49 protein-coding genes (2 of these 49 cut by a window edge) are annotated in these 57671 nt (G+C 58.2%); 20 read left to right on the plus strand and 29 right to left on the minus strand.

Annotation, left to right across the window (positions count from 1 at the left end):
* The 3 genes in view from CR159_RS15510 to CR159_RS15520 are tightly spaced (at most 32 nt apart) and all read left to right on the plus strand, a layout consistent with a single transcriptional unit that may run on beyond the window.
* Positions 1-463, plus strand: partial view of an NAD(P)-dependent oxidoreductase gene (locus CR159_RS15510; protein WP_102074876.1) — the final stretch only. 530 nt of this gene lie to the left of the window's left edge; only the last 463 of its 993 coding nucleotides appear in the window; its start codon lies beyond the left edge, outside the window; it ends in the stop codon at positions 461-463.
* Positions 463-1611 (plus strand): mandelate racemase/muconate lactonizing enzyme family protein, encoded by a 1149-nt coding sequence (locus CR159_RS15515; RefSeq protein ID WP_102074877.1) that lies wholly within the window; start codon positions 463-465, stop codon positions 1609-1611. Before CR159_RS15510 ends, CR159_RS15515 begins: the two co-directional genes overlap by 1 nt.
* 32 nt (positions 1612-1643) lie before the next feature.
* On the plus strand, positions 1644-2624 hold the full coding sequence (locus tag CR159_RS15520) for a Bug family tripartite tricarboxylate transporter substrate binding protein (protein WP_102074878.1): 981 nt from the start codon (positions 1644-1646) through the stop codon (positions 2622-2624).
* Between the two features lie 98 nt (positions 2625-2722).
* Here CR159_RS15520 and CR159_RS15525 read toward each other — a convergent pair whose 3' ends face one another.
* From CR159_RS15525 to CR159_RS15530, 3 genes are all read right to left on the minus strand, one after another.
* Complete coding sequence (locus tag CR159_RS15525) at positions 2723-3919, minus strand: aminotransferase-like domain-containing protein (RefSeq protein ID WP_102074879.1); 1197 nt, start codon at positions 3917-3919, stop codon at positions 2723-2725.
* A gap of 171 nt (positions 3920-4090) precedes the next feature.
* Positions 4091-4234, minus strand: a complete 144-nt coding sequence (locus CR159_RS21705; protein WP_199173334.1) for a hypothetical protein — start codon at positions 4232-4234, stop codon at positions 4091-4093.
* Between the two features lie 27 nt (positions 4235-4261).
* The gene (locus CR159_RS15530) at positions 4262-5461 is read right to left on the minus strand and encodes an amino acid aminotransferase (RefSeq protein WP_102074880.1); all 1200 of its coding nucleotides are present in this window, start codon (positions 5459-5461) and stop codon (positions 4262-4264) included.
* Positions 5462-5596: 135 nt separating this feature from the next.
* On the opposite strand from CR159_RS15530, the gene hutG reads away from it, so the two are divergent.
* The gene (hutG, locus tag CR159_RS15535; protein WP_102074881.1) at positions 5597-6427 is read left to right on the plus strand and encodes an N-formylglutamate deformylase; all 831 of its coding nucleotides are present in this window, start codon (positions 5597-5599) and stop codon (positions 6425-6427) included.
* A 33-nt stretch (positions 6428-6460) separates the two neighbouring features.
* Positions 6461-7075 (plus strand): 2OG-Fe(II) oxygenase, encoded by a 615-nt coding sequence (locus CR159_RS15540; RefSeq protein WP_102074882.1) that lies wholly within the window; start codon positions 6461-6463, stop codon positions 7073-7075.
* Here CR159_RS15540 and cuyB (CR159_RS15545) read toward each other — a convergent pair.
* The 9 genes from cuyB (CR159_RS15545) to CR159_RS15585 all read right to left on the minus strand — a co-directional run bounded on the left by cuyB (CR159_RS15545) (position 7060) and on the right by CR159_RS15585 (position 17987).
* On the minus strand, positions 7060-7782 hold the full coding sequence (cuyB, locus tag CR159_RS15545) for a cysteate racemase (protein WP_102074883.1): 723 nt from the start codon (positions 7780-7782) through the stop codon (positions 7060-7062). The two genes, CR159_RS15540 and cuyB (CR159_RS15545), sit on opposite strands and share 16 nt — an antisense overlap.
* Before the next feature lie 8 nt (positions 7783-7790).
* Positions 7791-8525 carry an amino acid ABC transporter ATP-binding protein gene (locus tag CR159_RS15550; RefSeq protein WP_102074884.1) on the minus strand — a complete coding sequence of 245 codons (735 nt, stop codon included), beginning with the start codon at positions 8523-8525 and terminating at the stop codon, positions 7791-7793.
* A gap of 24 nt (positions 8526-8549) precedes the next feature.
* Positions 8550-9239, minus strand: coding sequence for an amino acid ABC transporter permease (locus tag CR159_RS15555; RefSeq protein WP_102074885.1), 690 nt, complete (start codon positions 9237-9239; stop codon positions 8550-8552).
* The gene (locus CR159_RS15560) at positions 9236-9994 is read right to left on the minus strand and encodes an amino acid ABC transporter permease (RefSeq protein WP_102074886.1); all 759 of its coding nucleotides are present in this window, start codon (positions 9992-9994) and stop codon (positions 9236-9238) included. Before CR159_RS15560 ends, CR159_RS15555 begins: the two co-directional genes overlap by 4 nt.
* Before the next feature lie 12 nt (positions 9995-10006).
* A complete protein-coding gene (locus CR159_RS15565) occupies positions 10007-10906 on the minus strand; it encodes an amino acid ABC transporter substrate-binding protein (protein ID WP_102074887.1) in 900 nt (299 codons plus the stop codon).
* An 88-nt stretch (positions 10907-10994) separates the two neighbouring features.
* Positions 10995-12014 (minus strand): D-cysteate sulfo-lyase, encoded by a 1020-nt coding sequence (gene cuyA / locus CR159_RS15570; RefSeq protein ID WP_102074888.1) that lies wholly within the window; start codon positions 12012-12014, stop codon positions 10995-10997.
* Between the two features lie 110 nt (positions 12015-12124).
* Positions 12125-13009 carry a dienelactone hydrolase family protein gene (locus tag CR159_RS15575; protein ID WP_102074889.1) on the minus strand — a complete coding sequence of 295 codons (885 nt, stop codon included), beginning with the start codon at positions 13007-13009 and terminating at the stop codon, positions 12125-12127.
* Between the two features lie 106 nt (positions 13010-13115).
* Positions 13116-15713, minus strand: coding sequence for a cyanophycin synthetase (cphA, locus tag CR159_RS15580; RefSeq protein WP_102074890.1), 2598 nt, complete (start codon positions 15711-15713; stop codon positions 13116-13118).
* A gap of 66 nt (positions 15714-15779) precedes the next feature.
* Positions 15780-17987, minus strand: a complete 2208-nt coding sequence (locus tag CR159_RS15585) for a cyanophycin synthetase (protein WP_102074891.1) — start codon at positions 17985-17987, stop codon at positions 15780-15782.
* A gap of 231 nt (positions 17988-18218) precedes the next feature.
* Between CR159_RS15585 and CR159_RS15590 the strand changes: the two genes are divergently transcribed.
* Positions 18219-20471 (plus strand): cyanophycin metabolism-associated ABC transporter, encoded by a 2253-nt coding sequence (locus tag CR159_RS15590; protein ID WP_102074892.1) that lies wholly within the window; start codon positions 18219-18221, stop codon positions 20469-20471.
* A gap of 16 nt (positions 20472-20487) precedes the next feature.
* Positions 20488-20955: a cyanophycin metabolism-associated DUF1854 family protein gene (locus CR159_RS15595; RefSeq protein ID WP_102074893.1), complete on the plus strand. Its 468-nt coding sequence runs from the start codon at positions 20488-20490 to the stop codon at positions 20953-20955.
* A gap of 1 nt (position 20956) precedes the next feature.
* Here CR159_RS15595 and CR159_RS15600 read toward each other — a convergent pair whose 3' ends face one another.
* From CR159_RS15600 to CR159_RS15615, 4 genes are all read right to left on the minus strand, one after another.
* Positions 20957-22084, minus strand: a complete 1128-nt coding sequence (locus tag CR159_RS15600; protein WP_102074894.1) for a TGL-type protein-glutamine gamma-glutamyltransferase — start codon at positions 22082-22084, stop codon at positions 20957-20959.
* Between the two features lie 73 nt (positions 22085-22157).
* Positions 22158-22979 carry an isocitrate lyase/PEP mutase family protein gene (locus CR159_RS15605; protein ID WP_102074895.1) on the minus strand — a complete coding sequence of 274 codons (822 nt, stop codon included), beginning with the start codon at positions 22977-22979 and terminating at the stop codon, positions 22158-22160.
* 26 nt (positions 22980-23005) lie between these two features.
* Positions 23006-23947 (minus strand): N-carbamoyl-D-amino-acid hydrolase, encoded by a 942-nt coding sequence (locus CR159_RS15610; RefSeq protein WP_102074896.1) that lies wholly within the window; start codon positions 23945-23947, stop codon positions 23006-23008.
* A gap of 190 nt (positions 23948-24137) precedes the next feature.
* Positions 24138-25103 carry a LysR family transcriptional regulator gene (locus CR159_RS15615; protein ID WP_102074897.1) on the minus strand — a complete coding sequence of 322 codons (966 nt, stop codon included), beginning with the start codon at positions 25101-25103 and terminating at the stop codon, positions 24138-24140.
* Between the two features lie 99 nt (positions 25104-25202).
* Between CR159_RS15615 and CR159_RS15620 the strand changes: the two genes are divergently transcribed.
* Both CR159_RS15620 and CR159_RS15625 read left to right on the plus strand, forming a co-directional pair.
* A complete protein-coding gene (locus CR159_RS15620) occupies positions 25203-26186 on the plus strand; it encodes a Bug family tripartite tricarboxylate transporter substrate binding protein (protein ID WP_102074898.1) in 984 nt (327 codons plus the stop codon).
* A gap of 11 nt (positions 26187-26197) precedes the next feature.
* Positions 26198-27646: an N-acyl-D-amino-acid deacylase family protein gene (locus CR159_RS15625; protein WP_102074899.1), complete on the plus strand. Its 1449-nt coding sequence runs from the start codon at positions 26198-26200 to the stop codon at positions 27644-27646.
* Here CR159_RS15625 and cuyB (CR159_RS15630) read toward each other — a convergent pair.
* On the minus strand, positions 27643-28404 hold the full coding sequence (cuyB, locus tag CR159_RS15630; protein WP_102074900.1) for a cysteate racemase: 762 nt from the start codon (positions 28402-28404) through the stop codon (positions 27643-27645). The two genes, CR159_RS15625 and cuyB (CR159_RS15630), sit on opposite strands and share 4 nt — an antisense overlap.
* A gap of 329 nt (positions 28405-28733) precedes the next feature.
* Here cuyB (CR159_RS15630) and CR159_RS15635 point away from each other — a divergent pair, with 329 nt between their 5' ends.
* Positions 28734-29834: an SMP-30/gluconolactonase/LRE family protein gene (locus CR159_RS15635; protein WP_102074901.1), complete on the plus strand. Its 1101-nt coding sequence runs from the start codon at positions 28734-28736 to the stop codon at positions 29832-29834.
* A 45-nt stretch (positions 29835-29879) separates the two neighbouring features.
* Here CR159_RS15635 and CR159_RS15640 read toward each other — a convergent pair whose 3' ends face one another.
* Positions 29880-30902, minus strand: a complete 1023-nt coding sequence (locus tag CR159_RS15640) for a 4-hydroxythreonine-4-phosphate dehydrogenase PdxA (protein WP_102074902.1) — start codon at positions 30900-30902, stop codon at positions 29880-29882.
* Between the two features lie 180 nt (positions 30903-31082).
* On the opposite strand from CR159_RS15640, the gene CR159_RS15645 reads away from it, so the two are divergent.
* The 3 genes from CR159_RS15645 to CR159_RS15655 all read left to right on the plus strand — a co-directional run bounded on the left by CR159_RS15645 (position 31083) and on the right by CR159_RS15655 (position 34306).
* Positions 31083-32009, plus strand: a complete 927-nt coding sequence (locus tag CR159_RS15645) for a LysR family transcriptional regulator (RefSeq protein ID WP_233208350.1) — start codon at positions 31083-31085, stop codon at positions 32007-32009.
* Positions 32006-32584 (plus strand): P-loop nucleotide/nucleoside kinase family protein, encoded by a 579-nt coding sequence (locus tag CR159_RS15650; protein ID WP_102074903.1) that lies wholly within the window; start codon positions 32006-32008, stop codon positions 32582-32584. The genes CR159_RS15645 and CR159_RS15650 overlap by 4 nt, the downstream gene beginning before the upstream one ends.
* 93 nt (positions 32585-32677) lie before the next feature.
* Positions 32678-34306 carry an MFS transporter gene (locus CR159_RS15655; protein ID WP_102074904.1) on the plus strand — a complete coding sequence of 543 codons (1629 nt, stop codon included), beginning with the start codon at positions 32678-32680 and terminating at the stop codon, positions 34304-34306.
* Between the two features lie 28 nt (positions 34307-34334).
* On the opposite strand, the gene CR159_RS15660 is transcribed toward CR159_RS15655, so the two are convergent.
* The 4 genes from CR159_RS15660 to CR159_RS15675 form a co-directional block, all read right to left on the minus strand.
* A complete protein-coding gene (locus tag CR159_RS15660) occupies positions 34335-35003 on the minus strand; it encodes a tRNA-uridine aminocarboxypropyltransferase (protein ID WP_369406255.1) in 669 nt (222 codons plus the stop codon).
* Complete coding sequence (locus CR159_RS15665; RefSeq protein WP_102074924.1) at positions 35000-35329, minus strand: DHCW motif cupin fold protein; 330 nt, start codon at positions 35327-35329, stop codon at positions 35000-35002. The genes CR159_RS15660 and CR159_RS15665 overlap by 4 nt, the downstream gene beginning before the upstream one ends.
* Before the next feature lie 98 nt (positions 35330-35427).
* The gene (ssb, locus tag CR159_RS15670) at positions 35428-35919 is read right to left on the minus strand and encodes a single-stranded DNA-binding protein (protein ID WP_102068285.1); all 492 of its coding nucleotides are present in this window, start codon (positions 35917-35919) and stop codon (positions 35428-35430) included.
* Positions 35920-36024: 105 nt separating this feature from the next.
* On the minus strand, positions 36025-37233 hold the full coding sequence (locus CR159_RS15675) for an MFS transporter (protein ID WP_102074906.1): 1209 nt from the start codon (positions 37231-37233) through the stop codon (positions 36025-36027).
* Between the two features lie 128 nt (positions 37234-37361).
* Between CR159_RS15675 and uvrA the strand changes: the two genes are divergently transcribed.
* A complete protein-coding gene (gene uvrA / locus CR159_RS15680) occupies positions 37362-40208 on the plus strand; it encodes an excinuclease ABC subunit UvrA (RefSeq protein ID WP_102074907.1) in 2847 nt (948 codons plus the stop codon).
* Positions 40209-40232: 24 nt separating this feature from the next.
* Here the strand turns inward: uvrA and CR159_RS15685 are convergent, their stop codons facing one another.
* From CR159_RS15685 to CR159_RS15695, 3 genes are read right to left on the minus strand one after another with little or no spacing between them, the layout of a single operon-like run.
* Positions 40233-41366, minus strand: a complete 1134-nt coding sequence (locus CR159_RS15685) for a deoxyguanosinetriphosphate triphosphohydrolase (protein ID WP_102074908.1) — start codon at positions 41364-41366, stop codon at positions 40233-40235.
* Positions 41363-42460, minus strand: a complete 1098-nt coding sequence (gene aroB, locus CR159_RS15690; protein ID WP_102074909.1) for a 3-dehydroquinate synthase — start codon at positions 42458-42460, stop codon at positions 41363-41365. The genes CR159_RS15685 and aroB overlap by 4 nt, the downstream gene beginning before the upstream one ends.
* Positions 42457-43065 (minus strand): shikimate kinase, encoded by a 609-nt coding sequence (locus CR159_RS15695; RefSeq protein WP_102074910.1) that lies wholly within the window; start codon positions 43063-43065, stop codon positions 42457-42459. The genes aroB and CR159_RS15695 overlap by 4 nt, the downstream gene beginning before the upstream one ends.
* A gap of 115 nt (positions 43066-43180) precedes the next feature.
* On the opposite strand from CR159_RS15695, the gene CR159_RS15700 reads away from it, so the two are divergent.
* From CR159_RS15700 to CR159_RS15715, 4 genes are all read left to right on the plus strand, one after another.
* Complete coding sequence (locus CR159_RS15700; protein WP_102074911.1) at positions 43181-45613, plus strand: penicillin-binding protein 1A; 2433 nt, start codon at positions 43181-43183, stop codon at positions 45611-45613.
* Between the two features lie 144 nt (positions 45614-45757).
* The gene (gene lptM / locus CR159_RS21430) at positions 45758-46003 is read left to right on the plus strand and encodes an LPS translocon maturation chaperone LptM (protein WP_143705472.1); all 246 of its coding nucleotides are present in this window, start codon (positions 45758-45760) and stop codon (positions 46001-46003) included.
* Between the two features lie 42 nt (positions 46004-46045).
* On the plus strand, positions 46046-47314 hold the full coding sequence (gene lysA, locus CR159_RS15710; RefSeq protein ID WP_102074913.1) for a diaminopimelate decarboxylase: 1269 nt from the start codon (positions 46046-46048) through the stop codon (positions 47312-47314).
* A gap of 229 nt (positions 47315-47543) precedes the next feature.
* Positions 47544-50516, plus strand: coding sequence for an EAL domain-containing protein (locus tag CR159_RS15715; protein WP_102074914.1), 2973 nt, complete (start codon positions 47544-47546; stop codon positions 50514-50516).
* Positions 50517-50572: 56 nt separating this feature from the next.
* On the opposite strand, the gene CR159_RS15720 is transcribed toward CR159_RS15715, so the two are convergent.
* The 4 genes from CR159_RS15720 to CR159_RS15735 all read right to left on the minus strand — a co-directional run bounded on the left by CR159_RS15720 (position 50573) and on the right by CR159_RS15735 (position 56064).
* Positions 50573-51586, minus strand: a complete 1014-nt coding sequence (locus CR159_RS15720; protein ID WP_102074915.1) for a GGDEF domain-containing protein — start codon at positions 51584-51586, stop codon at positions 50573-50575.
* Positions 51587-51851: 265 nt separating this feature from the next.
* Positions 51852-53210 (minus strand): c-type cytochrome biogenesis protein CcsB, encoded by a 1359-nt coding sequence (gene ccsB / locus CR159_RS15725; protein ID WP_199173336.1) that lies wholly within the window; start codon positions 53208-53210, stop codon positions 51852-51854.
* A gap of 13 nt (positions 53211-53223) precedes the next feature.
* Positions 53224-55209 carry a cytochrome c biogenesis protein ResB gene (locus tag CR159_RS15730; RefSeq protein ID WP_102074926.1) on the minus strand — a complete coding sequence of 662 codons (1986 nt, stop codon included), beginning with the start codon at positions 55207-55209 and terminating at the stop codon, positions 53224-53226.
* 153 nt (positions 55210-55362) lie between these two features.
* Positions 55363-56064 (minus strand): c-type cytochrome, encoded by a 702-nt coding sequence (locus CR159_RS15735; protein WP_199173337.1) that lies wholly within the window; start codon positions 56062-56064, stop codon positions 55363-55365.
* A gap of 155 nt (positions 56065-56219) precedes the next feature.
* Between CR159_RS15735 and yihA the strand changes: the two genes are divergently transcribed.
* Complete coding sequence (gene yihA, locus CR159_RS15740) at positions 56220-56843, plus strand: ribosome biogenesis GTP-binding protein YihA/YsxC (RefSeq protein WP_102074916.1); 624 nt, start codon at positions 56220-56222, stop codon at positions 56841-56843.
* Positions 56840-57671 carry the 5' portion of a porphobilinogen synthase gene (hemB, locus tag CR159_RS15745; protein WP_102074917.1) on the plus strand. Its footprint extends 185 nt past the window's final position, so the window shows 832 of its 1017 coding nt (coding positions 1-832); the start codon lies at positions 56840-56842; its stop codon lies off the right edge, out of view. Before yihA ends, hemB begins: the two co-directional genes overlap by 4 nt.

Here is a 57671-nt window from a genome sequence, read left to right on the forward strand (position 1 = left end):
CATCGCCCATACCAGGACTCCATCCAGATTGCCCGCGCATGTGAGCAGCGCGGACTTGAAGTCCTTGTTTTCAAGCAGTGATTTCATTGTGCTTGCTTGCCCATTGACCGAAGCCACCCGAGGGATGATCAATGCCGAATTGCTGGCCCATGCCAAGCCGAACGCCATGCTGATCAATGTAGCCCGCGGGCCGGTGGTCAATGAAGCCGACCTGATTACCGCTCTCGAGTCAGGCCGGATCGCGTCGGCCACCCTCGATGTCTTCGAGGTGCAGCCCTTGCCGTCGACAAGCCGTTTACGTGCCCACCCTCGCGTGACGCTTACACCTCATCTGGCTGGCATGACACAGGACGCAGAACGCGCCATGGGAATGCTGGCCGTGCAAACACAGCTTGCACTGATCCGTGGCGAACGCCCTGACAACGTTGTCAACGCAGAAATCTACATTCAACAGGAGACATAATGAAAATAACCCGCATCACTGCCATTCCCTTGTCTTACCGCCTTCCTGAAGGCAAGACAGTCACCATGGGAGTAGGCAGCACGCTAAAGCGCGATGCCATAATTATTCGAGTCGAAACGTCGGAAGGGATTACCGGCTACGGCGAGTCGCATCCGGGCCGCAGTCCCGGCGCCATCGTCAGCCTGATCCACAATACGCTTGCACCATTGCTGCAAGGTATGGATGCTACCGACGTGGTGGGGGCGTGGCAACGCGTACATCGCATGCAGTTCTCCAGTCATGGACTCGGTGCTGGGGCGGCCCTTGCCCACTCGGGCATCGACATGGCTTTATGGGATATACGCGGCAAGGCGGCCAACATGCCTCTATACGAATTATTGGGCGGATCGCGTCGTCGCATTCCCGCCTATGCGGGCGGCATTTCCTTAGGCTTTCAGCCTGCTGCAGCATTAGCGCAAGAGGCACAGAGTTATGTGGACGCCGGCTACAAGGCCGTCAAGCTTCGCCTGGGCGATACCGTAAAGGACGATATAGAACGGGCGACGCATGTGCGCAGTGTACTGGGCGACGACATAGACATCCTTGGCGACGCCAACACGGCCTACACGATCGCACAAGTACGCCGTGTACTGCCGGCACTGGCTGATATAAAGGCCGGCTGGCTCGAAGAACCCTTCGCTTGCAATGACTTTGCCTCGTATCGCGAAGCGGCGCGCATCACACCGTTGGTACCCATTGCCGCCGGCGAAAACCACTTTACGCGTTTCGAGTTTGCGCAAATGCTGGAGGCCGGCGCCGTGCAGGTATGGCAACCTGATCTTTCGAAAACGGGGGGTATTACCGAAGGCATTCGTATCGCGGCCCTGGCTTCCGCTTTCCGAATTCCACTACACGCCCATAGCTCTGCAACTGGACTGAATCATGCTGCGACGCTGCACTTCCTGGCCGCCACAGAGAATGCCGGCTATTTCGAGGCGTGCGTATCTCGATTCAATCCCTTCCGGGACATGTTCGGCACCACCTTTGAAATCGGCACCGACGGTTGCGTGGAACCCTCGTCAGCGCCAGGCCTCGGCGTAGAGGTCGACGAGGCGATATTCAAAGATTTTCCTTTAATAGACGGACCGGGCTATGTAGTGAAATTCTAAAACAAAGGCCAGAGGGCCGAAGGAGACAAACCATGAAAAAAATATCCATACTACTCACAGGCGCATGTTTGGCGCTATCTGCCAACGTTGCGGCATTGGCAAGCACGGCCGACGCCTACCCTGAAAAACAAGTTCGCTTGGTCGTGCCCTACCCGCCTGGCGGCTTCAACGACACACTGGCCAGGACGGCCAGTGAATTTCTCACCAAGAAGTGGAACCAAGCCGTCGTCGTCGAGAACCGGCCTGGTGGGAATACACTTATCGGGAACTCTACCGTGGCAAAGGCCGACCCCGACGGCTATACCTTGCTGATTACCCCGTTGCCTTTTTCCGCATTACCGGGCTTATATCGGGACAAGATGCCTTACGACGCGATCAAAAACTTCGAACCCGTAATTTGGGCGGGCAGCACGCAAAACATTCTTACCGTACGTGCCGACTCGCCATTCAAAGACGTGCAGAGCCTTATCGAGCATGCCAAAAAGCACCCCGGTGAGATCAACTATGGCTCTACGGGCTCTGGCTCGTCCAATCATCTGTCCATGGAGCTTTTCCTGGACATGACCAATACGAAAATGACACACATACCTTATAAAGGTAGTGCTCCAGCCGTTACAGCCTTATTGGCCGGCGATATCGACGTGCTTTTCGATAACCTGCCTAATGTCTATCCAAACATCAAGGCAGGCAAACTGGCTGCCCTGGCTTCAACGGGAACCAACCGGGCCCCATTGTTTCCCGAAGTGCCGACCGTGGCAGAGGCCGGCGTGCCAGGATATGAAGTCACCGTCTGGTTCGGCATGCAAGCGCCCGCAGGCACGCCGAAAGATGTAATCGGCAAAGTGAACAAAGACTTGGTCGAAATGCTGCGCCAACCCTCGATCGTCGAGAAATTCGGTTCACAAGGCGTTGAAGTCGTTGCGAGCTCACCCGAGCGTTTCAAGACCCTCGTCGCCAGCGAAGTCGTGAAATGGACCGGAGTCATAGACCGCGCCGGCATAAAGATCGAATAAAGCCGCCCCCTAATGGATTACGGCCGGATCAATCCTTGAGATTGATCCGGCCGTAATCATTGTCACTGCAACAGCGCCTGGCGGGCAGGCGGAGGAAATCAGCTTTCCTTGATCAATTTACCCAAGATGGCGATGCCTTCGCGGATCCTGGCTTCGGAAACCGTCACAAAGCTCAAGCGCATGGTATTGGTCTGAGGATGGGAACCTGCGAAGAACGGCGCGCCGGGCACAAAGGCAACATTTTGCTCGATAGCGCGAGCCAGCAATTTGCTGCCGTCGATGTGTTCGGGCAATGTGACCCAGATGAACATGCCGCCTTCGGGCCGCGTCCAGCTGACCGTCGTGGGGAAATGCTCGTCCATGGCTTCCAGCATGTATCCGCATTGCTCTTTGTACAGGTCCCGCACCATGGGCATATGCGTCGTCAGGAAACCGTCTTTTACGGTTTCGTAGACGGCCATTTGAGTAAGGCTGGCAGTATGCAGGTCAGTGGCTTGCTTGATCTGTACCAGCTTTGCAATGATGGGCTTGGGCGCCACGATGTAGCCCAGCCGCAAACCAGGAGCCAGGACCTTAGAAAACGTGCCCAGGCGGATGACGGTGGCACCAGCGGCGCGCCCCAGTCCCAACAGGCCAGGCAAGGCCTCACCCGCATAGCGCAGGTCGCCGTAGGGATCGTCTTCGACGATGGGCACTTGGGCAGCGGCACACCGCTCGACCAGTGCCTTGCGCCGCGCCAGGTCCAGCGTCAAGCCCGTGGGATTCTGGAAGTTCGGCAGAACATAGATAAATCGTGCGCCAGCGGTGCGCTCGTCGGTCAATCCTTCGGGAACCAGACCGCCGTCGTCGGTTGGAACCGCGACATATTCGGGTTCGAACAAGGAAAAGGACTGCAGCGCGCCAAGATAGCTGGGCGCTTCGACCAGCACCTTGCTGCCCGGATCAATAAACAACTTGCCCAGCATGTCCAGCGCTTGTTGCGAGCCGGAAACGATAAGCACTTCGTCGGGCGAGACATCGGCGCCGACGCGCTTCAGGTCTTCGGCCACCCAGGCACGCAAAGGCGCATAGCCTTCGGTGGGGCCATACTGCAACGCCGTCTCGCCCTTGGTTTCCAGAACGCGATTGAACGCGGCCTGCATGACGTCGATCGGGAACCCTTTCGGCGCCGGCAACCCGCCCGCGAAAGAAATAATCTCGGGACGCTCAGTGACTTTCAGAATTTCTCGGATTGTCGAACTGGTCAGTTGTTGCGCGCGCTGTGAAAAAGTATAGGGGAGGGTGTACGAGTCCATGATTCCGAAAAATTCCCGATAAAGAACAAAATGGTAACCCCTTAGATTACCGCAACTTCGTTGAAGATTCAGCGATTCGACGGACACATGCCCGTTTCACAACTTTTTACGAGGCCAGTACGCCACAAGACCGGCGCAAGCACGATAAACGTGGCTTGCGCCATGCCGGTGTCAACCTTTGAGGTCCGTGCGTTCGCTGTCGCTGCCGCTACGCCTGTCCCTGCGGACAATGCGCAACAACCACCAGAACAGGGAAAGCGAGCAAAGCAGGCCTATCCCGAAAATTGCCACTACGATCCATTCGCCTGCTGTCATAGTCACGCCTTTTTTATAAATCAGAAGCTAGCCGGCGCTCAGGACGTCGGCCATGGCGTCGGTAAAGTAAGCGATATTTCGGGTGTTCAAACCCGGCACACTGATGCGGCCTGAATCGATGATGTACACGCCGTGCTTCTCGCGCAGGGCCAGCAATTGCTGGGTCGACAAGCCGGTATAGGTGAACATGCCGTGCTGTTTCACGAAATAGCTGGAGTCGTAGCCCGGCAGCTTTGCGCTCAATTGGCCGTGCGCTTCTTTGCGTACAAATGCAATGCGCCGGCGCATTTCTGCAACCTCTTGCACCCATGTCGCATAGAGATCAGCGTCGTTGAGTACATCGGAGGCGATCTGCCCCCCATGGGCCGGCGGGCTGGAATAGTTGCGTCGCACCGCCGCTTTCAACTGGCCCAGCACCCCATCGGCTTCCTCGGCGCTGCCACACACGACCGACAGGCCGCCGCAGCGCTCGCCATAGAACGACAGGTTCTTGGAGAAGGAATTGGCCACCACGAACGTCAAGCCTGCGTCGGCCATGGCGCGCACCGCAAAAGCATCTTCGTCCAGTCCTGTACCGAAACCCTGGTAGGCCATATCCACAAAAGCAATGAGCTCGCGCTCGGCAAGGACAGGAATAAGCTGCAGCCACTGCTCCGACGAGGGATCAACGCCCGTGGGATTGTGGCAGCATGGATGCAGCAACACGAAGCTCTTGCGCGGCAAAGCCTGCAGCTCGGACATCATCTGGTCGAAACGCAGGGATTTGGTTTCCGGGTCGTAATAGGAATAGGTATGGGTCGGGACGCCGGCGCCCTGAAAGATGGAATGATGGTTGTCCCACGCGGGGTCGCTGATCCAGATCTCGCTATCGGGATAGGCCAGATGGAGGAAATCGGCGCCAACCTTCAGCGCACCGGTGCCTCCCACGCTTTGTATCGTGGCGATGCGTTTTTCCTGCACAGCCCGATGGTCGGGGCCGAAAACCAATTTTTGCACGGCCTCGCGGTAAGATGCCAACCCTTCCATGGGCAGGTATGGACGCGGCGCCGGATCGGTGGCACGGCGCTGCTCGGCAGTTTTCACGGAAGACAGAACCGGAATGTGGCCTTCGTTGTCATAATATAGGCCCACAGTCAGGTTGACCTTCTGGGGATGGCCATCCCGGTGGAATGCCTCGTTAAGCCGGAAAATGGGATCGCCGGCGTATTTTTCCAGGTGTTCGAACATGATTGCGGGGTCTCGGTGAGGAAGGCGAAACAAAATGACAGAGGGCCGCCCTGTGAGGGCCACCCTGTCTGCGTTCCTCATTATAGAGAATCAGCTTCGATCTTCCATTGACACTTTCTTGTATATGCGAACACCATGACCACCACTACCGAACCATCCGTATTCACGCTGCGGCAAGGCACGGCTCCCCTGCTGATATCAATCCCTCATCTGGGTGCACAGATCCCCCAGGATATCGCACAGCACATGTCGCCGGCAGCCCAGCATCTGGACGATACCGACTGGCATCTGGACCGCCTGTACAGCTTCGCCGACGCGCTGGGCGCCTCAGTGCTGATCCCCGCGAATTCGCGCTACGTGATCGACTTGAACCGTCCGCCTGACGGCGCCAACCTGTATCCCGGGCGCAAGACCACCCTGCTCTGTCCCATCGACACCTTCGATGAGCAAGCCCTGTATCTGGACGGCAGGCAACCCGCCCCGGCCGAACAAGCACGTCGCCGCGATAAATACTGGTACCCCTATCACGCAGCCTTGCAGGCGGAACTTGAACGCATCCAGTCCGCCCATGGCCAGGCCTTGTTATGGGAAGCGCACTCCATACGGTCGCAGGTGCCTCGTCTGTTCGAAGGCACGCTGCCCGAATTCAATTTCGGGACCGCCGATGGCCAGAGCGCCGCGCCCGGCCTCGCCGAAGCGCTGGCCGCCACCATTAACCAGGAAGGCCGCTACAGCGCGGTGGCCAACGGCCGCTTCAAAGGCGGCTACATCACGCGGCAATATGGCCAGCCGGCACAGGGCATACACGCGATCCAGCTTGAACTGACACAGATCGCCTATATGGCCGAAAGCCGTCCTTATGCTTACGATGAGGAACGGGCGGCCGCTGTAGCGCCCGTCATTCAAAACGCCATCCAGCAGGCGCTGGACTGGATCAATCTTTCCGCAAAGACAGACACACCATGAACCCAAAGCAGATAGCCACCACGGTGGTGCAACATGGAAGAACGTGAGGCATTTTTTAACGCACTTGCCGAACAACATTGGGCAGTCTCGGACACTCTGATACCCGCCCAGCTCTACGAAAGCCTATACCACGCCTGCCGGAGAAAATGGGAGGCCGGGCACTTCCGCGAAGCCCGTATCGGACGCCAGCATAGCGAGTCCCTGCGCATGGAAATCCGCGGCGACTCCATCTGCTGGATGACCCCGGACAACGCCGGCACGGAAGCGGACGACTTCCTGGCCTGGGCCGATACGCTGCGGCAAGAACTGAATCGCGAGTTCTATGCCGGCTTGAACAGCGCGGAATTTCATTTCGCGCGCTATTCCGAAGGACGCGGCTACAAGAAGCATCTGGACCAGCACCAGCAGAATACGCAGCGTCGCATATCGCTGGTGCTGTACCTGAACCACCAGTGGAGCGATACCGATGGCGGCGAGCTATGCCTGTACTCGCCGGACGATGACACCGTGGAAATCCGGCGCATCCTTCCACAGCCCCGTCGGCTGGTCGTGTTTCGCAGCGACCTCATTCCGCATGAAGTCCTGCCCTGCGCGCAACCTCGATGGAGCCTTACCGGCTGGTTCAGGAGCGATCATATTCCCGACTGATACCACTGGATAGCTGCCAGGGCCAGCGCATCGATGGAGTCGGTAATGGGTACATCCAGCTGCGCGCGCAGCGCGTGCGGAATGGCCAGGGGCAGTTCCGTGCAGCCAAAGACCACGGCATCGGCGCCTTGCTTTTGCAGCAGCCTGACGCAGTCCGATGCGGGCGCGTATGCCTCGTCGAGACGATTGGCCTTGACATGCATGATGGAAGGAATACACGACGTCGCCATCTCGTCGTCGGCCGGTGTAATGCACTCATAACCTTGCTCTTGCAACGCATTCTGGTACAAGCGCAGCTTCAGCGTAACAGCGGTTCCCATCAGCCCGATGCGGCCGCTGTGTATGCCCTGGCGATGCAAGTCGTCAATGACTGCCTGCACAATGTGCAGCACGGGCAAGTCGGTCGCCGCAGCGAGCCGTTCGTACCAAAGATGCGCCGTGTTGCAGGGAATGGCAATAGCCATGGCGCCCGAACGCTCAAGCAGCCTGATGCCGTTGAGCATCCAGGGATAAGGATCTGGACCATGCTTGGTATAGCCCGCCGGCCTGTCAGGCACCCGGGGGTCATTCCATAGGATGGCAGGAATATGGAGCTGTTCGGATGGCGCAGGCGTAAGGGCGATTAGGCGGGCCATGAACGCAGCCCCCGCCATGGGACCCATGCCGCCCAGCACACCCAGAAACCGCCCCTGGAATTCGTGGCTCATGAAAGGGATCAGTGCTGGAGAATCTTTGAAAGAAACAAGCGTGCGCGCTCGGACCGCGCTTCGAGATCGCCAAAAAACTCTTCTTTTGTGCAATCTTCGACGATTTTGCCCATATCCATGAAAATGACGCGGTCCGCCACTTTGCGCGCGAAACCCATCTCGTGCGTGACGACCATCATGGTCATGCCTTCGCTGGCCAGATCCACCATGACGTCCAGCACCTCATTGACCATTTCCGGGTCCAGTGCGGAAGTGGGTTCATCGAAAAGCATGGCGACCGGATCCATGGCAAGCGCCCGTGCAATCGCAACCCGTTGCTGCTGCCCGCCGGACAGTTGCCCCGGGAATTTATCTTGGTGGGCCCTCAAGCCGACACGATCAAGCAAACTACCTGCCCTCGCAGCTGCTTCGTCCTGGCTGCGTCCCAATACCTTTACCTGTGCAAGCACCAGATTCTGTGTGACGGACAGATGCGGAAACAACTCAAAGCTCTGGAAGACCATGCCAATGCGGGCGCGCAGTTTGGGCAGATTGGTATCACGGGCACCCACCGAGACACCGTCGACAATGATCTCGCCCTTCTGGAAAGGCTCCAGGCCGTTGACCGTCTTGATCAGCGTAGATTTTCCCGAGCCCGAAGGACCGCAGACCACGACCACCTCGCCATGCGCGATGTCAGTACTGCAGTCATCCAGCACTTGCGTGCTGCCATACCACTTGCTGACATGCTTTATTTCTATCATTTGGACTCCAATCCTGCATAAGCACTAGCGGGCAATGTGCGTGCGTTGCCGTAAATAGCGCACAAAAAGCGATGCGCCGTAGCTCATAATGAAATACACCACGGCGACGAACAAATACATTTCTATCAGCCTGCCATCGCGTTGCGCAACCTTGGAAGCAGCGCCTAGAAAGTCGGTAAGCGAAAGCACATAGACCAGCGAGGTATCCTGGAACAGGACGATTGTTTGCGTCAGCAGGATGGGCGTCATATTGCGAAATGCCTGCGGCAGCACAATACTGGCCATGACTTGCCAATAAGTCAGGCCGAGCGCCGACCCGGCTGCCACCTGCCCGCGTGGGATCGACTGTATGCCGGCGCGCATGATTTCGCAGAAATAGGCCGCCTCGAACAAGGTAAAGGTGATCAACGCCGAGGTGAACCCGCCTACCGAGATGGGTCTATCGGCGCCGGTGAGCCACGCGCCAATATACGGCACCAGGAAATAAAACCAGAATATGACGAGAATCAGGGGCAAGGCGCGCAGCAAATTGACGTATACGCCCGCCGCCGCCGCGAGCGGACGTATGCCGGACAGCCGGCACATGGCCAGCAAGGTGCCTAGTACCAAGCCCCCGGCTGCCGACAGCACTGTCAGTTTCAGCGTAAAGGCCATTCCGTCGCGAAACAGATATACCCACGATCGTTGGATGATGTCGAAATCGAAGCCGTTCATGGCGCGGCCTCGGGAGACGTTGAAGCGGCGGCGATAAAACCGGGTACCGAAAGGCGGCGCTCCAGCCATGCCATGCTGTAGACGACGACCAGATTGAGCAACAGGTAGAACAGGGTCGCCGCAGCGAAGGTTTCGAACACCTGAAAGCTGAATTCCTGCATGGACCGGGCCGCGCCCACCAACTCGAACAAACCAATGGTAAAGGCGACCGAGGTGTTCTTGATCAGGTTGAGGAGTTCGGAGGTCAATGGCGGCAGGATGATGCGAAAGGATGTGGGCAACAACACGTAGCGATATACCTGCGCCGGCTCAAGACCTAATGCCCGGGCCGCCATTTCCTGTCCGGGCGGCAGGGACTCGATGCCCGCCCTTACCTGCTCGGCCACCCGCGACGAGGTATAAAACCCGAGGCACAGCACGGCCGGAATGAAGTTGCCCCAAGGCGGGGCGATGCTTTTGATGGCATCGCCTATGTTGGCGGGAACCAGCTCGGGAATCACGAAATACCACAGAAACATTTGCACCAGCAAGGGCACGTTGCGAAATAGTTCTACATAGGCGGCGCCGATACGCCGGATCCATGGCAGACTGGTAGTGCGCGCCACCCCTATGACGGTGCCGAAGGTCAGCGCCAGCGTCCATGCCAGAATGGCCGTGCCTATCGTCCAACCGAGGCCGGAGAGCAGCGTGTCCAGATAGGTGCTTCCCCCCGGCGCCTCGTCGAAAAAGACCAGCCAGTTCCAGTTGTAATTCATGTGCTGGAAGAATTACTTGTAGTCATCGGGGTTGGGTGAGTCGGTAGGGTTCTGTACCACGCGCTTGAGCTGGTCGCTCATGGGCCAGTTCAGGTTCACATTCTTTGGTGGAATGGGAGACTCAAACCACTTCTTGTAAAGCGTGGCCAGGGTCCCGTCTTTCATCATGCCGATAATCGCGTCATCGACCACCTTCTTGAATTCTGGGTCGTTCTTGGGCTCCATGATGGCATAGGGTTCAACCGTGTAGGCATTCTTGCTGATCACCCAGTCGTCCGGATTACGGGAAGTGGCGACGAGACCCGCCAACAGGATATCGTCCATGAAGAATGCCGCTGCACGCCCGTTGTTGACCGTCAGGAAAGCCTCGCCGTGGTCCTTGGTGGGAATGATCTTCAGATCCAGTTTCTGTTCTTCGGTGGCCCCCGTCAGCCACCGAATATTGCTGGTGCCAGCCGTGGATACGACAGTCTTTCCTTTTAAGTCGGGAAGATCGTTAAGACCTGACGATTTTTTCGAAACGAAACGCGTCGCCGTAACGAACGTGGTGGGGGCGAAAGTAACCTGTGCCTGGCGTTCCTGGGTATTGGTAGAGGAACCGCAGTTCAGGTCGACGGTGCCGTTGGCCAAAAGGGGAATTCGCGTTGAAGAAGTAACAGGCACCAGCTTGACATTGATTTTTTCCATACCGAGCTTGGCCTTCACGGCATCGACCACCTTGCTGCAGATGTCCATGGAATAGCCGATGGGCTGCTGCTTGTCATCGAGGTAGGAAAACGGAATGGAAGCATCGCGGTGGCCCAAGGCGATTTCGCCCGTGGTCTTGATTTTGTCCAGCCTGCCATCGGCGTGCGCCGGGGCAGTTGAAGCCAGTGCCAGCCCTGTCAGCAAGAATACTATGGATTTCTTCATGTTGAATTCCTTGAGGAGTCGTGGGTGAACAATGCCATCATAAAGAGTTTCTTCCCGAAAGAAGCCGACGCATTTTTCACGTTTTCCCTTATACGGCGTTTACCTCAGGGGCAAATACCTGGCGGTAACCAAACAGGCCCACAGAACCTCCGGTATGTACGAAAACAACATTCTCATTCTTCTTGAAGTGACCGCGACGCACCAGATCGATGAGTCCCGCCATGCCTTTTCCGGAGTACACCGGGTCCAGGAGTATGGCCTCCAGTTCCGCTGTAAGGCGTAAGGCTTCTATCATCGAATCAGTCGGTATGCCGTAACCGGCACCCACGTAGTCGGAATTGGCGACGACGTCGGCGCGCTGTATCGATGCCGGTGGCAACCCCATGTAGTCTGCGGTGGCCTGGACCAGCTTCCAGACGTTTTCTTCCTGTTGCTGCCGGGCGGCGCGCACGCTTACGCCATACACCGGAATTCCGCTATTGCTGGAGCGCAAACCAACCACCAGGCCCGCCTGCGTTCCCGTGCTGCCCGTGGCATGAACCACATGGTCGATACGTACGCCCATCTCGAACGATTGGTTCAGCAATTCTTGCGCGCAGCCGACATAGCCCAGCGCACCAACAGGATTAGAGCCGCCGCCCGGAATGACATACGGCTTGTGGCCGGCGCCGCGCAGTTCGCCGGCGAGGTCTTCCATGGCTTGCTGCATATTGCTGCCTGCCGGCAATCGCGCCACGATCTGCCCACCCATCAGGCGATCAAGCAGGACATTGCCCGACTCTTCGTATTCTTCTGGCGCGTCGGAAACCCGCTGTTCAAGCAATATCTTGCATTTGAGGCCTAGGCGGGCGGCGGCCGCGACAGTCTGGCGAGCATGATTCGACTGAACGGCGCCCTGGGTAATCAAGGTATCGGCCCCCTGCTCCAGCGCCTGCGCAACCAGGAACTCAAGCTTGCGTGTCTTGTTTCCGCCTGTGGCCAGGCCCGTACAGTCGTCCCTTTTGATGTAAAGATTCGGTCCGTCCAGATGCCGCGTAAGGTTGGGCAGGAATTCGAGCGGCGTGGGGAAATGGCCGAGGCGAATGCGGGGAAAGGCGGCTAGATGCATAGGTCAACTCCAGGCTGGGGCAAATCATGCAATCGTACCGGCCACAAGCCTGTTTGCCTACTATTACATCGGCCATGGCATATGCGCTTTCGGCTGGCAGGCGCGTTTCCCTATTCTTTCAATGCCTTGTCGAACCACTGAACGGCTCGCGTCCAGCCATCTTTGGCGGCATCGGCCTTGTAGCTGGGGCGATAATCGGCATGGAAGGCATGTCCGGCTTCCGGATACACCACGAACGTGGATGCCTTGGACGCCTCGTTGCCTTTTGCCAGAACTTGTTTCATGGCGTCGATGGAATCCTGCGTAATGCCGGCGTCTTTACCGCCATACAGGCCCAGCACAGGCCCGTGCAATTCGGCGGCAACGTCGGTCGGTTGCGTAGGGTGCAAGGCGTCAGTATCGCCTACCAGCTTTCCATACCAGGCCACACCCGCCTTCACTTTGGGATTGTGTGCCGCGTACAGCCACACTATGCGGCCGCCCCAGCAAAACCCGGTGATTCCAAGGCGTTCGGTGTTGCCGCCATTTTTAGCGACCCACGCAGCCGTCGCATCCAGATCGCCAATCACCTGCTCATCGGGCACCTTGCCGACAACCTCGCTAAGTAGACGGGAGATCTCCGTATACCGTGAAGGATCGCCTTGTCGGGAATAGAGCTCCGGAGCAATGGCCATATACCCCTGCTTCGCGAGCCGCCTACAGACATCCTTGATATAGTCGTGTACCCCGAAGATTTCTTGTACGACCAATATGACGGGCAGCACAGTCTTGCCTTCCGGCGCCGCGCGATAGGCGGGAATACTGCCGTCCTTCACCGGAATCTTCACTTCGCCGGCCACCAGGCCTTTCGTGTCGGTCTTGATGGCGGTCTGCGCCACCACAGGTCCCGCCGCGATTGCGAAGCCGCCGGCGAGCGAGGTAACGATGAATCCTCGCCGAGTCATGGCCAGCGGGGGCAAAAGACTGTCGAAATGGGTGTCCGGCAAACGGCTCATGGTGATCCCCTTTTAGAAACCGGCACGGCCGGCCCACATAACGTGCACTGTAACGCAGTGCCGCCATATCGTGGGCTCCGAAAAAGTAAGAAAGGTTGAACTCAGGCTATTCGCTGTCGACCCGCACAGGTTGTACACATTCGGCGACACGCTGCGCGATATGTGCGAGCGCCTCCTCGACTTGATCGACAAGAATCAGGCAAAGATCCCCGTCGGCCAGGCGCTCAAGGGCCGTATCGATGGCCAGGAACTCTCCGCGTACTTCCTGTATATCCGTGCAGAGGGAAGCGTTGACGAGCCCTTGGCGCAGAAGCGCAACGACTTCCCCATCGGTACGTCCACGCTGGCACATGTCCTGATACAGGATTACGTCGTGGAACGCATCGCCCAGAATCTCGGTCTGGCGACGGATGTCGACGTCCCGCCTGTCGCCGGCTCCGCTGATGACCACCGAGCGCCGTTTGGCCGGCATGGTGTCGATGGCCTTCACCAGGGCCTGGATGGCATCAGGGTTGTGGCCGTAGTCCGCGATGATCGTGGCGCCGCGATAAGAAAACAGGTTGAAGCGACCGGGTGCCGTGTCGGCGTCGCTGACGAACGACGCGAGTCCGCGCTGCACGCTATCCCAGTCCAGTCTCAATGCCCAGGCGGCGCCCAAGGCCGCCATTACGTTTTCCACTTGAAAGCTGATGGCGCCATTGTGTGTGAGAGGTATCGCACTCAGTTCGAAGCGCCGTTCAAAATCGCCTTCGGCCAGCACAATATCGCCGTCTTCCACACAGACCACCGGACGGCCCTGCGCGCGATGCATGGCAAGCACGGGGTGATTGCGATCGCTGCAAAAGTAGGTGACAGCGCCAGGGCAGTTGTCTGCCATTGCGACCACCATGGGGTCGGCGGCGTTCAATACCGCAACCCCATCGACGGCAACATTCTCGACAATGACCCGTTTGACGATGGCCAGGTCTTCGACGGTGCTGATGAAGCTCAGCCCTAGATGGTCGCCCATGCCGACATTGGTCACCACCGCCACATTGCACCGGTCGAAACCCAATCCTTCCCGCAATATTCCGCCCCTTGCCGTTTCGAAAACAGCGGCGTCCACGTCAGGATGCAGGAGTACGTTGCGCGCGCTTCGCGGGCCGCTGCAGTCGCCGGTATCAATACGTTTTGAGCCTATATAGACGCCATCCGAATTGGTCATGCCCACGCGCTGACCGCCATGTGCGATCAGATGCGCAATCAGGCGCACGGTCGTCGTCTTGCCATTGGTCCCCGCCACGGCGACCAGCGGAATGCGGCCATCTTCGCCGGCGGCGAACATCTCGTCGATGATCGCTTCGCCTACGTCGCGGCCCTTGCCAAACGACGGGCTAAGATGCATGCGCAGGCCTGGCGCGGCGTTCACCTCAACAATACAGCCGCCCTGCGTGTCCAACGGTTCGTAGACGTTATCGCTCACGAAATCGAGCCCGCAGATGTCCAGGCCCACCATCTGGGCCGCCGCGACTGCGCCGGCGGCGAGTTCCGGATGCACGTGATCGGTTACGTCGGTAGCAGTTCCGCCCGTGCTCAGGTTGGCATTATTGCGCAAGGTGACCAGAGTGCCCTGGGCAGGGATGGAGTCAGCTCCATAGCCCTGGGTCGCCATCGTCGCCAAGGCTATATCGTCCAGCCTTATCTTGGTCAATGATGAGCCATGGCCCTCACCACGCAGCGGATCGGCGTTGATCAACTCGACCAACTGCGAAATGGTGTGCTCGCCATCGCCTGTCACTTGCGGTGGATCGCGCCGCGCTGCCGCGACGAGCTTGTCACCCACCACCAGCAGGCGAAAATCGTGGCCTGGAAAGTACTTTTCGACAATAACGTCCCGGCAATTGGCGCGCGCGCCTTCATAGGCGGCCAGCACTTGTTCGCGTCCCTGGACATTGACAGCCACACCCTTGCCCTGATTGCCGTCGCGCGGCTTAAGGACCACGGGCCCGCCCAACTCGCAAGCCGCCGCCCAGGCATCCTCGGCGCTCGTCACCAGGCGTCCGCCCGGCACCGGCACGCCCGCTGCCGCAAGCAGCGTCTTGGTAAGTTCCTTGTCCTGCGCAATTGCCTCGCCGATCGCTCCACTGCGATCTGTCTCGGCGGCCTGGATGCGCCGCTGGCGGCTACCCCAGCCGAACTGCACCAGGCTGCCCCGCGTCAGGCGCCGGTAAGGGATGTTGCGCTTGACGGCGGCCTGCACGATCGCACCGGTGCTTGGACCCAGGCGCTCGTCCTCATTCACTGCACGCAGGCGGGCCAACGCATCGTTTACGTCGAAAGGACTGTCGTGCATGGCAGCCAGGCATAGCTCCTGAGCCAGTTCGAAGGCCAGGAGGCCCACTGCTTCCTCGCTGTATTCGACAACCACCTGATACACGCCGGGTTCTATCGTCAGGGAAGTCCGGCTGTAGGTAAGCAGGCAGCCAGCCTTGGTCTGCAGGCAGAAGGCGGCCGATGCCAGCGCATGGGCAACTGATCCCCGCTGCTCCTGTCCCGGCGGCTTCAAGATATCGAGCTCGGGAAAGCGCACGCGCATCCGGGTTTCGAATACGTCCATATCGTCGATGACGCACTCTGACTCGGTGCAGGCCACAATGGCTTCGATCACCGTCTGCCGGCACCAGAGATTCGGGCCGCGCAGGGCCCGTACACGTGAAACTTCCATCAGCCTGCCTTCCTTATTTCCACTGGTGCCCAGAGGGCCATGCGGATGACTTCAATACTCGACCGGTTAAGCGGACTCCGCCGAAGTCATCGTTGTACGTTCCCATACCAGTTCAGACGCTTCAAGCCCAAACGCTTCGATGCCGGCGCGTATCAGATCCGTTCCTATACCCAGTGCCCAGGCGGCAGCGATACCGGCCAGCAAACCGGATACCTCGCAGTCGCGCGAGTCGTGCTGGGTCAGGGGTACGCTGGCCGTGTCGGTCAATAACAACTCGTTGCCGCCGTCGGCCAGGACTATTTGCGAGGAACGGATAAATACCGCGCGCCTGCTCTGCTGCAAATGCTCCAGCATAATGGGCGATACCGCATCCATGCCGTAGAAGATAACTTCGCCGTCGCACAAAGATGCCATGTCGGCCACTGGCGGGTCATCGGCATTGAGCACCGCCACGCCGCCTGGCAACACCACATCGACCTGGGTGCGCAACACCTTGGCCAGATATTCGGCATCGGGAACGTAAAACTCAGGGTATGTCTCGTCGGGGTCAAGATTGGTTACTACGCCGACCTGACAGCGGTCATAGGCAAGGCCTTCACTCAGAATACTGCGGTAGCCGTTCTCGATGACGGCGGCCTGGACCGCCCGATTCATCAGCACGCGGCGACCGGCGGCCCAGTTGGCCCCATCGGTTTTCTGCACGTGGCGACGGGCAAAGAACAGTCCGTCGCTACACGCAAGCCCGGTGTATTGACCATTGAGCTGCAACAAATGGGCCACCAGGCGGGCCACAGTGGTCTTGCCCCGGCTTCCGGCGATCCCGACGATCGGGATGTGTCCCGTGTCGCCGTCGGGAAACAGGTGATCGATAATCGCCCTGCCCACAGGACGCGGCTCGCCGGCTGCTGGCTTCAGGTGCATCAATAAACCAGGCCCTGCGTTCACTTCGACGATCGCGCCGCCCTGGGCTTCAAGAGGCTGGGAAATGTCGCGGGCAACCAGGTCCACGCCCGCGATGTCCAGTCCAATCACGCGCGCCGCCAATATAACGGTCGCCGCCACGCTGGGGTGCACGGTATCGGTGACATCGATTGCGACATTGCCGTTACGCTGAATCAGCACGCGCACGCCATCCCCGGGAATGGAATCGGGCACCAGGCCCTGGCGCCCCAGCTCGAGCATGGCTGCCGAGTCCAGGCGTATGAAATTGAGCGGCTGATCTTCACTGCGCCCCCGGCGCGGATCGGAATTCAATTGGCTTTCCATCAAGGTGCGCACGGTGTGTATGCCGTCGCCCACGACGATGGCGGCGTCTCCGCGCGCGGCGGCCACCATGCGATCGCCCACCACCAGCAGCCGATGCTCATCTCCCTGGATAAATCGCTCGACCACCACACCACTGCCTTCATTGACGGCGATGGCATAGGCCGTTTCGATTTCCGCACGGGTCATCAGGTTGGTAAACACACCACGCCCATGGTTGCCGTCACACGGCTTGACCACAACCGGCAGTCCGATCGATTCCGCGGCATCCCAGGCTTCGTCCAGGGTGTCCACCAGGCGCCCCTCGGGTACCGGCACGCCGCAAGCGCCGAGCAGGCTTTTGGTCAGGTCCTTGTCGCGGGAAATGCTCTCGGCAATCGCACTGGTGCGGTCCGTCTCTGCCGTCCAGATGCGGCGCTGAAAGGCACCATATCCCAACTGCACCAGGTTGGCTTCACTCAGGCGGATGGTCGGAATATCACGGTCGTCGGCGGCATCCACAATGCAAGCCGTACTGGGTCCCAGCCGCAACGCTTCGGCAAGCTCACGCAACTGGTCGACGGCGGCCTGAACGTCGAACTCACGGTCTTCGATGGCGGCCATCACCAGATCGCGCGCCGCATAAAGCGCCGCCGTGGTGACAGACTCATGCCAGGCGCGCACAATTACCTTGTACACACCTCGGGTCGAGGTCTCGCGGGCACGGCCCAGTCCGCCGGGCATTCCGGCCAGGCTTTGCAATTCCAGCGTGACATGTTCCAGGATATGAGCCGGCCACGTTCCCTGCTTCAAGCGCTGCAGGAAACCGCCGCGCTCACCGACGCTGCACCGGTGCTCAATCAACGATGGCAACCAGGCACTGAGGCGCTCGTAAAAGCCGGGGATCGTATTCGACGGATAATCTTCAAGCTCGCCTATGTCAACCAAGGCTTCGATAATCGGACGATAGGCCCAGATATTCGGCCCCTGCAAAGACATCATACTGATGAATTCTATGTATTTCTTTTGCATCGAAAGTAAAAAATGATGTAGCGAGGGTACATTACCGTTCGTGTAGCGTATTTAACGGCAAATCATGCGGCGGGTGTTTGCAATTCGTATCCGAAGAGCAGAAAATCATCAGGCGAGACGCAAAAAAACGACACTGTTAATTCATTGCTTCACCACTGGGCCACTGCGCCGTGACAATAGCGCCCACTTCTTACTCAGTATGCCTATCAGCCTGCGAATCGCGCAAAATCAATGAAGACACCAATAAACGATTTCGGCCATGCCCTCGATGACCTGCCTGCGCCCTGGCGTTCGTCCCTAAGCGAACGGCTTACTGACAGCGAGGTGGTGGTTTCATGGCTGAAAGTGGATCTCGATTCCCACCTGAATTTCGCGTCGACTGTACTCGCGGTGACCAGCTTGCAATTATTAGTCCTGGCGCCCGACCAGACTGAGTGGCAGGCCTGGGCTTATCGGCCGGACTTGGCCCTTCGTCATCACGATCATGCTGGCATCGGCACACTGGAATTGCACGACAGCGCGGCTCGCTTGGCGGTCTGGCGCTATACCCTGGGTCACCATGCCGCTGCCCTGCAATGGATCGGCAGCTTCGAGCGTCAGCGCAATCTGGCCCTGGGCATCGCCGCCCCGGTCATCCGTGAGGCCGAGGTACGGCCCGCCAGCGCCACGCGCGTCGACGCGCCGCCATCCACCTGGGCGCTACTGCGCCTGTGGCGCTTTGCCAAGCCTTATCGGCTGTTATTGCTGACCGGCTTTCTCCTGACGCTGGCGTCCACCGCGGCCGCATTGGTGGCTCCCTACCTCACCATGCCGCTGATGGACAAGGTACTGATTCCCTTTCAAAATGGGGTGCCCATAGATTGGAGCCTGGTGCAGCTTTACCTTGGGGCCTTGCTGGCCTCCTCGTTGCTGGCATGGGTGCTGGGCTGGGCGCGCACCTTCATCCTTGCGTGGGTGAGCGAGCGCATTGGCGCCGACTTGCGCACGACGACCTACGAGCACCTGCAGAAACTGTCTTTGCAGTACTACGGCGGCAAGCGCACGGGCGACCTGATTGCGCGAATCGGCTCGGAGTCCGACCGCATCTGCGTCTTTCTTTCGCTGCACCTGCTCGATTTTGCCACCGACGTGCTGATGATCGTCATGACCGCCGCCATTCTGTTTTCCATCAATCCATGGCTCGCGGTCGTTACCTTGCTTCCCCTGCCCTTCATAGCCTGGCTCATTCACCTGGTGCGCGATCGCTTGCGCCGCGGCTTCGAAAAAGTGGATCGTATCTGGTCGGAAATCACCAATGTGCTGGCCGACACGATTCCCGGCATCCGCGTGGTCAAGGCATTTGCCCAGGAACGCCGTGAGGTATCGCGTTTCAGGGAGGCGAACAACCGCAATCTTGTCGTCAACGACCGGGTCAACCGGATCTGGTCATTGTTCTCGCCCACTGTCACCCTGCTGACCGAAATCGGGTTGTTGGTCGTGTGGGCATTCGGTATCTGGCTGGTGTCGCACAACGACATTACCGTAGGGGTGCTGACCGCCTTTCTGACTTATATCAGCCGCTTCTATTTGCGGCTCGATTCCATGAGTCGCATCGTCTCATTCACACAAAAAGCCGCCGCTGGCGCAAAACGTATTTTCGATATCCTGGACCACGTATCAAGCGTGCCCGAAGCGACCAACCCCGTTCATATCGAGCACGTAAAAGGCCGTATTGAATTGCGCAACATCGGTTTTCGTTATGGCAACCGCAGCGTCATGCGAGGCATCGACCTGGATATCGCACCCGGCGAAATGATAGGGCTGGTCGGCCATAGCGGTTCAGGAAAGAGCACCCTGGTGAACCTGATCTGTCGCTTCTACGACGTATCCCACGGAGCGATTCGCCTGGATGGCGTGGATATTCGCGCACTGCCCATTTCCGAGTACCGCCGCAACATCGGGCTGGTGCTGCAGGAGCCCTTCCTGTTCTTCGGCACGATTGCCGAAAATATCGCCTATGGCAAGCCGGATGCCAGCCGGCAGGAAATCATTGCGGCCGCACGCGCGGCCAATGCGCACGAATTCATCCTGCGCTTGCCCCACGGCTACGATTCCCTGGTGGGCGAACGCGGGCAAGCCCTCTCGGGCGGCGAACGCCAGCGCATCTCGATTGCACGAGCCTTACTCATCGACCCGCCCATACTGATACTCGACGAGGCTACCTCATCGGTGGACACCGCCACCGAGAAGGAAATCCAAAAGGCGCTGGATAACCTTGTGCGCGGCCGCACCACTATTTCCATTGCGCACCGCCTGAGCACCCTGCGCCAGGCTGACCGCCTGGTGGTGCTGGACCGGGGAGAAATCGTGGAAGTGGGCAAGCATGATGACCTTATGGCCCGCAATGGGCACTATTTCAAGCTGCACCAGGCTCAGGCGGCACAGGCCGAAGCCGGCTCGGACAGCGAAGCCTGGGACGACGACGCAGAGCAAGTCAAATCATGATGCAAGCGACACGACCATGACAACCACACACTTTGAGCTTAGCCGCGATCCGCACGGGCGCCTTGTCCTGAAGATCGATGGACGGCTTTATGACACCATCGCGCCCGTGCGCAGTTTTCCCATTTCGGCAGCGGACGAGGGCATTGCCCTGGTCGGACCCGACGGCGCGGAACTGGTATGGATCGATAACATGGCCGATTTGCCCGATGGCACGCGGGCCTTATTGGAAGATGAGCTGGCGAGCCGTGAGTTCATGCCCGAGATAAAGCGGATACGGCACGTCTCCAGCTTTGCCACGCCCAGTCACTGGCAAGTTGAGACAAACCGTGGCGCCGCCACGCTGCTGCTCAAGGCCGAAGAGGACATTCGCCGGCTTTCCGCAAACACACTGCTCATCGCGGATGCGCACAGCGTGCAGTACCTGATACGCGACGTGACCAGCTTGGATAGAGTCAGCCGCCGCCTGCTCGACCACTTCCTGTAAGTCAGCGATCGAACGCCAGTCCGCCGGTGCCGGGGCGTACCCGGCGCGCGCACTCGCGCGTCGTGTCTATACAGCCGCCATCCCGATAGACATCACGGGGATCGCGCAGTCGTAGCATCAGGTCCACGATACGATCCACTTCGCCCGGATCTTGCATGGATTGGGCCACCCGTGCATCAACAACATCATCGTCCACCAGCAACTTGCCATCGGCATTGCGATATGTCGCATTCCGCCAATGGAATAGCTCCACACACTTGGAGCGCAGCGTGAAAGGCTGGTCGCGTTTCCAGAAGTTGGTAAAAAGACCATCGCCCAGATAGAACACCCACGAGCCCTCATAGCCCTCGACATTGGACGATTGCTCGTCGGGATTTCGAAACCACAGCCGGTCGCCCGGTATGTAGTAGCAAGGGGGCAAGGGCTGCGCCATGGATCCGTATTCGTACAGGAATACATCGTGAAACTGCCCCGACATAATGGCCCGCGTTTCCCATTGCTGCTGCAGCTTGGCCAGGACGGCGGGATTGCACTCGGCAAGTTCCTGCGCAATGCTCAGCAAAATGACGTACTCGGTTGCCCGATAGCAGGAAAAAGAATAAAGCTTGCCCGAGCGTTCGGGTTGGGTGGTTTTCTGCAGCGCTTCGATCAGCGGCTTGCCCGGCTTTACCGTAAAGCCGCTGGACAGGTCGTAGTTCCAATAATCCTCCGGGCGCTCGGCATGCTCCGTATCGAAGGCAAGGGCGGTACTGCGCGCGTTCTGAACGATATTCCGGCGAATATTGACCGCCGATGCAAACTCTTCAAAACTGGGGAATTCGAACCGGACGGGGCTCGCCAGCAAGGCCAGCACGATCTCCCGTTCCAGATCGTCGGGCTTGTCCGTGGTGGACAAATTCAGCTGCTGGCACAACAGCGTCGTGTCGAACTGCGGCGTATAGCGCTGCGCGAAGTCATCGGTAAGCGTCACGCCAACACCCTCGCCGTCATCGCGATGGCATACGAAGCCCTTCAGGTCCAGCTTGTCCAAATAGTCCAGCAAATGTTGCGGCCCACTGCCGCCTCCATTGCCTGCGGACAAGTGGATTCCGCAAATGGGTATCGCGACGGGGCAACTTACCATGCTCATTGGGGAGCTCTTCTAGTAGGACACAGGGACCGGCTGGCCGGGAAAGCGCAATATTACCCCCAAAAATACCTGGTCAGCGATCGAATATTTCGCTTATCGCCGTGTAGGGAATGGCCTCATCGGCAAAGCTGAACGTTCCGTGCTCGCGCATCTCTTGAGCTGCGCGCATGAATGCGCCCAGCGCCGCTCGGCTAAGTGCGCTGCCCACGCTCACCCGCTTCACCCCCATGTCCTGGAGTTCGGCCAGCCCCAGGCTTACGCCGTGCAAACCCATTACGACGTTAAGCGGGCGATCAATGGCGCCCAGCACGGTCACGATCTCGGCCTTGCTGGTCAGGCCAGGCGCATACAGGACGTCGGCGCCGGCCTCCTGGTAGGCTTGCAAGCGCTTTATGGTATCGGCAAGATCGGGGCGACCATTGAGATAATTTTCGGCGCGCGCCGTAAGCGTAAACGGGAACGGCAGCGCACGCGCGGCCTCGACCGCAGCGCCAATCCGCGCCACGGCCAGGCCGAGGTCGTAGATGGGCGTATCGGGTTGACCGCTTGCATCTTCAATGGAGCCGCCGACTACACCGCCTTCGGCCGCCAGGCGTATGGTTTCGGCCACCGTGCCGGGATCATCGCCGAAACCATTTTCCAGGTCTGCGCTGACAGGCAGTTCGGTGGCTGACGCAATCTCGGCCACGTGGGCCAACATGCGCTCGCGGCCCACGCGGAAGTCCGGCAGTCCCATCGTAAAGGCATATCCCGCGCTGGTCGTAGCGAGTGCTGGAAAGCCCAAGTGCGCCAGCAACCTTGCCGTGCCGATATCGAAAGGATTGGGAATAATGAAGGCTGTTTCTTGTTGGTGCAGCGCTCTAAAGGCACGCGCCTTTTCATCCTGTGTCGCCATGATTCCTCCTTCCGGTTTATTGGGCGTCAGCGCTTGAGCGGTTCGCCAGGCCCGACCCTGTCTACGATAAGCTGGTAATGCTCGGGACGACGATGGCGAGCAAAATCAAACACATTTTTCCTGAAGGCTTCCGCCAGCGCCAGATCGGCATTAAATGAGATTACCTCATCGTCTTCAGTGCTGGCCTGGGCGACAATTTCGCCCGTCGGCGCCACGATAACGGAACCGCCGATCATATGATGCCCGTCTTCGTAGCCGCACTTTGCCGCCGCCGCTGCCCAGACACAATTTTGATAGGCACTGGCCTGCAAGGCAATAAGGTGATGATGCATTCTAAGATGGACAGGCTCCGGCCAGTGGATGTTCTGCGATGGGGTGTTGTAGCCCAACACGACCACTTCAGCGCTCTGCAAAGCCATGACGCGCCAGGTCTCGGGCCAGCGGCGATCATTGCATAGACACATACCCATTTTCACGTCCTGGACATTCCACACGCCGAATGTCTCGTTGCCGACATCGAAGTATTTTTTCTCTAGGTGCTGGAAGGGAGCGTCCGGTTTGTGATCATCATGGCCGGGCAGATGGATCTTGCGATACTTGCCTATTATCGAAGCCGACTTATCGACCAATATCGAGGTATTGAAGCGCTGACCATCGGGAGTTAGTTCGGCGTAACCCAGGTAGAACCCCACTCCGAGCTTTCTGGCTTCATCGAATAGCGGCTGAACGGCGCTATTGGGCATGGCCGCTTCAAAATAGCGCTCTTCGGCCTCTTGCATCGACATCCAGTACCGGGGAAAAAATGTGGTCAGGGCCAGTTCGGGAAAGACGACGAAATCAGCGCTTCGGCCATGCGCTTCACGCAACATCTCAATCAGTCGTTTGACGACGCTGCCGCGGTCGTCGGCCAGATTCACCGGCCCCATCTGAGCAACGGCCAAGCCGAGTTTTCGGTGAGGTGCACTCATGGCATTTCCCTTATGTAGACAAAACAGCAAGCATGCCTACAACCGCACTAACCGTAAACCCTGCGCCCTCACGACCCGCAACCAGGACCCGAAGCCGTCAAAATTGAATAAATCCTTGCTTTACTTGAACTTGGCAGCTTTTCGTCGGCGGAGAAGTGCAAGGTCAATAGCCCTCGGTTATGGTGGAAGATCAAAGTTTGATGGCTTCTTCTTCAATGACTTTTTTTACCGCATCCAGCAATCGTCGGCCCATTAATGGAAGCGGGTCAACATTGGAATAGGTCGCCCATATGGTCAGGTCGTCTACCGCAACAGGTTTGACTTCCAGATATGGCAAGGTTTCGGCGGGAAGACTCCACATATCCACCAAGGCCATGCCAAGTCCATGTGTCACACACGAGACTGCGCTCGATGGTGAGTGAACTTCAATAGTCGTTCTGGGATGCCGGCCTTCGCCGAAGAAACTGCTTACCATCCGTCCCGCAGGGGCATCAGCCGGATAGCTGATCCACGGAAAGCCTACCACAGCGTCGGGGTATACGATGTCCAGATCGCCAAGAGGATGACCTTTCGGTGCAATACAGACAACCGGCGCCGTGCCTAATGCAACAGAGGTCAACGATGGGCTATCGGACGGTTGTAGCGAAATGCCCAGGTGAGCTCGTCCGGCCAGGAAGTGCCCAACCATTTGATCGAACGTGGCGGTGCGGAAATCCACTTTGGCTCGTGGGCTTTTGGCATAAAGATGCTGCAGGGCACATGGGATCATGCGCTGCCCGAATGTTGCGCTACCGAGGAGCTTGAGTGTGCCAAAACCGGTTTCGCCCAGACTCACTGCCAAGTCATTGACGGACTGTATGCGCTCATAGATATGCTCGACTTCCATGAACAAGCGCGTCGCTTCGGGAGTCGCGATGAGCCGTGCCTTCATACGGTCGAAGAGCTGATAGCCGAGACGGCTTTCCGTGAGTGCCAGAACCCGGCTGATGGCCGGTTGAGATACGTACAGCATGCGCCCGGCAGCGCTGATGGAGCCAGTCACCATGATCGCCCGGAAGACTTCGATCTGCCGCAGGCTCAAGGGTACTCGCACAGTCTTCCGATCATGTTCCGGCGCGCTTGTTGCGGGGTGGTCGGTCGGCGGCGAGTTGGGCATCAATATATCAAGGTTATGGGTTAGGCACATATTTCTATGAATGCGTTGGGCAAATACAGTGATAGCTTGTAGCTTTCATCGCTCACCAAGGGAAGAAACATGCGCACTTGTTCGATTTTCAAGAGTATTACCGTCGCCATCATAGGGTTTGGCGTAGTCTCCGCGACGCACGCTGAAGGTACGTATCCACAGAATGCGATCAAGTTTATCGTACCGTCGGCGGCAGGAGGGTCTCCCGACGTGCTATCGCGGGTTATCGCCAATGCAATGGCAAAAGATCTCGGGCAATCGATAGTAGTAGAAAACAAGCCGGGCGCCGCCGGCAATATCGGGATCATGCAAATCAAGAATGCACCCAATGACGGCTACACGGTCGGTTACGGCAACATCAACACGCTTTCAGTGAATCAAGCCCTGTTCAAGAACTTGCCTTACGATGTCAACAACGATCTGGCGCCGATTGGCCAGATGTTCAGCCTGTATAACGTTCTCATTGTGCCCGATCAGTCGCCAGCGCAATCGATTGACGATCTCGTGAAAAGTGCCCAGGAAAATCCGGGCAAGCTGTCGTACGGTGCCTCGGGAGTGGGCACAACAGGGCATATGGGAGGCGAACTTTTTAAAAGCCTAGCAAAAATTGACACCCTTTTCGTGCCTTACAACAGCGGCCCCGCCGCTCTGCAAGACCTGATCGGCGGCCGCCTGGACTACATGTTCTCCAATTCATCCGAAGCCATTCCATTGATCAAGTCCGGCAAGGTACGGCCGCTGGGCGTCAGCAGCGTAAAACGTCTGGACTTGCTACCTAAGACGCCCACGGTATCGGAAGCAGGCATTACCGGCTACGAAACCGTCGCATGGGGCGGGATAGTTGCCCCCGCAGGTACACCCCCCGAAGTCATCAACAGGTTGAACAAGTCTTTGCAAGCGGCCTTGAACGATGAGGACGTCAAAAAATCGCTGGCGACGTTCGGCGCTGACGCCTCGTACAGCACTCCCACGGATTTCAAAGCCTTGATAGACAGCGAAGCAAAAAAGTGGGCGTCCATCATCGAAGATGCCGGCATCAAGAAACTAGATTGATAAGGCGGTCTATGCCAACAGATTTCATTATTTCAGGCGCTACACTGGTCGATGGATCGGGAGCTGCTCGGTTCCGAGCAGACGTCTCCGTGTCGGATGGGCTTATTGCAGAAATCGGCCAATTCGACAAGGGCGAAGGAGTACTGGTAAGGGCAGCAGAAGGCCTGGTCCTGACGCCCGGCTTTATCGACTCCCACACCCATGATGATGGCTATTTGCTGGCCCATCCCGACATGAAACCGAAAGTCTCACAAGGGGTGACCACGGTAGTCACAGGCAACTGCGGCATCAGCCTTGCGCCGTTGCCTTACGGCGACGTCATTCCGCAGCCCCTGGATCTCTTGGGACCACCAGAACTTTTCCGGTTCAAGACGTTTGCAGCCTGGATATCGCAACTACGGCAGACGCCAGCCGCAGTGAACGTTATTCCTCTGGTCGGCCATACGACCTTGCGCGTCGCCAGCATGGCGGACACGGGCCGTGCAGCGACGCAACCGGAAATTGAAGCCATGCAGCATCTCTTGGCCGAAGCACTGGACGCGGGCGCCTTCGGGATGTCCACCGGCACTTTCTATCCTCCCGCATCCAACGCACCCACCAGCGAAATCATCCAGGTAGGCGCGCCCATGAAAGAACGTGGAGGTCTGTACGCGACGCACTTGCGCGACGAAGCCGACCATATCGTTCCAGCGATGGAAGAAGCACTCGAAATCGGCCGTGCCTTGGAAAGCCTGGTGGTTTTCTCGCACCACAAGCTTGCGGGCAGCAAGAATCATGGACGCTCAGCAGAGACACTGAAGCTGATCGAGGATGCGGGCAGGCACCAAGCCGTATGCATCGACTGCCACCCCTACCCCGCAACGTCGACAATGCTTCGTCTGGACCGCATCATGATTTCCAAGCGGACTATGGTGACGTGGTCCAAAGGTTATCCAGAAGCGGCGGGCCGCGACTTTGCCGATGTCATGCAGGAGCTGGGGCTGGATGAACAAGGTACGATGGACCGGCTGATGCCTGCAGGGGCAATCTATTTCCTTATGCATGAAGACGACGTGGCCAGAATCATGACGCATCCCATGACCATGGTTGGTTCCGATGGCCTGCCGTTCGATTCGCACCCACATCCCAGACAATGGGGCACGTTCACCCGCGTCCTGCGCGCCATGGTAAGGGAACAGAACCTCATGACACTCGAACAGGCCATACATAAGATGACGGGCTTGGCCGCAAGCAATTATGGCCTTGAAAAACGCGGGCTGCTTCGTCCCGGCTATTTTGCCGATCTGGTACTGATGGATGAAGCGCTCGTCACTGACCGTGCCACGTTCGATGCGCCGATACAAACCAGCCAAGGCATAAACCGCGTATGGGTGAACGGAGAACAGGTCTGGACCGGCTCGGATGTGTGCGGCAACCGTCCAGGGCGGGTCCTGAGTCGTGTATCGTTTAATCGACTTTAGACCTCCAACGCTACGGCTTCCGATGCATTGAATCGCTCCAATACGGAAAGAGCCAATGCATCGACAGAATCCGTCAGTACAAGCCCAAACTCTTCACGCCGGTGGTGCGGCACTGCCAGAGGCAGTTCCGTACATCCCAGTACCACCGCTTGGGCACCCCGCCGTTCCAGTGCGGTAATCCCTTGTGACGCCGGGGAAAACGCCGCATCGATCCGATTGGCCTTCACTGCAAAGATGGCGGGTACGCAACAAGCCAGTATTTCGGCTTGTGAGGGAACCAGCGGCTCGTAGCCCGCTGCAATCAGATATCGTTGATACAGGCCCAACTCCAGTGTGGCGGCCGTACCCATGATGCCGATTTTGCCACCCTGAATGCCCTGACGTCGCAAATCCTCGACGACCGACTCCACGATATGCATCACGGGCACGCCGACCGCCGAGTCAAGCGCATCGAACCATAAATGAGCGGTATTGCAAGGAATGGCAATGCAATCAACGCCAGCCCTCTCTAGAAATCGCATCCCCTCCAGCATGGCGGGCAAAGGGTCTGTACCGCCACTCAGTCTTGACGCTGAGCGATCCGGTATCCGGGGATCGTTGCGCAGCAAAACCGGGATATGTTCCTGATCATTGCGTGCAGGAGTTAACTGCGCAAGGCGATAGGCAAATGAGGCACCGGCCAATGGCCCCATACCACCAAGAACGCCCAGCGTTCTTCCCCAGCCCGTCGCGGCGGAATTCTTTAGAATTACTTGCATGTCAATGTCCGTTCGTGTGCAGGCGCAATCATGGGTGCCATACGGCATGCCTGCAGGGTGCCAGCATGCGCGTATGTCGTCCTGTCCGCAACTCGAACATGGAGGCCGCATAAATGCATGGAGACCTCATCCGGAGAGTGGCAAGCCGATGACTTTAAAAAGAAACAAAGCCTTCTGGCCGCCTTTCTTTTTTATGGCGCATAACCCAGAATTATGAGGCGTCCTCGAATATTGATAGGCCGCGACAAAACATTCACTACAACGTCAACATTGCGCGGACTCGCCGCCACCGCAATCAATCACACAAAACAAGCCACCGGAGACAAGCCATGCAACAGCAAAACGTTCAACCGCGCCGGAAATTCCTTAAAGCCACCGTCGGCGGCACCCTGGCATTGGCCAGCGCCGCGTCGGGAGCGCAATCGTTTCTTTTCACGCCAAATCAACGCTATCCCGATCCATCCATCTTGATCCTCGATCCCAGCTTTGCGAAGTATCGCATCTACAGCAGCACGGTCGAGCAGGTTGCAACAGGAATGCGTTGGGCAGAGGGGCCGGTCTACTTCCCCAATGAAGGCTATGTGCTGGTCAGCGACATTCCAAACAATCGGATCATGAAGTACGACGAGTCCAATGAGACGTTCAGCGTATTCCGTGACAACGCCAACTATGCTAATGGCAATGCGCGCGACCGGCAGGGTCGCTTGATAAGCTGCGAGCATTCCGTCACCCGCCGGGTCGTACGCACCGAGCATGATGGCCGGGTAACCGTGCTGGCAGATCACTACGAGGGGAAGCGATTGAATGCACCGAACGATGTCGTGGTCACCTCCGATGACACCATCTGGTTTACCGATCCGCTATTTGGCATCAATGGCGAATGGGAAGGCTCGAAAGCCACGCCCGAACAGGCCACCACGAATGTGTACCGCCTGGGTACCGACGGAACGCTCACGGCCATCATCACCGACATCGTCAATCCCAACGGACTCGCCTTTTCTCCTGATGAGAAAAAGCTGTACGTCGTCGAATGGAAAGGCACGCCGAATCGCAGCATCTGGAGCTATGACGTGGCGTCCGATGGCACGGTGTCAAACAAGGTGAAGCTTATCGATGCGTCAGACCACGGCGCACTCGACGGATTCAAGGTCGACCAGGACGGCAACCTTTGGTGCGGCTGGGGCAGCAACGGCGCGCTCAACTCTGATCCTGTCGATGTCGATGGCAGGAACGTCTACACGCTGAAAGGCAACTCGGAAAATCTCGATGGCGTCATGGTGTTCAACTCCACGGGCAAGGCCATCGGTTTCATCAGGCTGCCGGAACGCTGCGCCAACCTGACATTCGGCGGCCCGAAAAATAACAGGCTATACATGGCGAGCAGCCATTCCCTTTATGCCTTGTTCGTGGAATCACACGGCGCAGCCTGACTCATCGACCTGCGCTTGCGCCTGCCAATGGATGAAGCGTCGCTGTCAGATTGCCGCCTCGTGCACCTGATGATGCGACGCCATACGGACGCAAAGGTCGAACGCTTGCTGCAGCCCTTCAACGTTCGCTATTCCCTGCCCGGCAATGTCGAATGCGCTGCCGCTGGCCGATGTCACCACGGGCACAGGCAGGCCGCCATGCAAGGTAACGCCATGATCGAAGCCAATAAGCTTCATGGCGATCTGCCCCTGGTCGTGGAACATTGAAACGACGGCATCAAAGTCGCCCCGGCGGGCTGCAATGAACACAATGTCGGGCGAGAATGGGCCGCGGGCGTCCAAACCCAGCGCTTGTGCCTGCTTGATGGCGGGAGCAATCACTTCGATCTCTTCCATCCCGATCGAGCCGCCATCACCGGCATGCGGATTCAGGCCTGATACCGCAATGCGCGGTTTTTCGATTCCTGACTGGCGCAGGGCCGAATCGACGATTTTCACCGCCTCGCAAATACCTTCCTGCGTAATGAGATCGGCCACCTCGCGTATCGGTACATGGGACGTCACGCGCGAGGTCCATAGGCCACCGGTTATGTTGAACTCGGAAACGAAGCCAGGCACTTGCAAGCTGCGTTGCATGTGACGAAGTTCGTCTTCTTCGGTCAACCCGCCTAATCGCAAGGAGTGCTTGTTCAGCGGCGCAAATACGATTCCGTCGACCACGCCGCGCTTGACCGCTTCCAATGCCATCTCCAGAGCCAGAAAAGAGGCGCGTCCCGCTTCGACGGTAGACTGGCCTGGCGCTGGCGACTTGCCCTGCAGCCAATCATGGCGCAGCAGTGTGACCCGACCGGTCTCGTATCGGACTTCCTCGAGGTCGTTAACGATCAGGGAGTCCAGTTCAATACCGGCAATGCGCTGTGCATCCGCGAGCATCACCGGATCGGTGATCAACAGCAGGTCCGCCGCGGCCCTGTTTTGCGGGCGCGCCAGCAGCTTTACAGCCATTTCAGGACCGACACCGGCTGGGTCGCCCAGCAGAACGGCGAGACGAGGACGTTTGATGCTCATACGTTTTCCTTTAATTTGCAATAAAGCGCGAGGCCTCTCCCGGCCTGGCCGTCGATCGACCCAAGCCGGCACTCAAGCAGCTTAAAGGAAGCACCTATTCCAATCCAATAGAATAACGGCAACATTACATATAGTTTTATATATAATTCCATCATGCCTACCCCGCCGGGATATCCCCCTTTGATTCTGCGTTTACGAACGCGCCAGCTTGCGTTGCTGAGCCTGCTTGATACCGAACGCAACCTGGGACGCGCGGCAACCGGCCTGAACATCAGCCAGCCAGCGGCTAGCAAGCTGCTGCAACAGGCGGAAGACGCCTTCGGCGTTCCGCTATTCCAGCGCCATGCTCGCGGCATGACGCCAACGCCCTACGGCGAAGTCATGGTGCGTTATGCGCGCCGAATGTTGACTGATTTTGACTACATGCATGAAGAAATCATCGCCTTGCATTCGGGCTTGCAAGGCGCGTTACGGATCGGGACCGTACCAGGCGCCATCCCGCAGTTGCTCGCTCCGATGCTGGTGGACTATAAACATCGCCATCCCCGCGTAGCGGTTTCGATACTGGTCGACACCAGCGACATGATGATACGTCAGCTGGCGCGCGGCGAAGTCGATTTGGTATTGGGCCGCCTGACCACGGGACACGGCGATGGCGATTATTCCAGTGCCCCGCTGCTGAATGAGGCACTTGTCGTGGTGGCACGCGCCTCGCATCCTCTTGCCGGGCAAGGCAGCATTTCCTTTGATGACTTGATATCGATGGAATGGATACTTCAGCCGCCCGGCGCCCCGCAACGAGTCCGCTTCGAAGCGGCATTGCACGAGGCGGGCGTGGACATGCATCTGAACATCACCGAAACAGCCTCGACCATCGCAACCACTGCAATGCTTGAAATGTCGGACATGTTGGCGGTCATGCCGGCCTCATTGGCGGAACACTACGGACGCCTGGGCGTCATACGGGTATTGCCGGTGGACCTGCCCATACGCTTGCAACCCATACATCTCATCACACGGCAAAACCAGACGCTTTCGCCAGCCGCGACGCAATTCGTAGCCGCCATGCACAAGCACGCCCAAATCATAGACAAGGCACCCACATGAATGATCCTACCGCCCTTTTTGTGCTCGGCCATGCCGGAACCGGCAAATCCTTCCTGACCACCCACTTCGTTCGACGGCAACGTGAAGAAGGACGAGCCTGGTGTGTGCTGGACAAAGACGTGGTCAGCGAAATTTGGTCGGGCTCGATGCTGGCGGCCCTGGGGCAAGATCCCAATGACCGCGATAGCCCACTATTCAAGGCGAAAGTTCGCGACCTGGAATATCAGAGCACGCTGCGCATCGCAAAAGACCAACTGGACATCGGGCTGGATGTGATTTTTCCAGGCCCGTGGAGCCGGGAAACCGCCTCCTCGGCGCTTTTCTCCGTACAGGATCTCGGGTTTCCCCCACAGACCAGGCTACGTCACATATGGCTGGAGCTACCGCTGGCTGTACGAAGGCAACGCATTGTGGACCGGAATGACCCGCGCGACCAATGGAAGCTTGATCACTGGGACGCATACACCACTGCATTGAAGCGTCCATCCGCCGTGCAGGACGGACGGGTGCCCGTCCTTGACGCTAGTCTCCCCATTGCAGACCAAGTCGCGCAACTGGCTGCGCTGGTCCGCTGAACCGTCCTAATCCCAGCGATCTGCTGATACAATAAATTCAACCTATAAAGCAGGCCACGTCATGCGACCCAGGCATGCGCAAGGAGCTTACCAATTCCTCAAAGAGCCTCAGCCTTAGCCCCGTTCCGGCATGCCACATTCCGCGCATTATGGACGGCGACGCTAGCTTCCAATCTTGGCGGCTTAATCCAGGCGGTGGGCGCCGGCTGGCTCATGACAACAATCTCCGACTCAGACGACATGGTGGCCTTAGTGCAGGCGGCAACGACGCTGCCCATCATGATCTTCTCGCTGGCCGCCGGCGCACTCGCCGATAACTTCGACCGCCGCAACATCATGCTGGCGGCCCAAATCCTCATGATGCTGGTGTCCGCCGTCCTGGCGGTGTTTGCCATTTCGGGAATGCTTTCACCCTGGCTGCTGCTCGCCTTCACGTTTTTTATCGGTTGCGGAACCGCGCTGCATAATCCGTCATGGCAGGCCTCCATGGGCGACCTCGTTCCGCGCGAGCACTTGCCCGGCGCCGTTACCCTGAACAGCATGAGCTACAACCTCATGCGCAGCGTCGGACCCGCCGTCGGCGGCATGATCGTCGCGCTGGCCGGCGCAGCATTTGCATTCGCCTTGAATGCCCTCAGCTACATCGCCTTGATCCGCGCCTTGTGGCTCTGGAAGCCGCAAAGGCCGGCCCGCACCCTGCCGCGCGAAGCTTTCGGCAGCGCCATCTCGGCCGGCCTGCGCTACATCGCCATGTCGCCCAATTTATTGAAAGTGCTGTTCCGCGGCTTCCTGTTCGGACTGGCCGCCGTAGCGGTACTCGCTTTATTGCCGCTGGTAGCGCGCGACCTTGTACAAGGCGGCGCCTTCACCTACGGCATCATGCTGGGCTGCTTTGGTGCCGGCGCCATCGGCGGCGCCATGCTCAATGCGCGGGTGCGGGAAAACTGGCGTAACGAAACCATCGTACGGGCCGCCTTCACCGGTTTTGCCATAAGCGCGGTTTTGCTGGCATTAAGCCGGGACTTGTGGATAAGCTGCCTGGTCCTGCTGCCCGCCGGCGCCTGCTGGGTAATGACGCTATCCCTCTTTAACGTAACGGTTCAACTATCGACGCCGCGCTGGGTCGTGGGCCGGGCCCTGGCGTTATATCAAACCGCCACTTTCGGCGGCATGGCGGCAGGCAGCTGGCTTTGGGGATTGACGGCCGAAGCGCACGGCGCCGACCAGGCCCTGATCGTATCTGGCGCGGTGCTGCTGGGGGGAGCATTGATAGGGCTGCGCTTTGCCTTGCCCGAATTCGACAAGCTGAATCTCGACCCACTGGACCGCTTCAACGAACCCGAACTGAAGCTGGACCTCAGCTCGCGCAGCGGCCCCATCATGGTGATGGTGGATTACGAGATTGCACAGGCCGACATACCCGCCTTCCTGACGGCAATGGCGTTACGCCGGCGAATACGCATTCGCGACGGTGCGCGCCAGTGGGCCTTGCTGCGCGATCTGGAAAACCCCCGCGTCTGGACGGAAAGCTACCATGTGGCGACCTGGGTCGAATATGTTCGACATCATCAGCGCCGGACCTTTGCGGACGCTGTGGTGTCGGATCAGCTGCTGGCGTTGCACCGCGGCAAAGAATCTCCGCGGGTCCACCGCATGATCGAGCGTCAAACAGTACCGATACGCGACGATACACCGTTGAAGGTGCATGAGCCGCTGCCTTGAGCATCGCGTGAGGCGGCGGCCAGACTCTTCAGTTGCGCTCTTCAGATGCCGGCAAACCGCCATAATTTCGCCCATACACGTCCATACCCATTGCCTGGATCTGCTGTTCGATAAGAACGTTGAAGGGCGTCAAAACCGAACTGAAATCCTGGTCAGGCTCCAGACGCGCCAGCGTACGCACCACCGCTTCGATCGTGGACACGGCGGCCGGCTCGCGGGTCTGACGCAGCCTGTAGCTGGATGGCGGTCCGTTTTCCAGGCTCAGGCGCGGCAAAGTCGCCAGTATGGGATTGGCATACAGTATCTTGCGCGCTTTGCGCCACGTGCCATCGGGCACGATCAACAGTGCCATGTTCGGATCTGTATGGTCCACCAGCGGCTGCGGCGCCACGGCGCCGTCTCCCGGGAATAACAAGAAAACGGAGTGGTATTCGGCCACGATGGCATCCAGATCGGGGAAATGTTCGCCTACCAGTACCTGTGATCGCTGCAAGCCCAGCGCCGCCAGCCGCCCCGTATTCAGGGCGTGGCGATATTCCGATGGATGTTGAAGTAGCAACACGTGCGTACGGTTGGCCACTGTACGCACGTGGGCGCACAGGCAATGTGATGCTGGCCGCAAGCAACGTTCGCATCGGGGCCGCGATGGGGGAGACGGATTCAGGGGTGAATTCAGTTGAGTGAACCTTAAGATCAGTCGACGATAAACAGTTTCGCGCCCGTGATGGTTGAGGAACGGTGCTGTTCTGCTTGATCAGCTACTTGATAACTCATGCCCGGTATGAGCAAAAACTTCCGACCATCCTCGAGCTCAGTGTGTAATTCGCCGTCCAGGCAATACAAAACGTGCCCCTTGCTGCACCAATGGTCGGCGAGATAACCAGGGGTATATTCTACGATCCGCACACGAATGTCTCCAAAATACTGTGTGCGCCAGATTGCTTGGCCGATCTCACCGGGATGTACCGTTGTGTCGATCTCCTCCCATTTGGTAACTCCGAACGGAATACTATGCATTTCCATAAGTGCCATGGTTCCTAAAAAAGCAGGGTGGATGCCAAAGAAAAACCCCTACTAAACAATAATAGGGGTCTACTTGCGTCAACAGAGTGGACAGTGCCCTAGAAAGGCACGTCGTCGTCCATATCGGCAAGGTTAGCCGCAGGCGAAGCTTGCGGCGCTGCAGGACGAGGCTGCTGGGCGGGACGCTGCGCGCGGGGCTGGGCTGGCGCCTGGTTGTATTCGTTGCCGCCACCGCCCATGCTGGCGTCGCCTTCGCGGCCGCCCAGCATTTGCATTTGATCAGCGACGATGTCGGTGCTGAAACGGTCGGCGCCCGTATCCTTGTCTTGCCACTTGCGAGTTTTAAGGCGCCCTTCCACGTACACCGAGCGGCCTTTTTTCAGGTATTCGCCGGCGATTTCGGCGAGGCGGTTGTAAAACACGACGCGATGCCATTCGGTTTCTTCACGCTTTTCACCGCTGGCCTTGTCTTTCCATTGCGACGTGGTGGCAATGGATACGTTGCAAATGGCTGCGCCGTCGGGGCTGTAGCGGACTTCGGGGTCTCGTCCGAGATTGCCGACGAGAATGACTTTGTTGACTGAGGCCATGACAATACCTTTACCTTGAAATTTTCACATTAACGCTATTATCGACGATAACAGCACTACTTTCCATATACTTGCGTACTATTGCGCTGGACCGAAACAGCCGCCTCATGACGGTGATCTGAATCCGCGGGCGGTCAGGAACCAGGCAAATGCCAAGCCGGCGGAAACCAGGAAAACGGCAGACGAGCGGTCATGAGAAGCCAGCAGCCCGCCCACCACTCCGCCTGCGAATATGCCCAGCGACTGCGCCGTATTGTAGAAGCCCAGTGCCAGTCCCTTGTATTCCGGGGGCGCCACGCGGGAAACCAGCGATGGCTGCAACGCTTCCAATATATTGAACGCAATAAAGAACCCCACCAGTGTGGCAACCGTTCCAAAAAAACTGCTGCTGGCCAGGGGCATCAGGGCCAACACCACCACCAGCCCTGCCACGGCGACTTCCATGGCCACTTTGTGGGCGTGCCGGGTCTCGGTATAGAAGACCGCCGGCACCATCAAGACGAAGGACAGCAAAATGACCGGCAGGTACACTTCCCACAAGTTCGCCGAATCGTAGCCGCCCAAGGTGGAAAGCAGTCCGGGGGCCACAATGAAGAGCGCCATCAGAATGAAGTGCAGGCAGAACACACCAAAGTTCAGGCGCAATAAATCGGAATGGCCCAGCACATCGCGAGGGCTAGCTTGCACGATGGGCGCTTTCGCCTGGGGTACGGAGGGTACGGCAAAAGCGGCAATCAGCAAGCACACGAAGCCCAGGATGCTGATGGCCCAGAACAGTCCCGACAAGCCGAATTCGCCGACCAGCATGGGCGACGCCACCAACGACACGGCAAACGAAATGCCTATGGAGCCACCCACCATGGCCATGGCACGCGTACGCACTTCGGGACGGGTGGCATCGGCCACCCATGCCGTGATCGCGGCGGAAATCGCCCCCAACCCCTGCACAACGCGCCCAACGATGATCCAGTCGACATTCGATGCCAGGGCGCAGATGACGCCCCCGATAATAAAGAGCACCATGCCGAAGACGATGACGGGTCGACGCCCGAAGCGATCCGACGCCATGCCCAGGGGGATCTGCATGAACGCTTGCGTCAGGCCATAGGCACCCAGGGCCAGTCCGACGCGGGCCGCATCGTTGCCTCCGGGTATCGCCTGGGCCGCCACCGCGAAAATGGGCGTGAGCAGGAACAGCCCCAGCATGCGCGAGGCAAATAGCAAGGCCAGCATAATGCTGGCGCGCCGTTCGACGGAAGTCAGCTTGAGCTTGGTGCGGGGAGATGCAGCGTGATGGGTACTAGGGGTGCTCATGAAAAACTCGGTAAATTGAACGCCATGGCCGGCGCTGTATCAAAACATATCAGAACCCGGCACAGCGCACGTAACAGCGCTGCGCGTTATAGTAGCAAGTTAGCCTTTGAAAGACCTTCGTGAACTTGATGGAAGCGATCCGCATCCGGGGCGCCCGTACGCACAACCTGAAAAATATTTCTGTGGACCTGCCACGTCACAAGCTCGTGGTGGTGACCGGCCTGTCTGGATCGGGTAAATCGTCACTGGCATTTGATACCTTGTACGCCGAAGGCCAGCGCCGTTACGTGGAAAGTCTTTCGGCCTACGCCCGGCAGTTCCTGCAACTGATGGACAAGCCCGACGTCGATCTTATTGAAGGACTGTCGCCGGCCATATCGATCGAACAGAAGTCTGCCGGACACAATCCGCGTTCCACGGTTGGCACGATCACCGAGATCCATGACTACCTGCGGCTATTGTACGCGCGGGTCGGCACCCCCTATTGTCCCGAACACGGCTTGCCGCTCCAGGCGCAGAACGTCAGCCAGATGGTGGACAAGGTCCTGGGCTGGACACCCGAAACGCGCCTGGCCATCCTGGCGCCACTGGCCCGTTCCCGCAAGGGCAGTTTCGAAGAAGAATGCGCCAGCTTGCAGGCCCAAGGCTTTGTCCGGTTGCGCGTGAACGGTGAAATGGTCAACATCGACCAGCTTGCGCCCCTGAAGAAAACAGAAAAGCACGATTTCGATGTGGTGCTGGACCGCTTGCGCGTCAAGCCGGAAAGCCAGCAGCGCCTGGCCGAGAGCTTTGAAACCGCATTGGGACTGGCCGAAGGCCGCGCCATAGCACTGAATATGGACACAGGCGAAGAACACGCCTTTTCCAGCCGCTATGCCTGCCCTGTGTGCCACCATAGCCTTACGGAACTCGAACCCCGCCTGTTCAGCTTCAACAATCCCGTGGGTGCATGCCCAACCTGCGACGGCCTGGGCAACGTCGACGTCTTCGATCCTAAACGCGTCGTAGCTTTCCCCGACCTCAGCCTGGCCAGTGGTGCGATTCATGGCTGGGACCGGCGCAATGCGTTCACCCATACCCTATTGACCAGCTTGGCTGCCCACTACGAATTTGATATCGAGACCCCATTCGAGGAGCTGTCGGCAGAAGTCCGCCAGCGTGTACTGTTCGGTTCGGGCGACGAAGAGATTTCCTTCCTGTACTTGAACGAAAAAGGTCGAACGACCGTCAAGAAGCATCCCTTCGAAGGAATTATTCCCAACCTTGAACGACGCTGGCGCGAAACGGATTCCAGCGCTGTGCGCGAAGAGCTCGGCAAATACCGGCACAGCAAAGTGTGTTCCGCTTGCGAAGGCTCGCGCCTGCGCCCTGAAGCGCGCCATGTCCTGATCGGCAACGAGAAAGGCGCCGCCGAGCGCCGCGGACGCGCCATTTTCGAAGTCGAGGCATTGTCGCTTTCAGCCTGTCTGGTCTGGTTTCAGGAGCTGGCGCTTAGCGGTGCGAAAAAGGAAATCGCCGATCGCATCGTTCGCGAGATCGAGGCGCGCCTGCAGTTCTTGAATAACGTAGGACTGAGCTACTTGTCGCTGGACCGCAGCGCGGACACGATTTCAGGCGGCGAGGCGCAACGCATACGCCTGGCCAGCCAGATAGGCTCCGGGCTTACCGGTGTCATGTATGTGCTTGACGAACCGTCCATAGGCCTGCACCAGCGCGATAACGATCGGCTGATCCTCACGCTCAAGCATCTGCGCGACCTTGGCAATAGCGTCATCGTGGTCGAGCACGACGAAGATATGATCCGCTCGGCTGACTTTGTACTCGACATGGGGCCCGGAGCGGGCGAGCATGGCGGGCAGATCGTTGCGCAAGGAACACCGGATGAGCTGGCGAGCAATGAACACTCGCTGACCGGCCAGTATCTCAGCGGCAGGCGCCGCATCGCCATCCCGCAGCGCCGGCCTGTCACACCTGACCTTCCCCGGCTGCAGATCAAGGGCTGCCGCGGCAACAATCTTAAATCCGTAGACCTGTCCATTCCGGCCGGCCGCCTCGTGTGCATCAGCGGGGTCTCCGGGTCGGGCAAGTCGACCTTGATCAACGATACCCTGGCCACGGCGGTTGCCCAGCAGTTGCACCGCGCGCAAACCGAGCCGGCGCCCTACGATACGCTGGAAGGCTTGTCGCAGTTCGACAAGATCATCAATGTGGATCAAAGCCCCATCGGCCGCACACCGCGCAGCAATCCGGCCACCTATACCGGCATGTTCACGCCAATACGCGAGCTGTTTGCCGGCGTTCCCGAGTCCCGCACACGTGGCTATGATCCGGGCCGCTTTTCGTTCAACGTAAAGGGAGGCCGCTGCGAAGCCTGCCAGGGTGACGGCGTCGTCAAGGTGGAAATGCACTTCCTGCCCGACATGTACGTCCCGTGCGACGTCTGCATGGGCAAGCGTTACAACCGCGAAACGCTGGAAATCCGATATCGCGGCCGCAGCATCAGCGAGGTGCTGGACCTTACCGTGGAGCAGGCCCTGACCTACTTCGACGCGGTGCCCACGGTATCGCGCAAGCTGCATACGCTGATGGACGTCGGCCTGTCGTACTTGCGCCTGGGGCAAAGCGCCACCACTCTTTCGGGCGGTGAAGCACAGCGTGTAAAGCTGTCCCTGGAACTGTCCAAGCGCAGCACCGGCCGCACCTTGTACATCCTTGACGAGCCCACTACCGGCCTGCATTTCCAGGATATTGCACTGCTGCTCGAAGTATTGCGCAAGCTGGTCGAAGGCGGCAATACCGTTGTCATCATCGAACACAACCTGGATGTCATCAAGACGGCCGATTGGGTCATCGACATGGGCCCGGAAGGAGGCAACGGCGGGGGCAGGATCGTGGTCGAAGGCACCCCGGAAGACGTCGCCGCATGTCCGGCGAGCCACACCGGCGGTTACCTGGGTCCCTTGCTGAAACAGTAAGGCCGTACAGGGCGATAAACCGGCCTAGCCGGCGTCCATGGTGAATAATTGCCGGTGTTCGCGGATCGCGTAACGGTCCGTCATTCCGGCAATATAGTCGGCAATTGCGCGGGCCTGATCCAGTGGCTCGGTTCGTCGGTATTCGCTGGTCAGCAAACGCGGCTCATTCTGGAAAGCGACGAACAGCTCACGCACGATATTGCGCGCCTTCACCGACATCCGCATCACCCGGTTATGCCGGTACAGGTTTTCCATGAGAAAGCTCTTTAGCGCATCGGCCTGGCGGCGCATGGAATCGGAAAAGGCCGCCAGGGGGGGCGCTTGCCTGACGGCGTCCACGCTATCGGGCTGGTGCTTGCGGATATTGGCCAATGTGGTTTCGGTCAGGTCGACAACCAATGTATTGATCATGGCGCGAATAATTTCGGCCACGAGTCGGCGCTTCTCGATATCGGGATACTTGTTCTTCACCTGGGCATGGTGCGTGGCGAATATTTCCAGCCCCAGCAATTGGTCGATGGAAATCAAGCCTGACCGGATGCCGTCGTCGATATCATGATTGTTATAGGCGATTTCATCAGCCAGGTTGGCGATCTGGGCTTCGAGCGACGGCTGCGCGCGTGCGACAAACCGTTGGCCTATGTCGCCCAGCAAGCGGGCATGCTTGATGGAACAATGCTTGAGAATGCCTTCACGTGTTTCAAAACACAGGTTCAAGCCATTGAATGCGGCATACCGCTCTTCCAGCTCGTCGACAACCCGCAAGCTTTGCAGATTATGTTCGAAACCACCCGCCCCCGGCGCTAATTCGCGCATGCAGGCATTGAGCTCGTCTTGACCCGCATGTCCGAACGGCGTGTGACCCAGGTCGTGCGCCAGCGAAATGGCTTCGGTCAGGTCTTCGTGCAGGCCAAGGTTGCGTGCAAGCGTGCGGGCTATCTGCGCCACTTCGATGCTATGCGTAAGCCGCGTGCGGAATAGATCGCCCTCGTGGTTGATGAAGACCTGCGTTTTGTATTCGAGCAGGCGAAACGCATTGCAATGAATGATACGGTCCCGGTCGCGCTGGAACTGGCTGCGACCTGTGGGTGGCGCTTCGGCGTGGCGGCGCCCGCGAGTCTGGTCAGGGTTGCAGGCGTAAGGCGCGAGGGTGCTCATGTCGGCACCTGGTGCTGTGCCAGTGCGGCCTTGTCGAGCACGCGGCGCAGCGCTTCGGGCGGCACCGACTCAAATGTGGCCCGGCCTATTTCCGGGATAAGGACAAATCGAAGCCGACCGCCTTCCGTTTTTTTGTCGACCTGCATAAGTTCGATCCAGCGATCGGTGCCCAGATCGGGAGGCCGTACCGGACAACCTATGGCAGCAGCCAGGGCCCTGACACGCTCCACGCTTTCGGCGGACAAGCCCGATGTGAGCGCCGACAGTTCTGCCGCCTGCACCATGCCGCAACCCACCGCTTCGCCATGGAGCCACTCGCCATACCCCAGGCCCGATTCGATTGCATGTCCGAACGTATGGCCGAAATTCAGGATGGCCCTCAGGCCTGATTCTCGCTCGTCCTGCGACACGACATAGGCCTTGAGCTCGCAAGAGCGCTGGATCGCGTAAGTGATGGCCTGGGGATCGAGCGCGCGCAGGGCGTCGACGTGCTCTTCGCACCAAGCAAAGAACCCGGCATCGATGATCAGGCCATACTTGATGACTTCGGCCAGGCCGGCGGCTATTTCGCGCGCGGGCAGGGTCGCGAGCACATCGGTATCGATCTCCACGGCCACGGGCTGATAGAACGCCCCAATCATGTTCTTGCCCAAAGGGTGGTTGATGCCGGTTTTGCCGCCCACCGACGAATCGACCTGCGCCAATAATGTAGTGGGAGCCTGAATAAACCGAATGCCCCGCATATAGCTGGCTGCGGCAAATCCCCCCATGTCACCAATAACGCCGCCACCCAGGGCGACCAACACCGCCTTGCGATCGAGGCGATTTTGTAACATTCCGTCAAAAATCAGATTCAACGTTTGCCAGTCTTTATAGGCTTCGCCATCCGGCAATTCGATGTACACCACCCGCTTTCCGGTCTTGGCGAGTGCCTGGGAAGCACGTTGCCCATATTGAGCGTAGACGGTGGGATTGCTGACCAACGCGATCGCTGTCGCGTCGTCGGGCATGCTTTCCGCCAACGCGTCCAGCCGGCCCGCAGCGATGTGGATGGGATAGGAACCACCTGGGGTCTCGACCTGAACGGTACTCATGAACTCACCTCGTAGTGTTGAAGCAGGGGAACGAGGCAGCGCACCACCTGGGCCACGGCCATGGAACCGGTGTCGAACGTAATACTGGCCACTTGCTCGTAGAGCGGTTCGCGTTCCTGAAGGAGGGAACGCAACCGCCCCTTGGGATCGGGCGTTTGCAATAGCGGGCGATTCCGGTCGCGCGATACGCGACGAAAGAGTTCGTCCGCGCTGGCGCGCAAATAAACAACAACCCCGCGTTCCATTAAATATTCACGATTCTCGGGAGCAAGAACGGCACCGCCGCCTGTGGCCAGTACAATACCGCGTCGACGGGAACATTCGTCGAGCGCGGTGGTCTCACGTCTACGGAAGCCTTCTTCGCCCTCGATGTCGAAAATTAACGACACCCTGACGCCGCAACGTGCTTCGAGCTCGTGATCCAGGTCGACGAATTCACGGTCCAGGATGCGAGCCAGGCTTCGACCTATTGTCGTTTTTCCGGCTCCCATCATGCCCACCAGGAATAATGGTTGATCATAAGGCAACACCACTACTGCAGGGTCTTCCGGCCCCCCTGCCATATTGTTGTCCGGGCCTGCGCCCATAGGAAAAGAATCATTCATTTGTGTATTATCCCACTTGCAATCCGACCGTACGCCGCTACACTGCATTCTTCGGTTACATAAACCTGATGCGTAAATCATAGTCTGACCGCGGTTAGACTTAAAATCGCCCGTAATGAGTTCTTCTACCAATTCCCCAAAAAGTAATCCCGACGTGTCCCATTCCTGGATTGGCCGCTTCTTCCTGAAGGCAGCCATATTCCTAGCGGGTCTCGGACTATGCGGCGCCCTGCTCGGTTCGCTTGCTCTGGCCCTCGCCTGGCCCAATTTACCTGATCTCGGGGCGATGATCGATTATCGGCCCAGGGTGCCCCTGCGCATCTACTCGGCCGACAAGGTGCTTATTGGCGAATTTGGCGAAGAACGACGCAACGTGTTGCGCTTCAACGAGATTCCCGATGTCATGAAGTCGGCGATTTTATCAGCCGAAGACGACCGCTTTTACCAGCACGGCGGCATAGACTGGTCCGGCGTTGCACGAGCCGTCCTGGCCAACCTGACGAACATGTCCAAGAGCCAGGGCGCCAGCACCATCACCATGCAGGTTGCGCGCAACTTTTATCTATCGTCCGAAAAAACCTACACGCGCAAATTCTACGAACTGCTGCTCACTTTCAAAATAGAGGCGACGCTTACCAAGGACCAGATTCTTGATCTCTATATGAATCAAATCTACCTGGGCCATCGCTCCTATGGGTTTGCCGCCGCCTCACGCGCCTATTTCGGCAAGCCGCTGGGCGAGATCACGCCCGCTGAAGCGGCCATGCTGGCCGGCATACCGAAGGCACCCTCGCGCTTCAACCCGATTGCCAACTTCGAGCGCGCCAAGTCACGCCAAGGCTATGTACTGGGGCGCATGAAAAACCTGGGATACCTCACAGAAGAAGAATTCCAGAAAGCCACGAACCAGGAAATCGTCATCAAGTCGGCGCTTGGCACGCCCGCAGGCGGCTATTCCGTGCATGGCGAGTACGTCGCCGAACTGGCGCGCCAACTCTTGTATGGCGTCTACCAAGACAACATCTACTCACGCGGCTTCAACGTATACACCACTGTCAACGCGGAAGACCAGGAAGCCGCCTACGAGGCCGTGCGGGAAGGGATCCTCGATTACACCCGCCGCTCGGTCTACCCCGGCCCCGAAACAACGCTGGACCTTCCCGAAGGCATCGAGAACGACCCGACCAAGCTCGACGCCATACTCGACGAGTTGCAAGAAAAGTATTCCGACAATGGTGATGTGCTTACCGGTGTCGTCCTGAATGCCAGCCCCACTAAAATCACCGTCGCACGCAGTGCCAAGGAGATCATCGACGTCACCGACAAGCGCGCCCTGAAGATCGTAGCGCGTGGGTTGGTGAAGAATGCCAAGGAAAAAGTCCGCATCCAGCGCGGCTCGGTGGTCTACCTGCACAAGAACGGCGAGCATTGGGAAGTCATCAACATGCCTACTGTGCAGGCGGCGTTCGTGGCCGTCCGTCCTCAAGACGGGGCCATCAAAGCCTTGGTCGGTGGTTTCAACTTCCAGGAAGGGAAGTTCAACCGCGTTACCCAGGCGTGGCGCCAGCCCGGATCAGCATTCAAGCCCTTCATCTACGCCTCGTCGCTGGAACGCGGTCTTACCCCGGCCACCCAGATTTCCGATGAACCGTTTGTGCTGACAGCGGCGCAAACGGGCTCCAAGGCATGGGCACCCAAGAATTACGGCCGCACCTACGAGCCCATGCTGACCATGCGCCAGGGGTTCTATAAATCCAAGAACATGGTCTCCATACGGATTATGCAAGCCGTAGGCCCAAAGTATGTTCAAGACTACCTGACTCGTTTCGGCTTCGATCGTGAGCGCCAGCCCGCGGTGCTGCCGCTTGCATTGGGCGCCGGCAGCGTTACACCGCTGCAACTGGCCGGCGCCTATTCGGTGTTCGCCAATGGCGGCTACCGTGTTCCCCCTTATCTGATTGACCACGTCACCGACAGCAGCGGCAAGGTCATCATGCAAGCGAAGCCGACCATCGCGGGCGACACGGCAGCTCGCGCCATCGACCCACGCACGGCATATGTCATGAACGATATGATGCGCGGCGTCGCCACATCGGGTACGGGTGCGCGTGTACATCGCGAACTCAAGCGCAACGACATCGGCGGCAAGACGGGGACAACCAATGAATCCCACGATGCCTGGTTTGCAGGCTTTACCCCCAAGCTCGTGAGCGTGGTCTGGATGGGCTACGATCAACCCCGCTCGCTAGGGTCCGGCGAAACGGGTGGCGGCGCCGCCCTGCCTATCTGGCTCGACTACATGCGCGCCGCGTTGAAAGGCCAGCCTGAAATCCCGCCCGGCCCAATGCCTGCCGGTCTTAGCAAAATCGACGGCGATTACTACTTCTCAGAATTCCCTCCAGGACAGGCGGTGGCCCGTGTCGGTCTACCGACTCCGTCCGAGACGCCTGTGGACGGCGGCGGGCTGGATGCCATCGGGACCTTGCTGCACGACCTGACCAGCGGTAGCGGACCACGCCGCGAGCAGCCTCCTGACGTCCCCTTTTAATTCATACGCCCCTTGCGGCAGTCAAGCCAGTTCCCGAAAAGATTGCGAAGGTGCCCCCAATATTGGGGGCACCTTCGCGTATGATTCCATTGTCGATCAAAACGATCAACATACTTGTCATCCGCCTGTCTTTGGAGTCCTATCATGCAAGCGCCACGTGCCCCGACTGCCGCCCATACCTTTTGTCGCCTAGCAGCCAGCGTCGCTGTATTTTCCACGTTGCTTGCCTGCGGTTATAAGGGGCCGTTATACATGCCGCCACCTCCTGCACCGGAAGCGTCGCTCACGACGCCGCCCACACCAGCAGGCGTGCCCGACTCCGGTACCACAAGCGGCGGCAACGATGGCAATGCCGACGCTGCCTCCACCAGCCCCGTGCGCGCGCAATAGTCCTGCATCGTCGCCAACCTTCTCTTTCCATTAGCGCCAACCATGACCGTCTCCCCGCACTTCGAGTTCCGCGACGGCGTCCTGCACGCCGAAGATCTTCCTTTGACCAATTTGGCCGAACAATTCGGCACGCCGCTCTATGTTTATTCGCGACAGGCCTTGCATGATGCCTGGGAGGCTTATCGCACAGCGGCCCGTGACCGCGATGTGCTGGTATGTTTTGGCATGAAGGCAAACTCCAACCTGGCGGTGCTTAACGAGTTCCGAAAGCTGGGGTCCGGTTTCGACATCGTATCGGGCGGGGAACTGGCGCGGGTGCTAGCCATCGGAGGGGATGCCTCCAAGATCGTTTTCTCGGGCGTCGGCAAGCAGGTCTGGGAAATGCAGGCCGCTCTCAAAGCCGGGGTAAAGTGTTTCAACGTCGAGTCCGAGGCTGAGCTTGTCCGGTTGTCGGAAGTGGCACAGCAATCAGGGGCGGTCGCACGCATATCGCTGCGCGTGAATCCCGACGTCGATGCCCAAACGCATCCCTATATTTCCACCGGCCTCAAAGAAAACAAGTTCGGCATTGCCATCGAAACCGCGGTAGCGGTCTACCAACATGCCGCCGCCCTGCCCAATATAGAAATTGTCGGAGTGGATTGCCACATCGGTTCGCAGATCACCGAGATCAGTCCTTATCTGGACGCGCTGGACAAGCTCATTGTTCTTATCAAAAGCCTCGCTGACAAAGGCATCGAACTCAAGCACCTCGACCTGGGCGGCGGAATCGGCATCCGCTACACCGACGAAACGCTGCTTTCGCCCACCGTGCTCCTGGACAAGGTATTCCAGTCGCTCGAAACTCACGGTCTTTCCCATCTTCAGCTTGTCCTGGAGCCAGGGCGTTCGCTCGTCGGCAACTCAGGGGTCTTGCTGACCACCGTCGAATACCTCAAACACAGCGAGGCCAAGAACTTCGCCATTGTGGATGCGGCCATGAACGATTTGTTACGCCCAACGCTCTACGACGCCTGGCATAGTGTGGAAGCCGTGGTACCGCGCGAGAATACAGCTAATGACACGGTCTACGATATTGTGGGTCCCATTTGTGAAAGCGGCGACTGGCTCGCACGTGATCGCAGCCTGCATCTGGAGCAGGGCGATGTCCTGGCCATTATGTCCGCCGGTGCGTATGCATTCACCATGGCAAGCCAATACAACACCCGGCCGCGCGCTGCCGAAATCATGGTCGACGGTTTGAACGCCCATGTCGTTCGTCCCCGTGAAACACTCGAGAGCCTGTTTGCCATGGAGACGCCGCTGGACTGATCCTTGCCGAGCTTACTGCCTCTAAAGAAACCCAGGAATCGACCGTTAACGTTTGGTAGTTCACAGATACATTGATAGCCATCCGTGAACCAGCGTAGATACACGGTCATTACTGAAAAACGATATTTTTTGTCATAATGCAATCAAGTTTTCAGAAAATTTCAGTATTATGCTTAATCGGTATTTTTGATCGTAGCTTCCTGGGAAAAGGCCCGTAGAAAAACAAAATATGACGGCTCGAAACGCGCTTCGCAATACCTTCCTCAAGAAGCTCACTACAGTAGCCGATCAACTGGTTTACTATTTCTCACTCTATGCAGTACCGGCCGCCATCGTCATTTTGTCCGGTCTGGCCTTGTACGGCTTGAACAGCCAATACCCGCTCACGCATGGCGACCGCGTCTCGATCCGGCTTCTGCCCGAAGGCAGTTCCCAATACACACCGTCGCGAGCCCTGGCGGCACTCCATACCCTGCCCGCGGTGCCCGTAACGAAGGCATCATCGCCCAGCTGGTTTCTCGTGGACTTGCCGGCATCGCCTGATATCGATGACGCCGCGCTCCACATTCCCTCGCCGCTTACCCAAACGCTGGAGTGCTGGAAGGCTGACGCTAACATATTGCGCACACTGGGCAGCGCAAGCCGAAACGCAGAAACCGGATCAGTGCGCACCAGCAAAATGGGCTTCGCCGTATCACTGGGCTATGTTCCCACGCCGACATCGCTCTTGTGCTATGCAAGCTTTGTCCAGACCGGCACACTATCGGCCGAGCTCTGGAGCCAACCCGACCTTCGCGCCTCAACCAGCCGCTTCGATCGAGGAACAGGGCTTCTGGAAGGTGGTTTGCTTACCATCGCCTTGTTCATCCTGGTTATCGCTATCACCAATCGGGAATGGGTCTATCTACTACTGGCAACATGGCTCGTCGGTAACCTGCGGTTGGGTGCATTCGCACTGGGGTGGGACAGCCTATGGCTGGGCCATTCCATTCCGCTGGAATGGATGCCGCTGATCAGGCAACTGACCGTTGCGGCCTATTATCTGCTTACTTTCTCCCTGCTGACACAACTCTTTCGCGATAACCTCCGATCGCGCTTCTCGCGCTTGTGGCGTGCGGCCAAATGGGCAGGCCTGGCGCTGCTCATCGGCGCACTGGTCCTGCCCTATACGTCCTTCCAGCCCCTCATGTGGGTGACTTGCGGGTTCGGCATACTGGTGGCGGTCATCATGCTTATGCGCTGCACATATATCGCGCGAACAAGAGCATGGATGTGGCATCTCATCATATTGGGCATGTCGCTATGCGTCCTGCTGTCCGGTATCTTGCTGGCCGTTTTTGGCCGTACTACCTTCGTCGACACCTTCACGAGTGTCATTGCGCTGCTGCTCTCCAACATTATGGTCGCCTTGGCAGTCGCGGAACGCATGCGCGAGGAGCGCAAAAAACGCGTACGCGCCCAAACAGAGCTGGTCAGCAACTATGCCGTATCTCCCCTGGGCATCTTCACGCTCAACCTCGACGGAGCTTTCGTACGGGCAAATCCGGTCCTTGAACAGATGCTCGGCTTCTCCCTGGACAGAAGCAAGGCGCAACGCTGGACAAACTACTTCCCGCCCCAAGACTGGGCCGCGTTGGCCGAAAAGACCCAATCGGGTGAAGAAGTCGAGATAGAACCGTTGGCTGCAATCATCCAGTCCGGCATACCGCAGCATTTCGTGATTCGCGTTGCGCTCGCCGATAACCAGATTGAAGGGTCGTTACAGGACATCACTTCGCGCACCGAAACGATCAATCAATTGCGGCTCCTGGCCGATAACGACCCGCTTACCAACGTACTGAATCGGCGTGGCATCGAGAAGGTACTGAATACGTCTCTTGAGCGCCTGAGCGTCGGCGAACCGTGTGCGCTGGCTTACATCAATCTGGATCCTTACAAGCGCATCAACAGCCTCTTTGGCCATATGTCGGGCGACGAAGTGCTCCAGCAAGTCTGCGAGCGCATCAAAAAAGCCTTAACCACCAAACAGCAAGTAGGCCGTATCGGCGGTGACGAGTTCATCATTTTGTTTCCCGACTCGACCATCGCCCAGGCGCGGGTTACGGCCGCCGATGTCATCCAGCGGCTCAATTCCACCGCATTGTACGTGGGCGAACGGGCGTATCAAATAAATAGCGCCATGGGAATCATTGAAGTCACCTCCAACATGGATTCCAAGGACATGATTTCGGCCGCCGGTCGGGCCTGTCGGGACGCCCGCAAGCAGCATCGCGACATCGTGGTCTACGAACAAGACTCCGAAGAACTGCAGGAACATACCGAAGAACTGCGGCTTTTCGATGAACTCGAAGGCAGCGACTCGCCGCGTGGCCTCTATCTCGAAATGCAGCCCATCATGTCGATGAAGAATCCGCTGCAGACGCTTAACTTTGAAGTTCTCTTGCGCGTGCGCAATTCCACGGGCACCCTGGTTCCAACCGGCAAAATAATTGCGGCTGCGGAAGAAAGCGGCACGGTAACCATCATCGATAAATGGGTATTCTCCGCAACGCTCGAATGGCTGGCCAAACATGAAAGCCGACTGACCAAAACCGAGATGGTGAACGTCAACCTGAGCGGCGTGTCCTTGAACGACGACAAGTTCATTGATGCCTTCTTCGCCATACTCGCGCGCTACGAACATCTTGCCAGTCGCCTGTGCGTCGAAATCACCGAAGGCGTGGCACTGCAAGATCTCGACCGAACCCGTGTGTTCATGAAGCGCCTGCAGAAAATGGGCGCATTCGTAGCGCTGGACGATTTTGGCGCCGGCTACACCTCATTTTCGTACCTGAAGGAATTGGCGGCCGATGCCATAAAGATCGACGGTGCACTGATCAAGGACATGATGGCCAATGAAACCAACACCGCCATTGTCCGCACCATTGTCGAACTCGCCCGCAACCTGGGCATGAAGAGCATCGCCGAGTGGGCCGAAGATTGCGCGACCCTGCGCGCGCTGCAAGACATGGGTGTCGACTACGTTCAGGGCTTCGTCGTCTCCAGGGCCAAATCGCCCGCCGACATACTAAGTGCCAATACCCTGGCGGATCTGATCGATGATGAGGAAGTCTTGACGTTTATCCGTGAGATCTCCACCGAGAACCGGGATGACGACGACCGGCATCAGCCAAGCAAGCAAGCCCCCGCGAACTGGTTCTAGTGCTAAACAGCGCAATAGCGCAGCCGGCCACGCCATAACGTATAGAAGGGGCTTGATCAGCCCACCGCGTAGCCGGTGACTCGGGTTGGCTGACTCATAAGCGTCACGCGTTGCGGGATGGTCTTGGTGCACTTTTCTTCATACATGCGCTCGTCGGCCATATGCATGGTTTTCGTCAATGAACCTGCTTCCGACCTGAGCGCCATGCCCATGGAAATATTGATTCCCACTTGCTGGAAGGATTCCTTGAGCCGTTTCATTAATGCTGCTGCGCCGGCTGGCGTTGCATATTGCGCCACCACGCCGAATTCATCGCCGCCCAGTCGGCCCACCGCATCGTTGGTGCGCAACACGGCTGAGATGGTTTGTGCGGTTAGCCGGATGAGATCATCGCCAGCCGAATGGCCACGAGTATCGTTGACCGTCTTGAGATAATCGAGATCGAGCATGAATATGGCAGCGTCGCTGCCGTCGTTGCCTGTCATTGCGTCGATATGGGCGAGGCGATTGATCCAGCCGGCACGGTTCAGCGTGCCGGTAAGTGGATCCAGGAAGGCATCGCGCTGCAGTTCCAACATAAGACGTTCGGCCAAGCCGAGCTCGGCATGCAGGGCAAGCGTAAGGGCCAGCGCGGTCAGGCAGGAGCGCACCTCATTGGTACGCCGCGCTATGCTGAACGGCCAGTCGTATGCCAAGCCTATGACGCAGCCTGGGCTTTCCGCCCCGGGAGCTTGAAGATCGGTGCGTACCAGGTAGGCCGCGCTGGAACCGGTGGCGGTGTCCAGTGCCAGACACGCCTTCTCGTGTTCCATAACGTGGCGATAGAAGAAACCGTCGTTAAGAGGATCGGGAATCCAGTCCCCTTGAAATAGTGATGCGAGATCGGTTGATGAGAGAATCTCGAAGCGCCCGGAGGTCGCAGACAACGCGCTTTGCCCGGTGCTGTATCCGACCAGCCATCCCTCCAGTGGCACGAAAACGTGCAAAACCCTTAGCTGAGCAGCAAGCGCTTTGTTAGCTAAAAGAGTTGCCCGAATCTCGATACCCGGACCTTCTTTAATTGTAGACATAATTATTTTTTTTTAGATGTTCGTCTGATAACAAGCTTGAAGTGGCGTTAAAGCCCTAGCGCTACAGCTTGAGAGCCCCGCCCCGTCATTGCCGGAACATTGCAACGATTTCGACATTTCCTACGTCTTGATACTGATTTTAAAGCAATTGTATTAATTTGCTAGCATTATTTCTTACAATTCAAAGGCCGCGACGATACCGGCCTTTAACCGGTCGCGTCGCGGCCTCTGTGTCAGGATCTGGGCTTCGTCCGGCAAACTCTGTCTACAACTCCCCGTATGAGTGCAAGCCGGACAGGAACATGTTTACACCCAGGAAGGCGAAGCTGGTGATCAACAAGCCGGCCAAGGCCCAATAAGCGGCCATCGTGCCCCGTAGACCCTTCATCAGCCTCATGTGCAGCCATGCGGCATAGTTCAGCCACACGATGAGGGCCCATGTTTCTTTGGGATCCCACTGCCAATAGGTGCCCCAGGCGTCAGCCGCCCACAGCGCGCCCAGAATAGTGGCAACCGTAAAGAAGGCAAAGCCTACTGAAATCGCCCGGTACATGATGTCGTCGAGAATTTCAAGAGAGGGCAATTTGTCGGCGATAGGACGGCGAAACGCCAGAATAGTCCCCACAATAAGCGCACCGATACCGAAATAAAGCATCCATGTGGCTGACAGCTCGCCCGAGCTGAACATCATGGGCTCGGCGCAAAGAACCGCGCCCAATACAAAGACCGGCACAAGCTTACCCCAGGACCGCGTCTGCCCATGCTCTTTGACAAGATAGGCAAACCCGACCATGGCAGCCAGGGAAAAAGTGCCATAGCCGATGAAATTGGCTGGCACATGCAGCTTCATCCACCAGCTTTTAAGCGCTGGTACCAGGGGCTGGATCTGGAACGCATCGCGGGTGAAGGTATACCAGAGGAGAAACACCACCGACGACGTAATGACCAGCAACACGAATCCGCCCAAGGCGCGTGTCGCGTAACGGCGCTCGTAATATAGGTAGAACAACGCCGTAATCAAGGCAAACAACACAAAGACTTCGTACAGGTTGCTGACCGGGATATGACCGATGTCAGGGCCCAGCAAGTGCCCCTCGCGCCAGCGCACCAGCAATCCCGTTACCCCGGCGTACACGGCGCCCCAGGTAAGGGCCGTGCCCACCCAGGCGGCGGTCGAGCTGAAAATACCGATCCAGTAGCAAATCGTGGCCAGTACGAAGAGCGCACACATCCATAAGATGGCGGACTGCGAAGAAAACAGATACTGCAGGAAAAAGACGTTCTCGGCACGCGTGATATCGCCGTTGGCCAACCCGCTGCCATCGCTGTACAGCCAGATGGCGAACAAGGCGCTCAAGCCGCTGGCCAGCATGATGGTACGCAAGGGGCGCCATAGCCACGCCATCCAGCTGAACCACACTACTGCCCCGGCAAGAATGAGCTTTTCGTAATAATCCATGCTGTCGCCGTACGCGCTTAAGGCGAATACAGCACCCGCTGTCAGTAGCAGAAAGAACGCGATATCAGTCCAGTCGGGTTTGCCCCGACTGCCTCGGGAATCCCCGCTGGCGGTCATGGACTCTTGCCACATCGGAATATCGGATTTAATGATGGACTCGGACATAGAGAAAACCTCGTTACGTAGAGAGGCGTTTGAAGGCCTCTTTAAAGCGGTCGAACTCATGATTGAAATCCAGAGTACGCCGCTGTGATGTCATGGCCGCTAGCATGTCGCTGCCCTGCCCGGCCGGCCGTATCCATACCCAAATCCGGCGATCGCGAATATAGAACATGGAGAACACGCCAATGACAAGGAACAGGCATCCCAGATAAACCGTGTTCTTGCCAGGGCTGCGCGCGACCTGAAAAACGCTGGCCTCGACTTGCTCGAAACCCTTCAACGCCATGAATACCGGCGCCGGATAATCGGGCAGATTCGCCAGGGCCAATAAAGACATTTGCATCCATTTGTCGGCTTCCTCAGCCGCTGCGCCTTGGCGGTCTATCGGTGGCTTGCCGGCCTGCGCGCGTACGATATCATGCAGCTCCGACAGAGATAGCTGAATCATGGGAACCGCGAAGCCAAGGACTTTTTCACGATCCTGCTCGGGGACTTTTTCGATAATGCCATTGAAACCCGCTTTGGAGAAGGTTTCCAGGGCGCCGACAGCCGCTTTCTGCAACAAGGGTTGCTGCATTTCCTGGTTTGCATTCTTTTGTGCGAAACGCAGGGCCGCCTGATTCACCAGGGCTGGGTCCGCGAGTGCCGCGCGTAGCGCCATGAACTCGTCCATGGAACTCTCGGCATCGGCCGGAATCCGGATATACCGATAAGGTTGCGACGCCGTTTCACGCACACCAGCCAAAAATACTTGGCTACCGTCGAGCATCAAGGGCAGCATGTAGTTGGTGTATTCATGGGCCTGCCCGTCGCTGCCGACAATACGGTACTGGACACTGGGACCCACGTTCTTCATATTTTCGTTCTTGGCTCCGGCCGCGCTGCCGGTCACCGACGCCACGTGATCCATCATTTGCTTAGGCTGGGGCGCCACGTCGCCGGAAAGATTCTCGACGTTGATGACCCGCAGGCCTGAAAAATCAATAGTAAGTGGGGTTTGCCGGCCAGCGCCGCCCACAGTGATTTCCGTCGGCTTTCCCACGACTCCATTGATGTCGAAGGGCTGGTTGCGCGCGCCGACCAATGGATAGCCCACCAATTGCAGCGTGCTGCCGCCATCGTCAAAACTTGACTGGTATACCGTCACGCCTTTATAACGCAGGGGTTCGTTGACCTCGATGGTCTGGCTAAATGACTCGCCGGTTTCCGGATCGGTGACTTCGACCTCACTTTTGAAGCTGCTGGGCATGCCGGTTGAGTAGTAATCGACAAGAAACTTATTAAGCTTCAAGGTAAAGGGCAGCGGTTGCACCAGGACGCCCTCGTCGACACTGACGACACCGCTGCTGCTTTGCGACCCCTCGGGAATCAGCATATTGGCGCGGAAACTGGGATTGCGGTCGGACAGCCGTCCCGAATCGGGAACCTGTGAGATAAGCATGTTCTCCGTGATCGGCACTTTGCCGCCCAGCCATACCTGCAAACGCACCGGAAGCTCGCTGTCGAGCAGTCCGCCCACGCATATCACTACAATAGCCGTATGGGCGAAGATATAGCCCAATCGATTTGCACTGCCTTTCTTGGCCGCCAGCAATAGGCTGTCGCCGTCCTCGCGCACCTTGAATTTATAACCCTGCGAGCCCAGCCATTGTTGCAGGACCGACAAGCTTTCAGTGGGGCTTGCCGCGGACGTGGCTTCAACCCGATGATGGAAAGACCGCAGGCTGCTGCCGCGGACATACTCGCGAAATGATCGGGCGTCGCGCAGCATCTTCGGCGAATTGCGGAACACGCAGATGGAGGTGGAAACCACCAGGAAGGCCATGATCAGCAGGAACCACCAGCTATTGTAAATATGCCAGATGGAAAATTTGTCGAAGACTGAAAACCAGAAAGGCCCGAACTTATCGATGTAAGTATTGGCCGCCTGGTTTTGCTGGAGTACAGTGCCGATCAGGCTGGCCACGCAGATGAACATGAGCAGGCTGACGGCAAAACGCATCGAGCCCAGCAATTCGAAGACGTCTGCGCCAGTGCGACGCGTGGAAACGGTAGATTTCACAAGGCAAACTTCATAAAAAAGGGGACGGCAAAGGAGCCTTCCCCTATTCTAGACCTATCGTTGCGGGATACGTTCCCGAAAGATCATGTCAAATTAACGCAGACCCGCCGCGTAATCGGCCACCGCTGCGATGTCGGCATCGGACATGCGGTCGCTGATATCGTGCATGGGAGCACTATTGGCACGGTCGCCGCTGCGGAACAACTTGAGCTGCTCGGCAATGTAGGCGGGGTGTTGGCCGGCAAGCCGGGGATAGGCACCTGGTACGCCAGCGCCATTGGGCGAGTGACAGCCCGCACAGGCCGGCACTTTGCGATCAGGCAAGCCGCCGCGCCAGATATGCTGCCCGCGTTCCATAGTGGCTTCGTTGCTTGCCGTGGCGGCCGTCTTGGGATCAAGCGGCTGTTGCGCCAGGTAGTAAGAAATGTTCTGGATATCTTCGGGTGTCAGCGGCGCTGCGAAAGGCGTCATGATGGACGGGGCGCCGTTGGGGCCGCGTCGCGCGGCAGGCGCGGTACCGTCTTTGGACTTGAAGTCGCGCAGTTGCTTGGCCAGGTATTCATGCGGCATGGCGGCAAGATTCGGATTGACCGGAATCGTGCTGTTGCCTGCGGCGCCATGGCAACTGGCACAGGCCAGTATGCCGCGGGCGGCGTCGCCATTGGCAAAGAGCTGTTCGCCTTTGGCGGCATCGGGCTTGGCAACCGCTATATCGGCTGCATAAGCAATGGAAACTACGGAAGATCCCAGCAACAAGCTGCTGGCAACTACCATTCTGGAAAGCACACGCTTCATGAAGACCTCGACGATCGCTATTCGATCCGGGTGTCGTAAACACCACGATGACAATGCCAATTCCGTTAAAGGACTGCCCTAACGAAGATGACGCAACTGTTTCAAACGTGCGATTATACAATAGCGTTTAAATTAAACCGTACTAGGTACTTCCTGTGTCCATTCTGCATCGCGCTTCTTTTACCGTTTCGGCGGCCCGTCTCGACCAGCTCCCGCCTCCCACCACGGCTGAAGTCTGCTTTGTGGGCCGCTCCAATTGTGGCAAGTCTTCCGCCATCAACGTACTGACCAATCAACGCCGCCTGGCTTTCTCCAGTAAAACACCAGGGCGTACCCGCCTCATCAACTTGTTCGGTATTCCCGACCCCATGGACTCTGGAGCCCATCTGGGATTCCTGGTCGACTTGCCAGGTTATGGCTATGCGTCAGTGGCCCGCGAAGCCCGCGAGGAATGGGCCGACGTTCTGGGCGGGTATCTGCGCGAACGCTCCTCGCTGGCCGGCATCGTGCTGCTTATCGATATCCGGCGCGGCGTAACCGAACTCGATCGCCGTCTGGCGAACTGGATCGCCCCCACGCGCATCCCGGTCCTGGCCTTGCTGACCAAGGCAGACAAGTTTCCCTATGGCCAGCGCATCAAGGCCGTGGCTACCGTCAAGAAAGAACTGGCCGATATCGGCGCGCTGAACGCCATGCCATTTTCCGCCACCAAGCGCATAGGGCTCGATACCGCCGCTGCTCAAATCGAGAACTGGATTTCTCCAAAGGTTGTTCCATGACATCGTTTATCCTTTCCGCCGACTTTCCCGCCTCTCGCCCGCGCCGCAATCGCCGCGATGAATTTTCGCGCCGTCTTGTGCGCGAGAACGCCCTGACCGCACACGACCTGATCTATCCGGTTTTCGTCATGGAAGGTCAAGGCATCCAGGAAGCGGTCCCTTCCATGCCCGGCGTGCTGCGCTACTCCCCCGACACCCTGCTCAAGGTTGCCGAGGAATGCGTAGCGCTCGACATACCGGTTATTGCGCTGTTTCCTGTGATCGACGCAAGCCTGAAGACGCCAGACGGCATCGAGGCAGCCAATCCAGACGGCCTGGTACCTCGCGTGGTGGCGCAGCTGAAAAAGAACTTTCCCGAGCTCGGTGTGCTGACCGATGTAGCGCTGGATCCCTACACCAGCCACGGCCAGGATGGCGTCCTGGACGAGAACGGTTATGTATTGAACGAGCCCACCGTCCAGATACTGATGCGCCAGGCTCTCGTGCAGGCTCACGCAGGCGTCGATATCGTTGCGCCCAGCGACATGATGGATGGGCGCATCGGCTCGATACGCCAGGCGCTCGAGGCCGAGCAGCATATCTACACGCGCATCATGGCTTATTCAGCCAAGTACGCCAGTGCGTTCTACGGACCTTTCCGCGACGCCGTCGGTTCGGCGGCCAATCTGGGCAAGTCAAACAAGTTCACCTATCAAATGGACCCGGCCAATCGCAACGAGGCGTTGCGCGAAGTGGCCGCCGATATCCGGGAAGGCGCCGATATGGTGATGGTGAAGCCCGGCATGCCTTATCTGGATATTCTGCGGGACGTCAAGAACGCTTTCGGAA

Source organism: Pollutimonas subterranea (genome assembly GCF_002849655.1).
In the GTDB taxonomy this organism is placed as follows: Bacteria; Pseudomonadota; Gammaproteobacteria; order Burkholderiales; family Burkholderiaceae_B; genus Pollutimonas; species Pollutimonas subterranea.

Bases quoted from the DNA above. Each gene is read 5' to 3' on its own strand.
- CR159_RS15650 (WP_102074903.1), top strand. From the start codon at position 32,006: ATGAATGATCCTACCGCCCTTTTTGTGCTCGGCCATGCCGGAACCGGC.
- CR159_RS21705 (WP_199173334.1), bottom strand. From the start codon at position 4,234: ATGACAGCAGGCGAATGGATCGTAGTGGCAATTTTCGGGATAGGCCTG.
- hutG (WP_102074881.1), top strand. From the start codon at position 5,597: ATGACCACCACTACCGAACCATCCGTATTCACGCTGCGGCAAGGCACG.
- CR159_RS15735 (WP_199173337.1), bottom strand. From the start codon at position 56,064: ATGAAGCGTGTGCTTTCCAGAATGGTAGTTGCCAGCAGCTTGTTGCTG.
- CR159_RS15675 (WP_102074906.1), bottom strand. From the start codon at position 37,233: ATGAGCACCCCTAGTACCCATCACGCTGCATCTCCCCGCACCAAGCTC.
- cphA (WP_102074890.1), bottom strand. From the start codon at position 15,713: ATGGAAGTTTCACGTGTACGGGCCCTGCGCGGCCCGAATCTCTGGTGC.
- CR159_RS15525 (WP_102074879.1), bottom strand. From the start codon at position 3,919: ATGGACTCGTACACCCTCCCCTATACTTTTTCACAGCGCGCGCAACAA.
- CR159_RS15605 (WP_102074895.1), bottom strand. From the start codon at position 22,979: ATGGCGACACAGGATGAAAAGGCGCGTGCCTTTAGAGCGCTGCACCAA.
- aroB (WP_102074909.1), bottom strand. From the start codon at position 42,460: ATGAGTACCGTTCAGGTCGAGACCCCAGGTGGTTCCTATCCCATCCAC.
- CR159_RS15600 (WP_102074894.1), bottom strand. From the start codon at position 22,084: ATGAGCATGGTAAGTTGCCCCGTCGCGATACCCATTTGCGGAATCCAC.
- CR159_RS15565 (WP_102074887.1), bottom strand. From the start codon at position 10,906: ATGAAGAAATCCATAGTATTCTTGCTGACAGGGCTGGCACTGGCTTCA.
- CR159_RS15595 (WP_102074893.1), top strand. From the start codon at position 20,488: ATGACAACCACACACTTTGAGCTTAGCCGCGATCCGCACGGGCGCCTT.
- CR159_RS15715 (WP_102074914.1), top strand. From the start codon at position 47,544: ATGACGGCTCGAAACGCGCTTCGCAATACCTTCCTCAAGAAGCTCACT.
- CR159_RS15575 (WP_102074889.1), bottom strand. From the start codon at position 13,009: ATGAGCCGTTTGCCGGACACCCATTTCGACAGTCTTTTGCCCCCGCTG.
- CR159_RS15610 (WP_102074896.1), bottom strand. From the start codon at position 23,947: ATGAGTGCACCTCACCGAAAACTCGGCTTGGCCGTTGCTCAGATGGGG.
- CR159_RS15700 (WP_102074911.1), top strand. From the start codon at position 43,181: ATGAGTTCTTCTACCAATTCCCCAAAAAGTAATCCCGACGTGTCCCAT.
- ssb (WP_102068285.1), bottom strand. From the start codon at position 35,919: ATGGCCTCAGTCAACAAAGTCATTCTCGTCGGCAATCTCGGACGAGAC.
- cuyA (WP_102074888.1), bottom strand. From the start codon at position 12,014: ATGCATCTAGCCGCCTTTCCCCGCATTCGCCTCGGCCATTTCCCCACG.
- CR159_RS15520 (WP_102074878.1), top strand. From the start codon at position 1,644: ATGAAAAAAATATCCATACTACTCACAGGCGCATGTTTGGCGCTATCT.
- CR159_RS15685 (WP_102074908.1), bottom strand. From the start codon at position 41,366: ATGAGCACCCTCGCGCCTTACGCCTGCAACCCTGACCAGACTCGCGGG.
- CR159_RS15620 (WP_102074898.1), top strand. From the start codon at position 25,203: ATGCGCACTTGTTCGATTTTCAAGAGTATTACCGTCGCCATCATAGGG.
- CR159_RS15540 (WP_102074882.1), top strand. From the start codon at position 6,461: ATGGAAGAACGTGAGGCATTTTTTAACGCACTTGCCGAACAACATTGG.
- cuyB (WP_102074900.1), bottom strand. From the start codon at position 28,404: ATGCAAGTAATTCTAAAGAATTCCGCCGCGACGGGCTGGGGAAGAACG.
- CR159_RS15730 (WP_102074926.1), bottom strand. From the start codon at position 55,209: ATGCGTTTTGCCGTCAGCCTGCTCATGTTCATCTGCGTGGCCAGCCTG.
- CR159_RS15590 (WP_102074892.1), top strand. From the start codon at position 18,219: ATGAAGACACCAATAAACGATTTCGGCCATGCCCTCGATGACCTGCCT.
- CR159_RS15550 (WP_102074884.1), bottom strand. From the start codon at position 8,525: ATGATAGAAATAAAGCATGTCAGCAAGTGGTATGGCAGCACGCAAGTG.
- CR159_RS15635 (WP_102074901.1), top strand. From the start codon at position 28,734: ATGCAACAGCAAAACGTTCAACCGCGCCGGAAATTCCTTAAAGCCACC.
- CR159_RS15665 (WP_102074924.1), bottom strand. From the start codon at position 35,329: ATGGAAATGCATAGTATTCCGTTCGGAGTTACCAAATGGGAGGAGATC.
- CR159_RS15555 (WP_102074885.1), bottom strand. From the start codon at position 9,239: ATGAACGGCTTCGATTTCGACATCATCCAACGATCGTGGGTATATCTG.
- CR159_RS15695 (WP_102074910.1), bottom strand. From the start codon at position 43,065: ATGAATGATTCTTTTCCTATGGGCGCAGGCCCGGACAACAATATGGCA.
- lptM (WP_143705472.1), top strand. From the start codon at position 45,758: ATGCAAGCGCCACGTGCCCCGACTGCCGCCCATACCTTTTGTCGCCTA.
- CR159_RS15640 (WP_102074902.1), bottom strand. From the start codon at position 30,902: ATGAGCATCAAACGTCCTCGTCTCGCCGTTCTGCTGGGCGACCCAGCC.
- lysA (WP_102074913.1), top strand. From the start codon at position 46,046: ATGACCGTCTCCCCGCACTTCGAGTTCCGCGACGGCGTCCTGCACGCC.
- ccsB (WP_199173336.1), bottom strand. From the start codon at position 53,210: ATGTCCGAGTCCATCATTAAATCCGATATTCCGATGTGGCAAGAGTCC.
- CR159_RS15615 (WP_102074897.1), bottom strand. From the start codon at position 25,103: ATGCCCAACTCGCCGCCGACCGACCACCCCGCAACAAGCGCGCCGGAA.
- cuyB (WP_102074883.1), bottom strand. From the start codon at position 7,782: ATGAGCCACGAATTCCAGGGGCGGTTTCTGGGTGTGCTGGGCGGCATG.
- CR159_RS15625 (WP_102074899.1), top strand. From the start codon at position 26,198: ATGCCAACAGATTTCATTATTTCAGGCGCTACACTGGTCGATGGATCG.
- uvrA (WP_102074907.1), top strand. From the start codon at position 37,362: ATGGAAGCGATCCGCATCCGGGGCGCCCGTACGCACAACCTGAAAAAT.
- CR159_RS15530 (WP_102074880.1), bottom strand. From the start codon at position 5,461: ATGTTCGAACACCTGGAAAAATACGCCGGCGATCCCATTTTCCGGCTT.
- CR159_RS15585 (WP_102074891.1), bottom strand. From the start codon at position 17,987: ATGCAAAAGAAATACATAGAATTCATCAGTATGATGTCTTTGCAGGGG.
- CR159_RS15560 (WP_102074886.1), bottom strand. From the start codon at position 9,994: ATGAATTACAACTGGAACTGGCTGGTCTTTTTCGACGAGGCGCCGGGG.
- CR159_RS15720 (WP_102074915.1), bottom strand. From the start codon at position 51,586: ATGTCTACAATTAAAGAAGGTCCGGGTATCGAGATTCGGGCAACTCTT.
- CR159_RS15515 (WP_102074877.1), top strand. From the start codon at position 463: ATGAAAATAACCCGCATCACTGCCATTCCCTTGTCTTACCGCCTTCCT.